Genomic DNA, 47,126 nt, shown 5'->3' on the forward strand with positions numbered 1-47,126 from the left:
CTGGCCGGCCGCGCCCTCGGCCGCCCGCAGCCGCTCCGCCTGGGCGCGCGCCTCGGGCTCGCTTGCCGCCGCCAGCGCGGCCGCCGCCAGGGCCTCGTCGACGTCATCCATCCGGTCCGGTAGCTCGTCCAGGAGCGCCTGGGTCTGCTCGACGGATGCCACGTGCAGGGCGAGCTCCTCCTGCAGCGTCACAATCTTGGCCTCGATGCCGGGCAGCAGCCGTTCGACGTCGAGAACGTCCTTCAACGATCCGAGCCGGCCCAGGAGATTCTCGATGACGGCCTTGAGGCTCTCAGTCGTTTCCACCAGACCTGGGTCGTCCTGGTACTCACGCCAGGCGCCGTGCGCGTACGATTCGCCGACCAGGGCACGTTCGAGCGCTTCCTCCGCCTCTCGACGCGTGCGGAGCGCCGGCCACACGCGGGACGCCCGGTTCGCGGCCAGCACGGCCGCCCGGTCGAGGGCGATCGCCACCTGCCGGGCCTCGAGAACGGCCAGGGCCGAGTGGGCTTCGTTGCGGCGGTCCTGCCGGCTGCGCAGGTCTTCCTGGGCCTGCACGTCGGCGGCGGCCAACTCCAGCGCCGACGTGGCCCGTTCGGCCCCCGCCGACGCCTCGGCCAGCAGTTCGTCCAGCTCCGCCAGGGCGGCGTCGAACCAGGCCCGGTCGCGACTGCCGGGCGCGTCATCGGAGTCGTCGCCGGGCAGGTCTTCGCGCTGCAAGTGCCGGGACGCGGTGGCCGCCAGGCCGGCCAGGCGCTGGCGCACGGATTCCAGCCCATCATCGAGCGACTTGCGCCGGCTGATCAGCCCGAGTTCGAGCTGCTCGAACCGGGCGGTGCCGAAGAGGGTGCGCAGCACCCCTCGCCGGTCATCGGTCTTGGCCAGCAGGAACCGCTGGAACCGGTTCTGGGCCAGCAGGATCACCTGCAGAAACTGGTCCTGCTTGAGCGGCAGGATGCGGCTGAGCTCGTGCCCGACGTCGACCGGACGGGTCGCCACGCTGCGCCAGCCCTCAGGGGTGTCCCGGTCGTCGTGCAGGTCACGGATGTCGAGGCGCGCGTCGGGCGGTGACATGGTCGTACCCGGGCCACGCTTCTTGTTCTTCTCGTACCTGGGTGTGCGGTAGATGCGGTAGTCGTTCTCGCGCAGTGCGAATTCCAGCTCCACGAAAGTAGGGTCATCCGGTTCGCAGTGGTCACTGCGCAGCTGGGACTCCGTTCCCTCATAGCGCGGCACGCTGCCGTAGAGGGCGAAGCAGACGGCGTCGAGGATGCTGGACTTGCCGGCCCCGGTCTTGCCGGTGATCAGGAAGATTCCATCGGCATCGAAGCGCTCGAAGTCGATCACCTGTTCGTTCTTGTAGGGGCCGAATCCGGCGATCCGCAGGCGTTTGATCTTCATCGGCTCAGCTCCCTCAGGTCACCTTCGGTGAGGAGTTCCGCCACCAGGTCTCGTTCGAAATCGGATTGGCCGACCCCGTTGCGCACGAACTCGAGGAACCCGGCGACAATCTCGCGGTCACTCTGGCGGTCGATGCGCTCACCGTAGCTGACGGCATCCGAGTCGACGACGACAGCGGGCCGGTGCTCGAGCGTGACGCAGTGCGGGAATCGTTTCTGCAGGCGCCGGATGCCGTCGAGGGGACGCACCTGGTCGGTCAGGATTGCCGACACCCAGTCGGGCTCGAACTCGGCCAAGGCGTCATCGGTCAGGAGCTGTTCGATCTCGCCGGTGAGCACGCTGAGTCGCCGCGGGACCGGAAGCTCGATCCATTCGATGTCGGCGGCAGGGCCGGCCTGGAGCTCGACCAGCCAGCAGCCCCGCGGTTTGCCGGCCTCCGAGAAGGAGTAGTGCAGTGGTGCTCCCGAGTAGCGCACGCGGTCGGTGAGGTGGGCCCGCCCGTGGATGTGGCCGAGGGCGACGTAGTCCGGTCCTGTGAAGACCGACACGGGCACCAGATCGAGGCCGCCCGCGGTGATGTCCCGCACGGTATCGGTCGCCGCGGCCGCGGGCACTCCCGCCGCGAAGCAGTGGCTGAGCACCACCGATCGCCCGCCGCGCACGGCCAGGTCATCGCGGATGCGCTGCATCACGACGGTGAGCACCTGCTCGTGGGTCTTGAGCGGTTCGTCTGCCGGCCCGTGAAAAACGCTGAGGTGCCGGACCAGCGCCGGCTCCAGGTAGGGGATGCCATAGAAGTGCACGGGCCCGTGCTCGTCCGGCACGGTGACCGGTTCGAGGAACTGCTCCGGCCGGGTCAGCACATGGACGCCCGCGAGTGCGGCCCACTCCGCCTGGAAGCCGAGGCGGGTGGCGGAGTCGTGGTTGCCGCTGGTCATCACCACCGTGGCCCCTGCCTGCTTGATTTCCCGCAGCACCGCCGCGAGCAGCGTGTAGCTCTCGGCCGACGGCATGGCCGAGTCGAAGATGTCGCCGGCCACCGCCACCACGTCGATCCGGCGCTGCCGCACCACCTCCACCAGCGCATCCAGCACCTGATGCAGGGCATCCAGGGTCGAATGGGTGTGGAAGGTTCGCCCGATGTGCCAGTCGGAAGTGTGCAGGATCTTCATGATGCTCACGTTATCGCCGACGGCCGACACCCGGCGGCACCCGGCGACGCCGGGCAGCACCGGGCAGCACCGCGCATCGGGTTCTTTGTTTGTCTTTGTTTTTCTTGACAAACAAAAACAAACACAGGTAAAGTTTTTGTATTCTACAAATTCGTGGTTTCGGCCACTCAGCGTCGAGGAGGTCGCCATGTTCGCCGAAGAACGTCAGGCCCTGATCGTCGATCTGGTCACCAGTTCGAACCGGGTCACGGTCAGCGATCTCGCCTCCCGCTTCGATGTCACCCCCGAAACGGTGCGCCGCGACCTCGACAGCCTCGAGGGCGCCCGCCAGCTGCGCCGGGTGCACGGCGGCGCGGTCGCGTTCGACCGGCAGAGCATGTCCGAGCTCAGCCTCGAAGAACGCCAGACGCAGCGGCAGGACGAGAAGCAGCGCATCGCGGCCGCCGCCCTCACCATGATTCCCTCGAGCCAGACCGGCTCCGTCCTGCTGGATGCCGGCACCACGACCGAGCTGCTCGCCGACCTCCTGCTCGACTGGACCCCGGCAGCCCCCGGTGACGAACTCCTGGTCATCACCAACGCGGTGCCGATCGCCACGAAACTCGCCGGCAACGACGCCATCTCGTTGTATATCCTCGGCGGCCGCGTGCGCGGCCTCACCCGCGCCGTCGTCGGTCCCAGCACCATCGCCCAGCTCGATTCGTTGCGGCCCGACATCGCGTTCGTCGGCGCCAACGGCGTGCACGCCGAATTCGGTTTCAGCACTCCGGATGCCGTTGAATCCGCCGTGAAGACAGCCATCGTCCGTTCGGCCCGTCGTGTTGTCGCACTGGCCGATTCGTCCAAGCTCGACAAGGAAACCCTGATCCGCTTCGCGGCCCTGGGCGACATCGACGTGCTGATCGCGGACGCTCTCCCATCAGATGAACTTGCCGCAGCCCTGGCCGCGGCCGACGTTGAGGTTGTGATCGCGTGATCATCACGCTTACTCCGAATCCGAGCCTGGATCGCACCATCGAGCTCCGCGCCCCGCTGGCCCGCGGCGAAGTTCAGCGCGCCGCTTCATCCCGCGAAGAACCGGGCGGCAAGGGCGTGAACATCGTTCGCGCCCTCGAGGCCTCGGACATCCTGAGCCTCGCCATCCTCCCCGGCGACGAGTTGGACCCCGTTCTGGTGGCCCTCCGGGCCGCGGGGGTGCCCCACCTCGGCATGCCGATCGGCGCCACGCTCCGGAGCAACGTCGCGCTGACCGAGATCGACGGCACCACCACCAAGGTGAACGTGCCCGGACCGGTGCTGACCGCCGCGCAGCAGAGCGACCTGATCGAACTCGTGCTGGAGAAGGCGGAGGGTGCCAGCTGGCTCGTGCTGGCCGGATCGCTGCCGCCTGGAGTGCCCGTCGACTTCTACGCCGACATCACCAGGGAGCTCCGCAGCCGGTTCGGCGCGAGCGCCCCTCGGGTGGCCGTCGACTCGTCCGGCGCGCCCCTCGCCGCCGCCGTCACGGCCGGACCGGACCTGATCAAGCCCAACGCGGAAGAACTGGCCGAGCTCACCGGCATCCCCGACCCGGAGAGCCTCGAGGGCAATCCGGTGCTCGTGGCCCGCGCCGCCGAGCGTCTCGTCGCCACCGGAGTTGGCGCCGTGTTGGCCACCCTCGGTTCCCAGGGTGCCGTGCTGGTGACCGAAGACGGCGCCTGGCTCGCGAAAACGCCGCCGATCATCGCGCGCAGCACCGTCGGAGCCGGCGATTCCTCCCTGGCCGGCTACCTGCTCAGCAGCATCGCCGGCGGCTCCGCCCCCGACTCTCTCCGCCAGGCCGCAGCCCACGGGGCCGCAGCCGCGTCCCTGCCCGGATCAACCGTTCCGGCACTGCACCAAACCAGACCGGGCGACGTCACCCTGACGTCGCTCAACACCCATCCAAAGGAGGATGTCCAGTGAGTGCACTGATCACCCCGGAGCTTGTCGCTCTGGATAAGAACCTCGGAGCCGCACCCTCGAGCGTAATCCGGCATCTTGCCGAGCTCGTCGTAGGCGCCGGCCGCGCCACCGAGATCGAGAGCCTCTACGCGGATGCCCTCGCTCGCGAAGCGAAGACGGCAACCGGCATCCCCGGCGGCCTGGCCATCCCGCATTGCCGTTCGGCAGCCGTTACCGAGCCGACGCTGGCGTTGGCCCGACTGACTTCGCCGGTCGACTTCGGCGCCGCCGATGGCCCCGCGGACCTCGTCTTCCTGATCGCCGCTCCCGAGGGCGCGGACCAGGAACACCTCAAGATCCTGGCCAAGCTCGCCCGCTCGCTGATGAAGGCCCCCTTCACCGCCGCGCTGCGCGCCGCGAAGACCCAGGCCGAAATCGTCGAACTGGTCACCAGCGTCGTCTCCCCGGCTCCCGTGGCCGCCGGCGGCGTCGCCGGCGCCAACGTCGGAAGCACGCCCGCGGCATCCGCCGGTGTCAAGCGCATCGTCGCTGTGACCGCCTGCCCGACCGGCATCGCGCACACCTACATGGCTGCCGAATCGCTCGTTGCCGCGGCGAAGGCCGCCGGCGTCGACCTGCAGGTCGAAACCCAGGGCTCGGCCGGCCTCACGATGCTCGACCCGGCCGTCATCGCCGCGGCCGACGCGGTCATCTTCGCCGTCGACGTCGACGTTCGCGGTCGCGAGCGCTTCGCCGGTAAGCCCGTCATCCAGGTGCCCGTCAAACGCGGCATCGACGAACCGGCCAAGCTCATCCACGATGCCCTGGCCGCGGCCCAGAACCCTAACGCCCGCCGCGTCGGCGGCACCGTCGGTGCGGCCGAGGCCGAGGAGACCAGCGAGCACTTCGGCCAGAAGGTCAAGCGCGCCCTGCTCACCGGTGTCAGCTACATGATCCCGTTCGTCGCCGGTGGAGGTCTGCTGATCGCCCTCGGATTCCTCCTCGGAGGCTACGAGATCACCGAGGTCGCCGACACGGTCACCCTGGAGAACAACCTGTTCAACCTGCCGGAAGGCGGCATGCTGACCTATCTGGGAGCGGTCTTCTTCAAGATCGGCGCGCTGTCGATGGGCTTCCTGGTTCCGGCCCTGGCCGGCTACATCGCCTACGCGATCGCCGACCGTCCCGGAATCGCCCCCGGTTTCGTCGCCGGTGCCGTCGCCGGGTTCATGGGTGCCGGTTTCCTCGGCGGCATCGCCGGTGGTCTGCTGGCCGGTGTCGCAGCCGCCAGCTTCGCCAAGCTCGACGTGCCGCGCTGGCTTCGCAGCCTGATGCCCGTCGTCATCATCCCGCTGGTCGCGTCGATCGTCGCCTCGGGCCTGATGTTCCTGGTGCTCGGTGGCCCCATCGCGCTGCTGACCACCGCTCTGAACGAGTGGCTGTCCGGCATGACCGGCGCCTCCGCCATCCTGCTCGGCCTGATCCTGGGCCTCATGATGGGGTTCGACCTCGGCGGACCGGTCAACAAGGTTGCCTACGCCTTCGCCGTCGCCGGTCTCGGCACCGCAACCATGGCCAACCAGGCTCCGTGGCAGATCATGGCTGCGGTCATGGCCGCCGGCATGGTTCCGCCGCTCGCCATGGCCCTGGCCACGGTGCTCGACCGCCGACTGTTCACTGTCGCCGAGCGCGAAAACGGCAAGGCCGCCTGGCTGCTGGGTGCGTCGTTCATCTCCGAAGGCGCCATCCCGTTCGCTGCCGCAGACGTGCTCCGCGTGATCCCGGCCTCCATGGTGGGCGCCGGCGTGACCGGTGCTCTCTCGATGGCCTGGGGCGTCACCTCGAAGGCCCCGCACGGCGGAATGTTCGTCTTCTTCGCCATCGACAGCTTCGCGCTCTTCGCCCTGGCGATCGCGATCGGAACCGTCGTAACGGCCATCCTGGTGATCGCGCTGAAGCGATACGCTCGAAAGACACCGTTGGTCACCGCGGACGCAGCAGCGCCCGCCCTGGTCAACGCCTAACCGCACGTCGGCCGCTCCGAGAAATTCGGGGCGGCCGACGCGTAGCATCAATAGCGCAGTATTTCTGCTGCGCAAGAATAGAGGTTGTCCCGTGCAGAATTTCACTGGTGTAGGCGTAAGCCCCGGCCGGATCATCGGATCCGTTCGCCAGATGCCCAAACCGATCAGCGAACCCCCGGCAGGTGAACGCCTGGATGCGGCGACTACGCCCGAAGTCGCAACGGCAGAGCTGCGGACAGCCTCCAAGGTGGTGCAAACCGAGCTTCAGCGTCGCGCCGAAGCCGCCACGGGCGCCAGCAAGTCGGTTCTCGAAGCCACCGCGCTGATGGCCACCGACCCGATGCTGATAAAAGCTGCAGTGAAATTAATCGTTACCGGAACATCCGCCGAACGCGCGATCTGGGAGTCCGGCGCATCCGTCGCCGAGATGCTGCACAACCTTGGTGGCTACATGGCCGAGCGGGCCACGGATGTCCTCGACGTGCGGGCCCGGATCGTCGCCGAGCTGCGCGGCGTCACCGCCCCCGGCATCCCCCAGTCTGACGAGCCCTTCGTGCTCGTAGCCGAGGACCTCGCCCCGGCCGACACCGCCACCCTCGACCCGAACAAGATCCTCGCCCTGGTCACCAGCGGCGGCGGACCGCAGTCGCACACCGCGATCATCGCCCGCGCCCTCGGCCTGCCGGCCGTCGTCGCCGCCGCCGGCGTCGACGCCCTCACCGATGGCACCGAGGTCTACGTGGACGGCGCCGCCGGAACCCTCCAGGTTGACCCCGGCGACGACGAGCGCACCGCCGTCACGGCGTGGGAGCACGTCTCGGCCAGCCTGTCCGTGTTCGACGGCACCGGCACCACCGCCGACGGCCACCTCGTTCCGCTGCTGGCCAACGTGGGCGGGGCCGCTGACGCGGTCAAGGCCGCGGCCGCCGGCGCAGAGGGCGTCGGACTGCTCCGCACCGAGTTCTGCTTCCTCGAGCGCGACATCGAGCCCACCATCGATGAGCAGGTCGTGGCCTACCGCGGCGTGTTCGACGCGTTCCCCGGCAAGAAGGTCGTCGTGCGCACGCTCGACGCCGGCGCCGACAAGCCTCTGCCGTTCCTCACCGACAGCACGGAGCCCAACCCGTCGCTCGGCGTGCGCGGCTACCGCACCGACCTGACCAGCCCCGGCGTGCTCAAGCGCCAGCTCACAGCCATCGCCACCGCCGCGCAGGCCTCCTCCGCCGTGGTCTGGGTGATGGCTCCGATGATCGCCACAGTCGACGAGGCCGCCGACTTCGCCGCCATGTGCCGCGTCGCCGGGCTGAAGACCCCCGGCGTCATGGTGGAGGTTCCCTCCGCGGCGCTCCGCTCCGCGAGCATCCTGACCGAAGCCGAATTCGTCAGCCTCGGCACGAACGACCTCACCCAGTACACGATGGCCGCCGACCGTCAGCTCGGAACCCTCGCCGCGCTGAACTCGCCGTGGCAGCCCGCCGTGCTCCAGCTGATCCAGCTCACCGTCGCGGGGGCGATATACGAGGGCCACAACAAGCCCGTCGGCGTCTGCGGCGAAGCCGCCGCCGACCCGGTTCTCGCCGTCGTACTCGTCGGGCTGGGTGTCAACACCCTGTCCATGACGGCCCGGTCGATGTCCGCCGTGGGCGCCGTGCTGAAGTCCGTGACGCTCGAACGGGCGCAGGAACTTGCCCAGATCGCCGTTTCGGCCCGTAATTCGGACGAAGCGCGTACCCGCGTGCGCGCCGGATTGCCCATACTTGAAGAGCTGGGTCTCTAGCCGCTTCGGATTTACGTCGCATCGCATCATCGCCGGCGAGCCACCCCTTCGCCGGGCACCAATTAGGAGGAACCATGTCCGAACGTAAAGCCACCATCGCGAGCCGTGTCGGCCTGCACGCGCGCCCCGCATCCATCTTCGCGGCGGCCGTCGGCGATCTGACCCTCGAGGTCACCATCGCCCTCGAGGCCGACCCGGCCGAGGACGCGATGGATGCCTCGAGCATCCTGTCGCTGATGAGCCTGGGTGCCGCCAACGGCGACATCGTCGTGCTGCGCGCCGAGGGCGACGGAGCCGATGAGGCTCTCGAATCCCTCGTCAAGCTCCTCGAAACGGACCTCGACGCCGAGTAGCACCCCCGACCGAAGGCACCCTCAGTCCGCGCGAATCATGCCGGAGCGAGGGTGCCTTTTCGTGGGTCAGGCTCCGACGCCGGAGGTCAGGCCCGGTCGGGCGTGACCAGGGTGATGAACGCGCTCAACTGGGCCAGGCTCTCCACACTCGAGGGCAGGGTCTCGGTCAGGGCCGGCGAGTAGACCAGCCAGGCCGCCCACTGGGCACGGGAGATGGCCACGTTGAGCCGGTTTGCCAGGAGCAGGAACTCGAGGCCGCGCGGTACGTCCTCTGCTGCGGAGGCGGCAAGCGAGACCACGGCGACCGCCGCCTCCCGGCCCTGGAACTTGTCGACGGTGCCCACCGGCACGTCACCCAGGCCGGCCTGCACGAGGTGGCGGCGCAGCAGCTCGACCTGCGCGTTGTAGGGCGCCACGACGATCACGTCGCCCTGCGCCAGCGGTGCGCTCCGGCCACCGGATGTCCAGGGTCGGCCGAGCAGACCGGTCACCAGTGAGACCACGGCTTCGGCCTCCTCCACCGACGAGGTGGAATTGAACCGGTGCGGCACGGGCACCGGGTGCAGGCCCGGCTCCACAGCCTCGAGTCGGCGATCGGAGGGGTGCGAGCGCAGCCGCCCCTCGTAGGACAGCGCCGACACCGGAGCGCAGATCCTCGGATGCATGCGCCAGCTGGTCTCCAGAAAGTAGCCGAATTCCGGCGGGAGCACCTGGTGTCCGTCGCTGAGCCAGCCCAGAGCCGAGCCGTCTACCGGTTCGGGGTGCGTGCCCTGGCTGACCTGCGGCAGCTGTTGCGGGTCGCCGAGCAGCAGCAGGCGTTCGGCCGCGACGGCTGCTGCGATGGTGCTGGCGAGGGAAAACTGGCCGGCCTCGTCGATCACGAGCAGGTCGAGGGAGCCCCGCGGCACCCGGTCGGCGTTGCTGAAGTCCCAGGCGGTGCCGCCGAGTACCCAGCCGCCGGACTGCCCGGTGAACCGGGCGAAGGTCTTGGTATCCAGGAGGGTCCACGGCACCGGCTTTTTCTCGTCGCCCTTTTTCGCTTTCTTCCCGACCTGGCCGGGCTCCAGCCCCGCCTCGATTCCGGCGGCGAGTACGGCCCGGAGCATGTTCTCGACCGCGGCGTGGGACTGCGCGACGACGCCCACGCGCCAGCCGTGCCGCACGACGAGGTCGGCGATCACCCTCGAGCCGACGAAGGTCTTGCCGGTTCCGGGCGGGCCCTGCACCGCGAGGTAGGACCGGTCGAGCACGAGCAGGGTGTCCCGGATGGCGGTGCGCACATCCCCCTCACCGTCGCCGTCGCCGGCACCATCGCCCTCGCCGTCCCCGGCACCGGCACCATCGCCGGGGCGCGCCGGTGGCTGCACCAGGGGCTGCGCCGGCCCACTTGCCCCGAGCAACCGGGGCGGGCGTCGGCGCAGCAGGTCGAAGGCCGCGTCCGGCAGCGGTTCCGGCCACCGGGAGAGCACGGCGCGGCCCCACTCCGAGATCGCGGTCACCTGGCTACCGGCTGGCGGCGGGGTGCCGGGGGTGAGGGCGATCGGCATTTCCCGGTGGGCGGGTGCATCGCGTTCGAGCACCTCCTCGACCAAATAGACCGACTCGTCGATCACGTCGATGATGGTCGCCCTGTTGTGCGCGGTGCGCGCTCCGGGGGCGTCGCTGCGGCTGATCGGCGGGTAGGGCAGGTCGTAGAGCAGGAACGGCTGCTGCCCGACCGTGAGCGAACTGCCCGGCGCGAGTGCCCCGGTCAGGCGCAGTACCCGGCGGTCGAGCGACTGGCGGCCTTCCCGGTGCCAGCCCAGGTGCAGGGCTGCTGTTTCGACGATGAGCACGTCCCTGGTGTCCGCCCAGTCGTCCACGGGCGCGCCCAGGCGACTGTAGTGGTCCCACCAGAACGATTTCTGCTCCCGCCGGTGGTAGTCGATCGCCGCCGAGGCGAGGGCGAGCGCGGTCTGGTCGGCGGTGCGCTCGGCCGGCGGAACGTCGGCAAGCAGCACGGAGAGTTCCCGGTAGACCGGGTCCGGTTCCCGCACCGGCAGGGGCACGCCCGCCAGGGTCGCCGGCGACGCTGCGGTGGCGCCCGGCTGCTCGGCGGCGCGGGCCAGCAGCCAGTCGCGCAGGCGCAGGGTGGAGCGGCAGTCGTACGCGTTGTAGCGGGCGATGTCCGTGAGAATCTGCTCTGCGGCATCCGTCTGTCCGGTGGCCAACAGGGTGCGCGAGCGCACGTATTCTGTGATCGAGTCGGCGGCGTTGGCCACGCCCTCGCGTTCCTCGAGCCCCATGTAGAGCGGTTCGAGCTTCTTGAGCGAGTAGCTGCGGCTGCCGATGCGTAAGCCCTGCCGCACGATCGGGTAGAGGTCAACGAGCACATTCCGGCGCAATAGGTCGTCGACCGCTTCTTCGCCGACCCCGTGCCGGGCGGCAAGGCCGAGCAGGTGGGTGCGCTCGTAGGGGGCGTAGTGGTAGATGTGGAGCCCCGGATGCCGCGAACGGCGCTCCCGCACATACTCCAGGAAGTCGATCAGGGCCTGACGTTCCTCGGCGTGGTCGTGCGCCCAGAAGGTGCGGAAGGTATCGTCCGGCAGGGCCAGACCGAACAGATAGTCCAGCCCCCACTGTCCGTTGCCGGCCTCCTGGTAGAGCGGGTCACCCTCGAAGTCGAAGAAGATGTCCCCCGCATCGGGTGCGGGCAGCGCCGCGAGGGCGGCCGGGTTGATGATCTCCCAGTTCAGTGGCCGGCCGGATGCTCGGGGGGCGATCTGCAGCCGGGCCTGCCCCTGCAGGGTCGCCAGCGTGGCGTCTGACAAACCGGGGACGGGCTCGCGCCGCGCGGCGAGGTCGTCGATGGAGCGGACGCCCGCGGAGCGCAGCCGGGCGCGCTGGCTGAGCCGCAGGTTCGCGACCAGGAGCACGTCCCGGTGCTGCTGCACCTGCTCCTCGCACAGGTCACAGCGGCCGCAGGCGGCGTAGCGAGGGTCACCCCACGGGGCGGGTGCAGGGTCGGCGAGGCGTTCGTCGACCAGCCGCTCGAGGCGGGCGCGCCGGGCGCGGTAGACCGGCAGGATGTCCTGCAACCGGTGCGAGCTCGTGCGGCCGTCGCCGAGCAGAAGGTGCACGTTCTCCCCCGTCGGGATGCCCATCCGCTGCAACTGGTCGCTATACGCCGCCAACTGCAGCAGCGCCGTGATCTTCGCCGAGCGTGCCAGCTTCGTGTCGTAGACCTCGTAGGTCGCGGCATGGTCTGCGGGGTCGGCGGGGTCGGCGGGGTCGGAATGGTCGGCGGGGTCGGCGGGGTCGGAATGGTCGGCGGGGTCGCTCGGGTCGCCGCTCCCGGTGCGGATGATGAAGTCCGCGTAGCCCAGGAATCGCCCGTCGAAGAACGCAGCCTGGAACACCACCTCGGCCCCTGCGCGCAGGGCCGCCTCGCTCATTTCAACGGCGGAACCGATGTCGGCGAGGTCGCCACGTTCGATCTCGACGACGGTGCGGGCCGCGCGCAGCTGTTCGAGCATCCGCAGTTCGTGGGCGTCGCCCAGCGCGGCGGTGCGCTGGAGCATGGCGTCAGCGGCTGCCGGGGCGGCGTCGATGCGTCCCAGTTTCGCGTCGAGTCGGCGCAACAGTGCCCACTCGCACGCGGCCGCGGCGCTGAGGTCGCTCGCCGAGTAGACAACGGTGGCAGGGTCTGGCAGGAACACGTCGATCTCCTCTTTGCGCACGCACAACCACACCGGAAGCGCTGGTCACGGTGGTTTCGAGGCTAGCCGACACCACCGACCAGAACAGGGGGTGCCGCGCCCTTCCCCCTGCAGCCGTGCTCAACTAGGGTTGGCCTACACGCGGCAGACGAGGTTTTTGATGGCTGTCCGCGCGGCGGTTCACTGTTGATCCGATTCTGGCCGATTGCGGGCCCGATGTGCGACGACCGAGTGCCGTATCCCTGCAACCAAGCGAGAAGGAACACACCGTGACTGACAGCCAGAACCCCGTACCCACTGCCAACGCCACCGGCCCCGACGCCCACAACATCAAGGACTGGACCGACCTCGGCAAGGAGATGTGGTCCTACCTGACCGGCAAGAGCGCCGCCATCAACTACAGCTTCATCGACATGACGGTGGAGGTGCCGCGCGACATCGGCCCCGACGCCCCCCGTGCCACTTGGAAGCTGAACGGCACACTGCGGGTCACCACGAGCGAGGGTTCAGGCACCGAACCGCTCACCAAGTAGTCATGAGCCCCACCACCCGCCTGGACATCGACCTGGAGTTCTCCCTCGCGGAGCCGGGCACACCGGGCGACACCACGGAGGCGACCGGCGCCGAGCAGATGGGCGGAACCATCACGGCCAGCGGCCTCGACGTCGAGATCTTCTCCAGCAAGCCCGAGATGTTCGTGCGCACCAGCACGATGAAGCTGAAGGAACTCCGCGGCCTGGCCGGCGACCTGGCCGAGCGCGGCCTGACCGTCTCCGTGTCCGGCCCCGACGGCCTGATCATCCGGCTGGGAGCCGTCAAGGCACCCGTCATCCAACGGCTGCTGACCGGTTCGTCGCACATTACGCTCGGCAGCCGGGCCGCGCTGGTTCCGCTCCTGCGGCGGCGCAGTGCCGCACCGGAGGCGGGCCTGTCCCTGCCGTTGCCGCCGGCCACCCTGTTGCCGTTGGTGCCGACCTTCGACCGGCGCATCCGTCGCCGGGTGACCACGACGCACTACACACCGGGGGCAGGCCGGCCCCGGCTGGTTTTTGTGATCGGCTCGAAGAACTGGAACGGTCAGATGCCGCGCGAGTTCGATCTGCTGCCGACGGTCACCACCATCGGTTCGGCCCCGGATGCCGACCTGCAGCTGGCCGGTCTGCAACCGTTCCATGCCGAAATCCGCCACGACGACAACGACGAGTACATTCTGTATCCGCTCGGCGACGTTTCCGGCGGAGCCAAGCGGAATTACCGGCAGGACGAGAACGACGGGCAGGTCCTGCGCACCGGCGCCCGGATCGAAATGGGTCCGTGGCGCATGGCCTACTTCCGTGAGGAGTATGCCGACCACGGCCGCCCCCACGGCGGTCGCGTGGGCGGGGAACTGTCCGTGCAAAAGCCGCAACCGAGCCGCCGCGCAGCCCGGTTGGAGCGCGAGGCCAACGCCGCCGGTGCCGGCACCACGAACGGCGGCACCGAGCCGATGACCGCGCGGCCGGGGCCGGTGGACGACTCCGAGATCTAGGGTCAGGTCCGGGTCGGCAGATCCTGGCTGCGCCACTCGCGGCGCACGCTGTGGAAGCCGGCACACGGTAGAACGTGTGCCGGCTTCCCATGTATGAGCCGCGACGGATTCCGCCGAGCCCTGCGCCGCCCCACGCTGCCCTGCCCTGCCCTGCCCTGCCCTGAACCAATTCGACGGAGATTCTGAGGAAAAAGCGGGTTTACGGGCTGTTTGGAATGGTTGTGGGCAAAATCTCGGCTCTCCGTCGAATTCGTTCGGGCTGCGCGGTGGAGCACGGGGTGGCGGGTGGGGTGACGTACGGGTGGCGCACGGGGTCGCGCACGGGATCGCGGGTGGATGCAGGGCGCACCCGTGCGGCTGCAAATCCGGCGGGTGTTGTGGCCAACTCAGGAGATCCGTCCGGCCGGGACGGACATCCGCACCGGTTCCGCACTGGTCCGTGGGAGCCGGGCAATGCGGGCGACGGATGTCCTGAGTTGGCCACACGCACAGGCTCGGCCGGGCCTGACCCGCTGCAGGTCTCCTGCGTTGGCCACACGCGCAGGCTCGGCCGGGACTGACCCGCGGCGGAGCCCGGGATCCCCACACCCGCGAAACCCCCTGGCCGTCAGGTACACGCAGCTAGACGGGCTCCCCCGCGGTCTCGGCCGCCGGGATGCTCTGGCCGGGGAAGGCATCCTCGCGGCGCGACTCCGCGTGTGGCGCGGTGCCGGAAAGCCGCAGCGTCGCCAGGAAGCCGAGCACGAGGAACCCGGCTGCGGCGTACGCCGAGTAGCGGGTGCCGTCGCTGAACGCCTCGCGGGCGGCATCCGCCAGCTCGGGGCTCTGCTCCTCGAACGACGGGATCACCGAGCCCGCACTGTCGACGACCGCGTCGACGATCTGACTCCGGGTCTCGGCAGTCAGCCCGGGCACCTCGGCCAGCTTCGCATCGAGCGACGTACCGACCGTAGTGAACAGCACGGTGCCCAGCACCGCGATGCCGAGCGCCGAGCCGATCTGCCGGGCGGTGCTGGACGTGCCGGAGCCTTGGCCGCTCTGCGCCACCGGCACATCCTTGAGCACGACGCCGGTGAGCTGGGCGGTGGCCAGCCCCACGCCGATGCCGTAGACGAACAGGAACGGCACCACGACGAGCCAGGTGGACTCGGCCGTGATGACCAGGCCGAGGCCGGCGACGCCGGTGATCTCGGCGACGATCCCGAACCGCACGATCGTCTCGGGTGAGATCTTGTTGCCGAACGCCCCGGACACCCCGCTGGCCACGAACGAGCCCAGCGCGAGGGCGAGCAGCACGAATCCGGTCTGCAGGGCGTCGTAGCCGAGCACATTCTGCAGCCAGAGCGGCAGTGACAGGATGATGCCGAACTCACCGAGGGAGACGATCATGGCCGCGATGTTGCCGTTTCGGAACGACGGGATCGAGAACAGGGAGAAGGCGAGCAGGGTGGTCTTGCCGGCCCGCTGGCGGTAGAGCCCCCAGTAGATGAAGGCCACGCCGGACACGACGGTGATCAGGAACACAATTGGAATAATCGACAGCGAGTACGGCCAGGTCCAGTCTCCCGCAACCGGCGCTTTGTCGGTGAGCCACCAGCCGAAGGTGCGTCCCTCGATCAGCCCGAAGACGAGCGACGCGCTGGTGATCACCGAGAGCACGGCGCCGACGACGTCGATGCGGCGCGGCTCGCCGGCATCCTTCGATTCGAGCACGAAGACCAGTACGCCGACGACGATGACGATGCCCAGTGGCACGTTGATGCCGAATGCCCAGCGCCAGGAGAAGGAGGTGGTGAGCCAGCCGCCGAGCAGGGGGCCGACGGCCACCATGCCGCCGATGGTCGAGCCCCAGATCGCGAACGCGATGCCTCGGTCACGGCCGCGGAACGTGGCGTTGATGATCGAGAGCGTGGTGGGCAGCACCATCGCACCGCCGACGCCCTGGATCAGCCGACCCAGGATCAGGAGTTCGCCCGTCTGCGCGAGCGCCGCGAAGACGGATGATGTGGCGAAGACGATTACGCCGAGAATCAGGATGCGCCGTCGACCGAACCGGTCGGCAAGCGTTCCGAAAACCAGCAGCAGGGCCGCGAAAACCAGGGTGTAGCTCTCCTGCACCCACTGCACCTGGGTCGAGGTGATCGCCAGGTCGTCGACGATCGAGGGGATGGCCACGTTGATGATCGTGGAATCGACGATGATCAGGGCGACGGCGACGCTGATGAAGACGAGACCGGCCCAGCGCCGGCGCGCCGAGGTGACGACCGCCGGGGTGACAGGCAGGGTGGCCGAATCGCTCACGCGGTGACCGATCGGGACGTGGCGGATGTGGCGGACGTGACGGACCTGGAGGTGCGCACGCGCACGGTGATGGTGACGATCAGGATGGCGGCCACGGCGACGATCGCCGCGATCGCCGTGGGAGTGGAGAGCAGGGTGCCGGCCAGCCGGGCCACGGCCACCCAGGCCAGGCCCCAGCACAGCGACGCGGCCGGGGCGAGGCGGCCGTGGCCGTAGATCGCGAGGAACACGCCGACCAGCCCGGCGACGGCGATGACCAGCACCGCCCACAGGTCCGCGCTGAGGCCGAAGCCTTCGAAGCCGGAGGCGACGAGCACCGCGGTGACGTTGGCGGCGGTGGCGATGGCCACCCAGCCGAGGTACAGGCCCACGGTGCCGTCGGCGACGATCGTCTCAATCAGGTTTTTGGGCCGGGTGCGGAGCGTGAGCTGGAACGCCCGGATCAGCACGACCAGCAGAAGCACGATCACGGGCACACTGAGCCAGAGCAGGTCGAACTGGATGCTCAGGATCCAGGCGGCGTTCAGCACGAGCGACGCGGCGATCGGGTAGCCCAGGGCGCGTTGGCGGTCATCCGTTCTCTGCGCCGGCAGGAGCTGCCACAGGGCGTAGGCGATGAGGCCGAGGTAGATCGCGGTCCAGATGCCGAAGGCCGGCCCGTCGGGGGCGATCGGGGTGGCGTCGGCGGCGAGCGCTCCGCCTGACGCGTTCTGGATCGGGGTTCCGCCGGCGGCGCCGGACCCGATGAACGATCCGACGACGGCCAGGATCACGCTCGCCAGCACCACCGTTTGACGCAGTGGATCGCTGCTCTTATTCATCTCGGTCTCCCAACAATCTGCCACCTTAATAGTCGACGGTTTCATCCTGACCTCTTCCGCCCCCTGGAGTATGCGAAACTGCCGCATGCGCATCAACGGAGTGCACCACATCGCCATTATCGCCAGCGACTACGACGTGTCCAAGGCCTTCTACCTCGACGTTCTCGGCTGCACGCTCGAAGCGGAATACTTCCGGGCCGCGCGCCGGTCGTGGATGGGCAAGCTTGCCCTGAACGGCCACTACCTGATCGAACTGTTCTCTTTTTCCGACACCCCGCCCCGGAAGAGCGGCCCGGAAGCGCTCGGACTGCGCCACCTCGCGTTCGAGGTCGACGACGTACCGGCCGCGCGCGACGAGCTGATCGGCAAGCACGTCGAGGTTGAGGAACTGAGGGTGGACCCGAACACCGGCAAAGCGATGTTCTTCTTCCGCGACCCCGACGGGCTGCCGCTGGAAATCTACGAGCGCTGAGTCCGGACGCTATTGCTCCGGGCTGCTACTGCTCGGTCACCAGGTGGAAGACCACTCCGTCATCCTGCACGGACACGCGCAGGCGGTCGAGACCGGAGACCACCAGGTCGGCCTCCAGGTCGGCGGCCCGATGGGTGCCGACGACGCCGATCGTGGCGCAGCCGGCGGCGCGGGCGGCGGCAAGGCCGGCTGGGGCATCCTCGACTACGACGCAGCGGGCCGGGTCGACGCCGAGGCGTTCGGCAGCCAGCAGGAACGGCTCGGGGAACGGCTTGCCGCGGCTGGTGTCGTCGATGGTCACCACCGTGAGCGGCGCGGGGAAGCCGGCGGCGTCCAGGCGCACCAGGCACAGCTGCCGGGCACAGGACGTGACGATCGCCCGGCGGGCCTCGGGGATGCTCGCCATGAGTTCCGCCGCGCCGGCCAAAATCCTGACGCCATCCGTGTCGGCCAGTTCGAACTCGGTCAGCCGGGTGACGGATGTCTCGACCAGCTCCTCCGCCACCAGGGTCGCGATCATCTGACGCGCCGGCACCCCATGCTCGGGGCCGGTGAACGACGGGCCGAGGCCGACCTCGGCACCCCAGCGCAGCCAGGACCGGGTGACCGCCTGAGTGGAGTCGACCAGGGTGCCGTCCATGTCGAAGAGCACCGCCTGGAAGACCTGCCCCTGCAGGGCCTCCTCCCAGGAGGTTTCGAGCGGGGCGATTCCGGGCTGCGTCATTGTGGTTCCATTCGTCTCTGGGCTGGTACCCCTCAAGTCTGCGCCCTCACGGAACTACGCTATGACTCATGACCACTCCTCCCCGCGCGGTGCAGAAGCCACAGCAGCGCAGTTTCCATGACGACGTGTTCACCGACAACTACGAGTGGCTGCGCGACAAGGACAGCCCCGAGGTGATCGCGCACCTCGAAGCCGAGAACACCTTCACGGATGCCCGCACCGCCCACCTGGCCCTGCTGCAGGAGCAGGTCTTCGAGGAGATCAGGGGCCGCACCCAGGAGACCGACCTCAGCGTTCCGGTGCGACAGGGCCACTGGTGGTACTACACCCGCACGGTGGAGGGGAAGGAATACGGCATCCACTGCCGTGCGCCGATCTCCGCGCCGGACGACTGGACCCCGCCGGTGCTTCCCGAGCAGATCCCCGAACAGACCAGCGGGCAGGCGAGCGGGTCCGCCGGTCTCCCGGGCGAGCAGATCGTACTCGACGACAACGCCGAGGCAGCCGGCCACGAGTTCTACTCGCTCGGCAGCACCGACGTGAGCGGCGACGAGAACCGGCTGCTCTATGCCGTCGACACCGAGGGCGACGAGCGGTACACCCTGCGCGTGCGCGACATCGCGACCGGCGAGAACCTCGCGGACGAGATCCCGAACACCGGCGAGGGTGCACTGTTCGACCCGAGCGGCCGCTACATCTTCTATACGACCGTGGACGACGCCTGGCGGCCCGACACCGTGTGGCGACACGAGGTGGGAACCGCGGCCGCCGCCGACGTGTCGGTCTTCCACGAACCCGACGAGCGCTTCTGGGTGGGCATCGGCCTCACCCGCAGCCGCAGGTTCCTGCTGATCGAGGCCGGCTCGAGCGTGACCACCGAGACCCGGCTGCTCGACGCCGCCGACCCGACCGGCGAGTTCGCCCTGGTCTGGCCGCGGCTGGACGGCGTCGAGTACGACGTGGAGCACGCCGTGCTGGGCGGCGAGGACCGCCTGCTGATCGTGCACAACCACCACGCGGTCAACTTCGAGCTGGTCAGCGTCTCCGTCGCCGACCCGCGGGGTGAGAAACGGATTCTGCTGCCCCACGATACGGCCGTGCGCCTCGAGAGCGTCGACGCATTCCGCGACTTCGTGGTGGCCGAATACCGGCGGGACGGACTCACCCGCGTTGCCGTGAGCGCCGAGGCAGCCGACGAGGAACTCGATTTCGTCGAGCTCGGCTTCGAGGAACCGCTGTACTCCGTGGGCACGTCGGCCAATCCCGAGTGGGACACGCCGACCATCCGTCTCGATTACACCAGCTTCGTCACGCCGTCGACGGTCTACGACCACGTGGTCGCCACCGGCGAGCGCCGGCTGCGGAAGCAGCAGCCCGTGCTCGGCCGCTACGACCCGACCCTGTTCGAGCAGCGCCGCGAGTGGGCTACCGCCGCCGACGGCACGCGCATCCCGATCTCCCTCGTCTACCGGCGTGACCTCGTCGCTCCGGGAACTCCCGCCCCGACCCTGCTCTACGGCTACGGCTCCTACGAGATCAGCATCGACCCGTCGTTCAGCATCGCCCGGCTCAGCCTGCTCGACCGCGGCATGATCTTCGCGATCGCCCACGTGCGCGGCGGCGGCGAGCTGGGTCGACTCTGGTACGAGAACGGCAAGAAGCTGCACAAGCGCAACAGCTTCACGGACTTCATCGACAGCGCCCGGCACCTGATCGACCAGGGCTACACCAGTCCCGACCGGCTCGTCGCCGAGGGCCGCAGCGCCGGCGGCCTGCTGATGGGCGCCGTGGCGAACCTGGCCCCGGAACTGTTCGCGGGCATCCTCGCCGGGGTGCCGTTCGTGGACGCGCTGACGTCGATCCTGGACCCGTCGCTTCCGCTGACCGTGATCGAGTGGGACGAGTGGGGCGACCCGCTGCACGACCCTGAGGTGTACGCCTATATACGCGGCTACTCCCCCGTGGAGAACGTACGCGACACGCACTACCCGCGGATACTCGCCGTGACCAGTCTCAACGACACCCGAGTGCTCTACGTCGAGCCGGCCAAGTGGGTGGCCCGGCTGCGCGAGGTGGGAGCGGATGTTCTGCTGAAGACCGAGATGTCGGCCGGCCATGGTGGGGTGTCCGGCCGGTACAGCCGCTGGCGTGAAACGGCGTTCGACTTCGCCTGGATCATCGATGCCGCCAGGGCGCATCCGTCGAGGGAAGCGGCGGTCATCGCGGTGTAGCTGAGTGAGTCTCAGCCAGGGCCCGAGCCCCGAGCCCGAGGCCTGGCGACATCTCCGACCCGAACGAATTCGACGGAGATTCTGCCCAAAACACCCCCAAACAGCCCGCATAAGCAGTTTTCCGGCAAAATCTCCGTCGAATTGGTTCAACCGCGGACACTGCGCTCCGACCGCGCTGCCCACATGAGAGCATGGAGCCATGTCTGATGCCGGGTCTCCCTCGGCTCGGGCGGACTGGAAGCGGATCGCGGGACCCGTGCCCGGCGAACCGGGTGGGACCACCGATCTGCCCGTTCCGATGGGCCTCCTATTCGAGCTGCGAGAGCAGACGCCCCGCACGAACGACCGCTGGCGTGGTGCGACGGCCCGGCCGGTCACGAACGTGCGCCCCGGGCAGGGCGAGATCCGGCTCGGGGTGCGCCCGGTCATCCGAAGCGCCCGTGGCAACTGGGTACGCACGGACGTGGCGTGGAACCAACTGGGCTTCCACCGCAACCGCCTCAACCTCAACCGCGAGCACCACCGCTGGCTGAGCCAGATTCTGGCCCTGCACCGGGCCGTGCGCGGCGTCTACACCAGCCAGGAGACGGACTGGATCTACCTCGACGACTTCGTCAGCCCGCTGCTCTGGACCCTCTTCGACGAGGCCGAGACCCTGGGGCTGCGTCTCGTGGGCAGCACGAAGGATGCCACGGTCAGCGTGGGCCGCGCGGCCCACGTGAGCCTCGACGCAAGCCGGAACGCCGCCGGCGCGTTCAGCAACACAGCCGCCGCCGGCGCGTTAAGCAACACAGCCGCCGCCGGCACCCAGGGTCTGCTCCTGACCACCCGGCTCCTATTTGACGGCACCCCGCATCCCCCCGAGCATTCCGGGGCGATCGGCGGCCACGGGATCTACGGCTATGCCCTCGGGCCGCGCCCGGTGTTCACCCTGGCCCCGACCGTCGACGGTCCGCTCACCGCCGAGCAGCGCCGGCTGCTCGGTGCGCCCGGCACGGTTCTCGTGCCTGCCGACGAGACGGCCGAGTTCCTGAGCGACTTCTATCCGGCGCTGCGGCGCACCTTGCCGGTGATCAGCACGGATGGCTCCGTGCGCTTCCCCCAGGCCGACCCACCTCTGCTCGTGCTCACCGCCTGGTTCCGGCCGCGGCAGGCGCTGGAGCTGGCCTGGCATTGGGAGTACCGCGAGGGTTCCCTGCTGAAGAAGCTGCCCGTGCTGTCATCCACATCCACGCCCACGCCCACGCCCACGCCCACGCCCACGCCCACGCCCACGCCCACGCCCACGTCTCCCTCGAACGGAAGCCGCGACGAGCCCACCGAACGGGTCATCCACGAGCGGGCCAGGCGTCTCCTCGAGGAGGCCGGCCGCCCCGACGCAGGCCCGGCCGCGACATCCCTCACCCTGCGCGGCATCGATGCGGCCGAGGTGGCCGAACGTGCGCTCCCGCGGCTGGAAGCGCTGCCCGGCGTGCGCGTGGACATCCGCGGCACCCGGCCCGACTACCGCGAACTGACCGAGACTCCTGAGCTCACAATCAGCACGGTCGAGACGGACCAGCGGGACTGGTTCGACCTGGGCGTGATCGTCACGATCAATGGTCGGAGCGTGCCGTTCGGCCCGCTGTTTAAAGCTTTGGCGAAGGGGCAGGCGAAGCTCCTGCTGGTCGACAACAGCTACCTGTCGCTGCGGCAGCCGGCTTTCGAGCGCCTGCACGAACTGATCACCGAGGCCCGCGCCCTGCAGGAATGGGACACCGGCCTGCGCATCAGCCGCTACCAGGCTGCCCTCTGGAGCGACTTCGAGGACCTCGCCGACGACACCGAGCAGGCCGTGGCGTGGCGGGCGGCCGTGTCCGGGCTGATCGGCTTGTCCAAGGGCGCCGACGACACCGAGCACGCCCCGCACGCCGAGCACGCCCCGCACGCCCCGCTGCCGGCCGCCGTGCACGCCACCCTGCGCCCGTACCAGGCGCAGGGCTTCACCTGGCTGACCTTCCTCTGGCAGCACCAGCTGGGCGGAATCCTCGCCGACGACATGGGCCTCGGCAAGACCCTGCAGACGCTCGCACTCCTGGCGCACGCGACCGCGCAGCCGGCCGGGCAGGCCCACCCGGCCGACCCGGCCCAGCGGCGGCCGTTCCTGGTCGTCGCCCCGACATCCGTCGTCGCCACCTGGCGCTCCGAGGCCGCCCGCTTCACGCCCGGCCTCGACGTTCGGGTGATAACAGCCACCGAGGCGGCCGGCGGCATCCCGCTGACGGATGCCGCGGCCGGCGCCGACGTCGTCGTCACCTCCTACACGCTGTTCCGTCTCGACTTCGAGGCCTACCAGGCGCATGGCTGGGCCGGGCTGATCCTGGACGAGGCTCAATTCCTGAAGAATCGTGCCACCCGGGTGCACCTGTGCGCCCGCGACCTGACGACGCCGTTCAAGCTCGCGCTCACGGGCACGCCGATGGAGAACAGCCTGCTCGAGCTGCATGCCCTGTTCGCGATCGTGGCACCGGGCCTGTTCCCCTCCCTTCGGCGGTTCACGGAGGAGTATGTGCGCCCGATCGACCGCGGCGACACCCCCGAGGTGCTCACGCGGCTGCGCCGGCGCATCCGCCCACTGTTGCTGCGTCGCACCAAGGCGGTCGTCGCGCCCGAGCTGCCGCCCAAACAGGAGCAGGTGCTTGAGATCGAGCTGAACCCCCGGCACCGCGCGCTCTACGACACGTTCCTGCAGCGGGAACGGCAGAAGCTGTTCGGCCTGATCGACGACCTCGACAAAAACCGGTTCATCGTGTTCCGCTCGCTGACCCTGCTGCGGCTGCTCAGCCTGGACCCGTCCCTGGTCGACGAGAAGTACGCCGGAGTGTCGTCCAGCAAACTCGACGCCCTCTTCGAACAGCTGGACGACGTCGTCGCCGAAGGTCACCGCGCGCTCGTCTTCAGCCAGTTCACGTCGTTCCTGAAGAAGGCGGCCGCGCGGCTCGAGGCCCGGGGCATCCCCTACTGCTACCTCGACGGGTCCACCCTGCGCCGCTCCGAGGTGATCGACCGGTTCAAGACCGGCAGTGAGCCGGTGTTCCTGATCAGTCTGAAGGCCGGCGGGTTCGGCCTCACCCTGACCGAGGCGGACTACGTCTTCCTGCTCGACCCGTGGTGGAACCCGGCCACCGAGACGCAGGCCATCGACCGCACCCACCGCATCGGCCAGACGAAGAACGTGATGGTCTACCGAATGGTCGCCACCGGCACCATCGAGGAGAAGGTCATGGCCCTGCAGAAACAGAAGGCCGAGCTCTTCGACCAGGTGCTGGGCGACGCCCCAGCGGATGCGCCGGGGTTCAGTGGGAACCTCACGGCCGACGACATCCGCAGCCTGCTGGAGAGTTAGACGGACAGCTCCCGGGCGATCTCCGCCGCCCATTCGTCGATCGCGACCCAGTTGCGGAAGTCGCCCTCGGGCAGCAGCTCGCGCCCACTCGGGATGCGCCGCACAAGTTTGTCCCGGCGGCCGAGCACGGTCGGGTCGAGCGCACCGAAGAACACCCGCATTCCGCGCGGCTGGAGCGACTGGCCGAACTCCTCGAACTGCTTCGGCTCACTCTCCTTGAGCAGATCTCGCCCCTGGGCGTCCTTCCCCGCGGTGCCGAGCGGCCCGCTGCTGAACAGCCACACCGGATGCGCCGTGATCAGTTCCTGGTGGCGCCGCACGAACTCCGTCGCGCCCTTGCGCCACGACCCCATGTAGGCGGAACTGCCGATCACGAAAGCGTCGTACTCGTCCACCTGGTCAACGGATGCGACCGGCCGGGCCACAGCATCCTGCCCGGCCTCCCGCAGTTTGCGGGCGATGCGCTCGGCGATTCCCTCGGTGGCTCCGTACTTGCTCGAAAACCCCACCAGTGTCGTCATGATTGCCTCCAGCTCGTCGGTCGTTCACTCAATCGTAGGGCGGTGCGCCGCCGCGCCCCGTCCACGATTCCCCACCCCCAATCGAGCGGGTCGGTTGGTTCTCCGTCTTCCGCCGCTGCTAATCTGAGATTAGATAACGTGGGGGTTCCGTGCAGTTGAATTCAGGGGCGCCCTGCGGCCGCCTAGTTCGAGGTTTCTTTGCCAGGAGCGCCTCCTGGTCCGCCTGGCTGATGGCCGTTTTCCTGGGCAGCTACGTCATCGGCCTGCTGATGCCCGACGACGGATTCCACCTCTTCGTCGACGGCTGGCTGGCGTCCCTCCTGAAGTTGTCCATGGTCGTCGTGTGCTGGGCCGCCGTGACGCGCAAGCGCTCGCGGAGCCGAGTGCGGATCGCGGCCAGCGGTCTGGAGCGATTCCGGCATCCCGAACTCCTGCTCACGGCCGCGGCGGTCACCATCATCGCGATCGTCGATTCCTATTCCCTGTGGATGCTGATCTGGGGTGCCGAGATGTTCCCCCGCGTGAGCGAGGTCGGCTACCTCCTGTTCTTCGCCCTCATGCTATTCGTGCTGGTCATCATGGTGCGCCGCCAGCTGCGCGGCATGGTCTGGTCGGTGGTGCTGGACAGCGCCATCGGTGCACTCGGCGCGGCCTCGGTGCTGGCCGTGCTGCTCGGCCCGATGGCGAACTCAGTCGACGCGGCCGGGGCGAACAAGGCCATCGCCGCCGCCGTCGCCTACCCCCTGTTCGACCTGCTGCTGGTTGCCGTCGTCGTCGCACTCACCACCTCGCAGGGCCCGGTTGCCGGCCGCCGCTGGATCCTCCTCGTCTTCGGCCTGCTGATGTTCACGTCCACCGGTCTCGTCTTCGCGTTACTCGAAACCAGGTACGTTCTCGGCACTCCTCTGGACGCCGGCTGGGCCGTGGGTCTGGCCCTGATCGCGGTGTGGGCGGATGCCTCGTCGCGACCAGATCTGGTTCGGAACAACTCCTCCAACGGCGTGGCGGCCCTGGCGCTGCCGGCGGTGTCGACCGCGGCCGGCCTGGGTGTGCTGCTCCTCGCCAGCCAGACGCCGGTTCCCCACATCGCGATCGGGCTGGCGGCGGCGACCCTGGCCCTCGCAGCCGTTCCCCTGGTCTCCCGGCAGGTGGCCCTGCGTCGCCAGTCCAAGACCGACGAGCTGACCGGTCTGCCGAACCGGCGTGCGCTGTACGCCGAGGTCTCGTCGAGACTGGCCGACGACAGGAGCCGGAACCGGGCGCTGCTACTGCTGGACCTGGACCGCTTCAAAGAGGTCAACGACAGCCTCGGGCATGACGCCGGCGACCGGTTGCTCGTGCAGGTCGGCCGTCGTCTGCTGGAAGGACTGCAGTCCGGTGACCTGCTCGCGCGGTTGGGCGGCGACGAGTTCGCCGTCCTACTCGAGCGCACCGACCAGGTGGAGGCCGAGGCGGTGGCCAACAAACTCCGGGCCACCCTGGCCCAGCCGTTCACCCTGGAAGGCATCTCCCTGCAGACCAGCGCGAGCATCGGAATCGCGCTCTACCCCGACCAGGGCGATGACCTGACCGCACTGCTGCGCAAGGCCGACATGGCGATGTACAAGGCGAAGGCGACCCACAGCGGCCACCACGTCTACCGCAGCGCGGACAACCGCCACGGTGACGCCCGTCTGCGCACCCTGCAGGAGTTGCGCCTCGCCCTGACCGAGGACCAGCTGGTTCTGCACTACCAGCCGAAGATCTGCCTGAAGACCGGGTTCGTCTCAGGCGTCGAGGCCCTCGTGCGCTGGAACCACCCCGAGCGCGGTCTGGTGTTTCCCGACCAGTTCCTGACTCTGGTCGAAGAGGCCGGTCTCATGCACGCGCTGACCCAGGAGGTTCTGCGGAAGGCGTTGGACCAGTCCGTGCTCTGGGCGGCCCAGGCCCGTACCCTGACGGTTGCGGTGAACCTGTCCGCCAGCTCACTGATCGACGCCGATCTGCCCGAACGGGTGGGCACCATGCTGTCGGCCCGCGGTCTTCTGCCCACCGCGCTGATGCTCGAGATCACCGAGGACTTCCTGATGGCCGACCGCGACCGAGCCCGGGACATCCTGACCCGGTTGCGCGCCAGTGGTATCCGGATCTCCGTCGACGACTTCGGCACCGGTTACAGTTCGCTCGCCTATCTTCGTGACCTGCCCATCGACGAGCTCAAGCTGGACCAGTCCTTCATCTTCCCGATGGCCGACGACGCCCGGGCCGCCGCACTGGTGGCCTCCACGATCGACCTCGCGCACGGCCTCGGCCTGAAAATGGTCGCCGAGGGCGTGGAGAACAGCGTCGCCTACGACGAGCTGGTGCGCTACGGATGCGACTTCGCCCAGGGATACTTCATGTCACGCCCCCTCTCCGCCGCGGCACTCGACGAGTGGCTGACCGCGAGGCAGAGCGCGGCGGCCCTGCCATGACCGGCGGCACCCGTGAGCGGTTCCGCTTCGGCGCGCTGACGCTCATGCTGGTACTGGTCATCGCCTACACCCTCGGCCTGGCCCTGAAGGGCGATGACTTCAGCCCTCTGGTCGACGGCTGGCTCGCCATGCTCTCGGTGTGGGCACCCGTGCTCGTGGGCTGCGCCGCCGTCTACCGGGTCGGGCGCGGGCAGATCGAGGCGGGCCTCGCCACCGCCGCTCTGACCATGAACGCCCTGGCGGACACCTACTACCTCGTCAGCGCGGATGCCGACGGTGCGTCACCGTTTCCCTCGCCGGCCGACATCGGCTATCTGCTGTTCTACCTGCTCCTGCTCTGGGCGCTGGCGGTGCTCGTGAACCGGCAACTGCGCGGATCGGCCTGGTCCGTCTTCCTGGACACCGCCGTGGGTTCCCTGGGTGCCGCCGCAGTGCTGGCCGTCATCCTCAGCCCCGTCTTCGATTCCGCCGCCGCGGACCCGCTCAGCCTCGGTGCCGTCATCGCGGCCGCCTATCCGGTGCTCGACCTGCTAGTGGTGGCGGCGATCGCCGGGATCGTGGCGTCGCACGGGCCGGATGCCGGGAAGCGCTGGATGCTCCTCGTCGCCGGCCTGGTGGTCTTCGCCGGCGCCGACACCGTCTTCGCGCTGCAGGGTGACCTGTACACGGTGGGCACCCTGCTCGACGCGACCTGGAACATCGGGGTCGTACTGATTGCGCTCTGGGTGGACGGCACCTCCCTCCCGCGCCCGGTGCGGGATCGCAGGGCCACGGCCACAACCGTGTCCGCTCTGGCCGTGCCGATGGTGTCGACGATCGCCGGACTCGGGGTTCTGATCCTCGCCAGCCAGGTCACGGTGTCAAACCTCGCCGTGGCCTTGGCCGGGGCAACCATGGCGCTGGCGGTGGTGCCGCTGGTCGGCCGGCAACGGGTTCTGAACCTGCTGGCGCGAACGGACGACCTCACCGGTCTGCGCAACCGCCGCGCATTCAATGCGGACGTGCCCACCCGCCTGGCAGCGGTCGAGGGCCGGACGTGTGCCCTGCTGCTGCTGGACCTTGACCGGTTCAAGGAGGTCAACGACAGCCTCGGCCATGACGTGGGTGACCGGCTGCTGATCCAGGTCGGCATCCGTTTGAACCGGCAGCTGCGTGCCGGAGACCTCCTGGCCCGCCTCGGCGGCGACGAGTTCGCGATCCTGCTCACGGACTCCGCGCGGGAGGATGCCCTGACGGTGGCCGTCAAACTGCGCGCCGCGCTGGCCGAGCCGTTCATTCTGGAGGGCATCACGTTGCAGACCAGCGCCAGTGTCGGAATCTCCCTCTATCCCGACCAGGGCAAAGACCTGACGGCGCTGCTCCGCAAGGCCGACATGGCCATGTACAAGGCGAAAACGAGCCGCGGTGGCCACCACGTATACGACAGCGACGACGACAGCCACGGCGAGACCCGGCTGCGCACCCTGGCCGAACTGCGCCTCGCTCTCACCGATGAGCAGCTGGTGCTGCACTATCAGCCCAAGGTCGACCTCGGCAGCGGGGCGGTGCGGGACGTCGAGGCCCTTGTGCGCTGGAACCACCCCGAGCGCGGTCTGCTGCTGCCCGATCAGTTCGTGCCGATCATCGAAGAGGCCGGGCTGATGCACACCCTGACGCAGGTCGTGCTGCGGCAGGCGCTGGACCAGGCCGTGCTCTGGCAGGCGCAGGGGCATCCGCTGACCATCGCCGTGAACCTGTCGGCCAGCTCACTGGTCGACACGGAACTGCCGGACCGGATCGGTGCCATGATCGCCGCCCGCGGTCTGCCCTCGTCGATCCTGGCCCTGGAGATCACCGAGGAATTCCTGCTCAATGACCGGGGCCGGGCCCGAGGCATCCTCACCCGGCTACGCGAGCAAGACATCCGCATCTCCGTCGACGACTTCGGCACCGGCTATAGTTCGCTCGCCTACCTGCGCGATCTGCCCATCGACGAGCTCAAGCTCGACCGATCCTTCGTCTTCCCGATGGCCGGCGATGCCCGAGCCGCGACCCTGGTGTCCTCGACGATTGCGCTGGCCCACAGTCTGGGGCTGCGCATGGTGGCCGAGGGTGTGGACAGTGGCGCCGCCTACGACCAGCTGGTCGGCTTCGGCTGCGACTTCGCGCAGGGCTTCCACCTGTCGCAGCCGCTTTCCGCCGCCGAGCTGGACACCTGGCTCGCCGACCGACGAGTCGCAGATACCGCGTCGGCGCACGCGTGTGAGGTCGCACCCGCCGTGCCGCCCGGTGACCTTGTCGCGGAGCCGGCCGAGGTGTAGACCTCCCCTGCAAAGCGCGCCCTGTTCCCGTGGGGAGAGCACCGGGACGCGGATTGGGGATCATCATGACGCGGCGACGCTCACCACTGCGACGGATGCTGGTGGTCCCTCTTCTCCTGATTACGGGTTCGCCCGCTTGCTGGGGAGTGCGATCAGGGTCTGGTCCGGATTGACTTCGACTGGTGGTCGAAGCCAGTAGTCCGTTTCGGTTCGGATGATGCTCCATTGCTGGTTGTGCAGGAGCAGGTGGTGTGGGTGGCAGAGCAGCACTCCGTCGGCGAGGTCGGTGTAGCCGTTGTCGTTCAGCCAGTCGTTGATGTGGTGGGCTTCGCTCCAGGCGGGATCTGTCGCAATCGACCCAGCGGCATCCGCCGTCGCGAACCCCCATTGGGGAAGGTACGCCGGGACGGACGGGATGTCGAAAGGCACCGACGCAGCACCGACGCAGCGCCGGCCGCGGCCCGGTTCTACACTGGGTGGAGCCGCGGGCCAGACCGACCCGGCACTCCCGGAAACGAGGAACCCACCCGATGGACGCGTCTGCTCAATCGGAGAAATCAGCTCAATCGGAAATATCGGACCCGATCGACCGTCTCGCAGTCGATCCCGCCGTTACCGATGCCGCCGAGATCGCCCGCCGGCTCGAGACCGACGCCGCCCGGGGCCTCACCGGCGCCGAAGCCGCGCGTCGCCTCACGGCCGAGGGCCCGAACGAGCTGCGCAGCGTGCGCCCGGTTCCGTTCTGGCGCCGGATCCTGGCCCAGTTCAACGACCCTCTGATCTACCTGCTGCTGGTCGCCACCGCGGTGTCGCTCGGCGCCTGGCTGATCGAGGGGGCACCCGGCCTGCCCGTGGACGCCATCGTGATCGCCGTGATCGTAGTGCTCAACGCCGTGCTCGGCCTGGTGCAGGAGGCGCGCGCCGACAACGCCGTGGCCGCCCTGTCCACCATGACAGCGGCATCCTCGACCGTCATGCGCGACGGCCTGCTCACCACCGTGCCCAGCACCGAGCTGGTGCGCGGCGACCTGCTGGTTCTGGGTGAGGGCGACAGCGTGGGGGCGGATGCCCGCCTCACCGAGGCGAGTTCGCTGCGGATCGCGGAGGCCTCCCTCACCGGCGAAAGCGAGGCCGTCACCAAGAACCCGCGCACCCTTCCCGCCGCGGCCGCCCTCGGCGATCGCCTGAACATGGTCTTCAAGGGCACCGCCGTCAGCCAGGGCGTCGGCCGCTGCATCGTCACCGGAACCGGCATGAACACCGAGGTCGGCGCCATCGCCACGATGCTTGACCGCACCGAGGCGCACCCCACCCCGCTGCAAACCGAGATCGGCCACATCGGCAAGCTGCTCAGCGTCGTCGTGATCGCGATCGCCACGGTCGTGATGCTCACCATCGTGCTCGTGCAGGGCGTGTCCACGCCCGCCGACTTCGTGACCGTGTTCCTGCTCGGGGTATCCCTCGCGGTCGCAGCCGTTCCCGAGGGGCTGCCGGCAATCCTGTCGGTGATCCTCTCCATCGGGGTACAACGGATGGCGCGGCAGAACGCCGTTGTCAAGAACCTGAAATCCGTGGAGACCCTGGGCTCCGCATCCGTGATCTGCTGCGATAAGACCGGCACACTGACCCGCAACGAGATGACGATCCAGCAGTTGCTGACCGCCTCCGGCCGGGTAGATGTGACCGGGGTGGGCTACCGCCCCGAGGGCGAACTGCGCCAGGGCGCCGAACCGCTCACAGACCCGGCACTCCGCTTTGAGGCCCAGCTGGTGCTGGGCGTCGGTTCCCTCGCCGGCAACGCCCAGCTGACCGAGCAGGACGGCGAGTGGGAGATCCAGGGTGACCCCACGGAGGCCGCGTTCCTGGTGGCCGCGGCCAAACTCGAGGGCACCACCGGGCACATGGCCCGGTTCGAACGTCGGGGTGAGATGCCCTTCACCTCGGAACGCAAGATGATGTCCACCCTGCACCAGGAGACCGGCGACGACAGCCTGCGCATCTTCAGCAAGGGCGCGCCCGACGTGCTCCTCGAGCGCTGCGCCTACGTGCAAGTCGGCGAGACGGTCGTACCTCTGACCGCCGAGCAGCGGCCACGGATGCTTGCCGACATCCAGGCGCTCTCGGCTCAGGCCTTCCGCACCCTGGGTGTCGCCTACCGAGTCGCCGACGAGAACACGGCGCCGCTCGACGAGGCCGACGAGCAGGGCCTGATCTACGCCGGGGTGGTCGGCATCATCGACCCACCCCGCGCCGAGGTGACGTCAGCCGTCCAGGAAGCCCACCGGGCGGGCGTGCGTGTGATCATGATCACGGGCGATCACCCCGCCACGGCCGCGCGGATCGCGAGTGACCTGGGGATCGTCGAACCGGGGGCGACGGCGCTGGCGGGAGCAGACCTCGACCACCTCGACGAGCCGGGGCTGCGGGAGGCGGTGCGCGACACATCCGTGTTCGCCCGCGTCTCCCCGCGGCACAAGCTGCGGATCGTCGACGCCCTGCAGGCCAACGGCGACATCGTGGCGATGACCGGCGACGGCGTCAACGACGCCCCGGCCCTGAAGTCCGCCGACATCGGCGTGGCCATGGGCATCACGGGCACCGAGGTGACCAAGGAGGCCGCGAAGATGATCCTGGTCGACGACAACTTCGCCACCATCGTCGCCGCGGTGCGGGCCGGCCGGGTCATCCTCGACAACATCAAGAAGTTCCTGCGGTACCTGCTGTCCTCGAACATGGGCGAGGTGCTCACCGTGTTCGTCGGCGTGCTCCTCGCCGGGGCTCTGGGCCTGACCGGCGCCAGCAGCGAGACCGTGGTGCTGCCCCTGCTGATCACCCAGATCCTCTGGATCAACCTGATCACCGACTCCGGCCCGGCCCTGGCGATGGGCGTCGACCCGGAGATCGACGACGTGATGGCCCGCCCCCCGCGCGGGATCAACGACCGTATGATCGACCTGCGCATGTGGGTGGGCATCATGTCGACCGGCCTGGTGATGGCAGTGGTCACCCTCGCCACGATCGACCTGTTCCTGCCCGGCGGGCTGCTGCCGGCGCTGGAACCCGGCACGGACGGCCTCACCGTGGCGCGCACCGCGGGGTTCACCACCCTGGTCTTCGCCCAGCTGTTCAACACACTCAACGCGCGCTCCGAGCTGACCACCGCGTTCCACCGGCTGTTCGTAAACCCGTGGCTGTGGGGGGCGATCCTGCTCGCGATCCTGTTGCAGGTGGCCGTGGTCGAACTCCCGCTCCTGCAGACCGCGTTCGGCACCACCTCGATGGACCCTCTGCACTGGGCCGTCTGCGTGGGCATGGCATCCGTCGTGCTGTGGGTCGAGGAACTGCGCAAGTGGATCCTGAGGGTGCGCGCCTGACCTCTCCCGTTCCGTGCTCGACGCGTGCGATCTCGTTTCCGCAAAGCGCATTACGATCGGGGCATGAGCCTGTCAGGACCACCGGAACCCACGGCGACGGAGCCGGTATCCGCGCCCCGCCGCAACGAAACGGATGTCCAGCGCCTCGACCGCAATTGGCTCTCGCTGTTGCAGGAGCTCAGAGTCACCCAGACGGGCACCCAGATCGTGGGTGGTTTTCTGCTCGCCCTCGCCTTCCAACCGCGGTTCACCGAACTCGACCTGTACCAACTGACCGTGTATCTGATTCTTGTCGCCACGGCCACCACCACCACCGTTCTGGCGCTCGGGCCGGTCAGCCTCCACCGGCTGCTCTTCGGGAAGCATGCGATGAAGCAGATCGTACGGGTCGCCGACGTGCTCGTGCGGGCCACACTGGTCGGTGTCGCCGTAATCCTCGCCGGCACCACCCTGCTGGTCTTCGACGTGGTGCTGGGCCGAACGGCCGGTCAGGTGGCCGGGGCCGCGGTGCTGCTGGTCATCGTGGCGGTCTGGCTGGTCCTGCCGCACCGGGCGAAGCGCTGAGGACGACGCGCGGGGGTCGACTGGCGGCGGACGACGCGCGGGGATATCGGTGGGACGGCTTCGCCGCATCAGCAGGCGCCCCACTGGCCCGCGCCTGCCGTCGTTGCGGCGTCCTCGGCCGTACGCAGCAGCGGGTAGTGCGCGTCGTTCGGCGGGATCATCAGCGACTCGGCGGCGCCGCCGGCGACGAGCTCGTAGTTGACGAATCGCCCGTCCCCGGTCCAGAGATAGAACAGGCTACGGCCGTATCGGTCAGTCGGGTCCTGGTCGGCGGTGACCCAGGTGCGGCTGCCATCGGGGAGGAGCGCCCGCAACTGCTCCGCGGCCTGATCGCCGAAGCATTCGGCGCTGTCCCCCACCTCCGGCGTATCGATTCCGAGCAGTCGTACCTTGACGGCATCCGTCGTCGCCACCAGGGCGTTCGGCTGGTCCGTTCGCAGAAAGAGCGTGTCGCCATCATGCACATGCTCCACGGTCATCGGGACGGCTCCGCTCGGTCGTGCGGGGATGCCGCCGACCGCTGTCTCGACGGTGCCGTCCGCGGCGGTCGCCACCGGGCCGGTGCTCTCGCCGGAGCTCTGGCCGGAGCCTTGGCTGGCCGAGCTCGGCATGCTCTCGAACTCGGTCACCAGAAATCCCGACTGCTGGACCCAGGCGAAGCCGAGTACTCCGAGAACGAGAACACCGATCGGCACGCGCGAGCGGCCCTGTCGTCTACCCATTCCCCGAGACTAGGGCAGAGCCAGGCAGGCACACGCCACCCGCCGTGTCTGACGAGTCCGAGGCCCGGGAGCACCTCCGTCGCGAACGAATTCGACGGAGATTTTGCCGGAACCGGCCCCGAAAACTCCGAAAAAGCTGCTTTTCACGAGAATCTCCGTCGAATTGGTTCGACGCCGGACAGGGCAGGCCGGGCACGTGGCGAGAGGGCGCTCCGGACGTCTGACCGGCTAGGGCGCTGCGGTTTCCTCCACGGCGTGGAACCACGGCGGGTACACGACGACCTTGGGCTTGTGCGCCTCGGCGGCGAAAATGCTGCGCACCGCGTCGCGCACCTTGTCGTTGGCGACGCCGACGAGCGTGACCAACTCGAACGGGAACGACTCGGTGACGAGCAGTTCCGCCTCCCGGATCTTCTGCGATTCCTGATCGGCGCGCAGCGAACGCAGCATGCGGTCGGCAGTCTCGGGAGCAGAGCCGAACCTGGTCAGGGCCCCCGCGGCATCCCCGTTGGCCACCGCGACGCTCGCTGCGACGGTTTCCTCGGCGCCGGCCTGGGCGTCGAGGAGCTTCTTGACCGTGCTGACCAGAATGACGAAGTCGTACGTCGGAGAGCGGTGCGCCTCCGGCGACAGGCGCGGGTCGTTGGATTCGGTGAGGAGGCTGTCCCACAGGCGCGCATTGGGCGAGAGGAAGAACGGCACGTAGCAGGCGACGCTCGCGCTGTCGTCTCCGGCGACGAGCGCGGCACGCCGGGCCGCGCGCTGCGGTGCCGACGACAGGTCGACGACCGGCCGGGCGGTCCAGGCGTCGCTCGCGTCGGCAAGCAGGCGCCCGCTGTTCAGGATGCCGGCGAGGTTGCGGATGTGGGTGACGTGGTAGATCCGCTGCTCACCGACGTTGTCGTGGGAGGATTTCGTGCTCCTGACCGGCTTCACGGTGCTGGCGGCCTTGGCGGTGGCCGGCTTCGCGGTAGCGGTCTTCGCGCTCAGGGTGGGATTGGGTCCGCCCAGGGTGACGGTGCGCGGTGACGGCGAACTGCGAAGCGACGGTGCGCGGCCCGTCGACTTGCTCCGGCTGGCGCGGGTGGCCACGCCGGGCACGATTTCGGGAGCGGCCTTCGGGAAGCAGCTGGCGCAGAGGCCGCCCTCGAGTCCATGGATGCATTCGTCGCTCAAACTAGAAAAACCTTTCGTGTGCGTGGCCCCCACACTCTTCAAGTCCGATGCTTGAAGACCACATATCAACGGTACGGTCATTTCTGACCTCGTGGTGACCGATGGCGGGATCCGTTCGGCGCATTTCGGCCTGAGGGTGAGTCGCACATGCCTTGTCGGCCCCGGCGAAGGGTGCTACTACCGACGTATGAGCAGCGTTGACGATATCGACGAGGACAAGATCGAGGTCGGCAAGCCCAGGGAATGGGCGGCGGGGGTGCCAGGCGTCACCCATGCACTGGGGCCGGCCTTCCGGCAGATGGGTGTGCCGCGCAGCCTGAAGGCACTGACTGCGATGAACCAGCGGGACGGTTTCGACTGCATGAGCTGCGCCTGGCCGGATCCCGATCGGCGCAAGACGTTCGAGTTCTGCGAGAACGGCGCCAAGGCGGTGACCTGGGAGGCAACGCCGATCACGATCCCGGCCGAATTCTGGGCCGAGAACCCGATCAGAGAGCTGCTCACGAAGTCGGAGTACTGGCTCGGCATGCAAGGCCGCCTCGTGCAGCCGGTGCACAAGCCGGCCGGGTCCGAGCACTACCGGCCGATCACCTGGGACGACGCGTTCAAGCTGATCGGGGACACCCTCCGCGGACTGGAATCGCCCGACCAGGCGACGTTCTATACGAGCGGTCGCACCTCCAACGAGGCGGCCTTCCTCTACCAGCTGTTCGTGCGCGCCCTCGGCACGAACAACCTGCCGGACTGCTCGAACATGTGCCACGAGTCGACCAGCCACGCGATGGCGGAGACCGTCGGGATCGGCAAGAGCACCGTCACCTACGCCGACTTCGCCCGTGCGGACCTGATCATCATCATGGGGCAGAACCCGGGCAGCAACCATCCGCGGATGCTCACGGCGCTGGAAGAGGCGAAGGAGGCGGGCGCCGCCATCGTCGCCGTCAACCCGCTCTTGGAGGCCGGGCTGATGCGCTACAAGAACCCGCAGAAGGTGCGGGGCGTCGTCGGGGCCGGAACCGTGATGGCCGACCAGTACCTGCAGATCCGGCTCGGCGGCGACATGGCCCTCATGCAGGCCCTCTCCCGACGGGTGCTCGACGCCGAGGCCGCCCGGCCCGGAACCGTGCTCGACCATGCGTTCCTGCGCGAGAATTGTGTCGGGCTGGAGGAGTTGCGCGAGCACCTCGCCCACCAGGATGACGGTGCGGTCCTGGCGGCCACGGGGTTGCGCGCGGCCGAGATCGACGAGCTGGCCGACCGGTATCTGCGGGCGGACCGGGTCATCATCACCTGGGCGATGGGCATCACCCAGCACAAGAAGGCCGTTCCGACAATCCGAGAGATCATCAATCTGCTCCTACTGCGCGGCAACATCGGCAAGCCCGGCGCGGGGGCGTCCCCGATCCGCGGGCACAGCAATGTGCAGGGCGACCGCACCATGGGCATCTGGGAGAAGATGCCACCGGCGTTCCTGGACGCCCTGGAACGAGAATTCGGGTTCGACCCGCCCCGCGTGGACGGCCTGGACAGCGTCGACTCCATTCGCGCCATGCGCGACGGCCTGGTCACGGTCTGGATCGCCCTGGGCGGCAACCTGGTCGGCGCGATCTCCGACACCGTCGTCGCCGAGGCCGCAATCCAGAAGACGGTGCTGAGCGTGCAGATCTCCACCAAACTGAACCGGTCCCACGCTGTGGTCGGCGACCAGGCGCTCATCCTGCCGACCCTGGGCCGCACCGAGATCGACCTGCAGGCCACCGGCCCGCAGTTCGTGTCGGTTGAGGACACGGTCTCCGCGGTGCACTCGTCCACCGGCCTACTCCCACCGGTGTCGGATCAGCTGCTCTCCGAGGTGGCCATCGTGTCGCGCCTCGCCCGGGCCGCCCTCGACGGCACCGCCTCGATCGACTGGGCCGGTTTCGAGAGCGACTACGACATCATCCGTGACCACATCTCGCACGTCATTCCGGGCTTCGCCGACTTCAACCAACGCATCCACCAGCAGGAAGGTTTCTCCCTGCCCCATGCGCCGCGCGACCTGCGCACCTTCCCGACCCCCAGCGGCAAGGCCCTGCTCACGGTCAACGAACTCGAGCCCCTCGAACGGCCGCCGGGGCGCCTGCTCCTGCAGACGCTGCGCTCGCACGACCAGTTCAACACCACGATCTACAGCCCCAACGACCGCTACCGGGGCATCAAGAACGGCCGCCAGGTCATCTTCGTCAACCCGGAGGATGTCGCGGAGCTGGGTTTGATCAGCGGCATGCTCGTCGATGTGCACAGCGAGTTCAGCGACAACGTCGACCGGGTGCTGCGGCGGTTCCGGCTCGTCGCCTACCCGAGCGCCCGCGGCTGCGCCGCCGCCTACTTCCCCGAGGCCAACGTGCTGGTGCCCCTGGATTCCACCGCGGAGGGCAGCAACACCCCCGTCTCCAAGGCGGTGCTGGTGCGGCTGGAACCCTCGCGCTGACCAGATACACACCCTGACCAGAACGAAAGCAGGGCGCCCGATCCGCTGCGACCCGGCGGCGGAGGGCCGCACGTCGAAATCGAAGATTGCCGTGGGATGTGCACGATAGAGCAGGATTTTCGGGCTGGTCGTCGAGGCTCACCTCGAGTCCCGCCGCGAGGCGGATGTCGACGCGAGGCGGATGGCGCCGCCGCGGGGCGCCGACAGGTGCGTGACGCTCACGGCGCGCGCCATCATCACCGCGCGCAGCACGAGCGGCTGCCAGGTGAAGATCGTGGCACCGAAGTCGAGCACGCCGCTGACCTTGAGCAGCTCCGGCGGCAGGGAGGCGGCCGTGGCCTGCAGCAGAGCCGCGGACGACGACAGCCCGAGCGCCCACCGATCAGAGGAGGCGTTCACCGGCATCGGACCGTCCATTGCGGAGATTTTTCTGTGGGAGGTGTCGGAGCGCGTGCTGCCGCGCTGAGCGCATCCGTTGCCGCGCTAGAAAGTACGCAGAATAGTCAATTTTCCTAGACATCCGAGTCGAGGTCTGCCTACACTCAAAATCTCGCGAATGCCTTTCTCTGGGCTGGGGAACTCGTTTTCAGAATCGAAACTGAGCTCCGAATGAACGACGACAACTTGCTTCCCACGCCGGCCTGCGCTTCCTGCTACGACCCGATGGCGTCGGTCGGCGGCGGCTGGTGGTGCGATCACTGCCAGGAGTTCGCGTAACCGCTCGCGCCTCGGCCGGTCGCGTTCTCGGCCGGTCGCGTGGCTCCGCGCGCGGCATCCGCACCCTGAACCCCTAACGAATTCGACGGAGATTTTGCCTCTACAAGCCTGTTTCGGGCCGAAACGGGTTCTCTCTGGCAAAATCTCCGTCGAATTGGTTGGATAGGGCAGGGCAGGGAGGTTGGGTATTGTGGTTGGGTTCCACCATCGCCTGTCCGGGCACCAACCCAGAGGAGTCCCATGTCGATCACCGTTAAAGGCGTCATCGCTCGATCGAAGGGCGCGCCGGTGGAGCTTGTCGACATCGTCATCCCCGACCCTGCACCCGGTGAGGTCGTCGTCGACATCGAGACCTGCGGCGTCTGCCACACCGACGTGCACTACCGTGAGGGCGGCATCAACGACGAGTTCCCATTCCTGCTCGGCCACGAGGCCGCCGGCCGGGTCAGCGTCGTCGGCGAGAGCGTCACCCACGTCGCCGTGGGCGACTTCGTCGTGCTGAACTGGCGCGCCGTCTGCGGCGACTGCCGCGCCTGCAAGCGCGCCGAGCCCTGGTACTGTTTCAACACTTTCAACGCCACCCAGAAAATGACCCTCACGGACGGCACCGAGCTCAGCCCCGCCCTCGGCATCGGCGCCTTCGCCGAAAAGACTCTTGTGCACGAGAAACAGTGCACCAAGGTCGACCCTGCCGCCGACCCCGCGGTCGTCGGACTGCTCGGCTGCGGCATCATGGCCGGCATCGGGGCCGCCATGAACACGGGCAACGTGACCAGGGGCGACTCGGTCGCCGTGATCGGATGTGGCGGCGTGGGTAACGCGGCGGTCGTCGGGGCCCGGCTCGCCGGGGCATCCGTCATCATCGCGATCGACCGCGACGCGAAGAAGCTCGCGACCGCCCAGACGCTGGGCGCCACCCACACCATCGACTCAGCCGGCCTCGACGAGGACGGCGTGGTCGCGGCCGTGCAGGCACTGACCGGCGGCTTCGGCGCGGATGTCGTGATCGACGCCGTCGGGCGTCCCGAGACCTGGCGGCAGGCGTTCTACGCCCGCGACCTGGCTGGCACCGTCGTGCTGGTGGGCGTGCCGACCCCCGAGATGATGCTGGAGATCCCGCTGCTCGACGTGTTCGGCCGGGGCGGTTCTCTGAAATCGTCCTGGTACGGCGACTGCCTGCCGGAGCGCGACTTCCCGATGCTGACCGACCTCTACCTGCAGGGCCGCCTGCCGCTGGACGAGTTCGTCAGTGAACGAATCGGAATCGGGCATATCGAGGAGGCATTCGCGAAGATGGCCCGCGGCGACGTGCTGCGCTCCGTGGTCGTGCTCTGATGACGGCGCGGATCGAACACCTCGTCACCTCGGGCAGCTTCAGCCTCGACGGCGGCACCTGGGACGTGGACAACAACGTCTGGATCGTCGGCGACGACGACGAGTGCGTTGTGGTCGACGCGGCCCACGACGTCGACGCCATCCTCGCCGCGGTCGGCGACCGCAAGCTGGTGGGCATCCTCTGCACGCACGCGCACGACGACCACATCGGTGCCGTCGCCGGGGTGCAGGCCGCGCACACCGCGCCGACCTACCTCCACCCCGACGACATGATGCTGTGGGACCGGGTCTACCCGGATGCCCCGCCGAGCCGTCCGCTCGAGACCGGCCAGCGCATCCGGGTGGCCGGTATTGAACTCGAGGTGCTGCACACGCCGGGGCATTCTCCCGGCGCCGTCTGCTTCTATGCGCCCGCGCTCGGCACGGTCTTTAGCGGCGACACCTTGTTCCATGGCGGACCCGGCGCGACCGGCCGGTCGTTCAGCGACTTCCCCACGATTCTCGCCTCGATCAAAGGCAAGCTGCTGATGCTCCCGGCGAGCACCGTCGTGCTCACCGGCCATGGCGAGTCGACGACAATCGGCGCCGAGGCCGGGCACCTGGATGAATGGATCGCCCGCGGCCACTAGAGCGTGACCCCGGAAGACTGCCCGGAAATCCGTCGAGCGGCGCCGCCGATGTGGTCAGAATCCGTTTCTGGCGGCACGGACTGTGGCTAACTCAGGAGATCCCCGCACGCCGGGGACGCCCACCGCGTGATGCCGCGGCACGTGTGCGGCCAAGAGGCATTGCGTTGTCAGATCTCCTGAGTCAGCCACACTGCGGCGGAGGCTGGTTCGGGACACCGGCTGCCCGCGGGCGACCCTGACCGGGCTCAGGCATCCGTCGGTTCGGGCCATCCACTGTGGCTAATTCAGGAGATCCCCGTGCCCGGCCGGCACCCGCCTCGTGATTCCGCGGCCGATGCCGGCCCACACTCATCAGGCTCGCCATTCTCCTGAGTTAGCCCCAAACGGCCGGTGGTAGCAGGCAGTAATAGTGGTCAGCAGCGCGGCAGCAGCGCGGCAGCAGCGCGGCAGCAGCGCGGCAGCAGCGCGCAGCGACGGATGTCCGCAGCCGGCAGGTCAGCGGCGCACGATCGAGCGCAGCAGCCGCACAACCACGGACAGGGACGCCATGTCGTCCTGACCGAGGGCGTTGACCTCCTCGAACACGCTGCGAGCCCGTCCCAACTGTTCCGCGTTGAGCGCCTCCCAGGCGAGCAGTCGGGCGTCGGCGTGGCCGGCATGTGTTTCCTTCAGCACCGCCCGCGTCATATCGGCGACCGTCGAGTACAGGTCGTCGCGGAGGGCGGCGCGGGCCAGGGCCTGCCAGCGGTCCTTGCGCGGCAGCACGGTGATGCGCTCCAGCAGGTTGTCCACCCGGAACCGGTCGTAGACCGTGTAGTAGACGCCGGCGACGTCGGCCAGAGGCTCATCGACCTGGGCGGAGATCTGCGCCACGTCCAGCAGGGCGAAGGCCTCGAAGAGTTCGGCCCACCGGCGACCGAGGTTCTCCGGTACGCCCCACTCCTGGGCGGTCTCCAGCAGGGACTGCACGCGTTTGAGGTCGCCGCCCTTGAGGTAATCCTCCAGGTGGGCGCGCATCAGGTCCATCTGCGGTTTGTACTGGGCCACCACCTCGCCCACCGGTCGCGACGCCCCCTGGTTGACCTGCCAGCGCACGGCCCGGTCGAGCAGGCGACGGATGTCCAGGTGGATCGACGTCCAGTGCTTGGTCGGGAACGACGACGGCAGGGCGTTGACCTCGGCCACGAGCACGTCGATTTCGAAGATCTCCCGCAGCGCGACGAAGGCTTTCGCGACCGTGGCCTGGTTCGCCGAGGTTTCCTCCATAGCCCGGAACGCGAAGGTCACGCCGCCGAGGTTGATCATGTTGTTCGCGACGACGGTGGCGATGATCTCGCGGCGCAGCGGATGCGTGTCGAGCTCGGCGTCGAAGCGCTCGGACAGCTGCACCGGAAAGTACCGGCGCAGGGTTCGGCCGAACCAGGGGTCGTCGGGCAGGTCACTGTCCCGCAGCGTGGTCGCCAGATCGATCTTGGCGTAGGCCGCCAGCACGGACAGCTCGGGTGAGGTCAGGCCCTGGCCCGTTTCAAGGCGCTCCCGCAGCGTCGCCGTGGTGGGCAGCGCCTCCAACTCGCGCTTGAGGTCGCCCGAGGCCTCCTGCCAGTCCATCAGCCGTTCGTAGCTGGGGCTCCAGGTGGTCACCTTCGCCCGGTCGTTGAGCAGCAGGATGTTCTGGTCGACATTGTCTTCCAGCACCAGCCGCGCCACCTCGTCGGACATGGAAGCGAGGAACTCCGACCGCTCCGACTCGGCCAGCTTGCCGGCGGCCACCATCCGGTCGACGAAGATCTTGATGTTGACCTCGTGGTCGGAGCAGTCCACCCCGGCGGAATTGTCGATCGCGTCGGTGTTCAGGATCACGCCGGTGAGGGCCGCCTCGATGCGCCCGAGCTGGGTCATCCCGAGGTTGCCGCCCTCGCCGACGACCTTGACCCGCAGATCCCGGCCGTCGACCCGGATGGCGTCGTTCGCTTTGTCGCCGACCTGCGCGGCCGTCTCGCTGCTGGCCTTCACATAGGTGCCGATGCCGCCGTTATAGAGCAGGTCGGCCGGGGCGGCCAGGATGGCGCGGAGCAGTTCCGGCGGGCTCAGCCGCACCGTCCCGTCCGGCAGCCCGAGTGCGGTGCGCACCTCGGCGGAGATCGGCACCACCTTGGCCTGGCGCGGGAAGACCCCGCCGCCGGCACTGATCAGGCTGGTGTCGTAGTCCGCCCACGACGACCGTGGCAGGGCGAAGAGGCGCGCTCGTTCCTGGAAGGAGCGCGCGGCATCCGGATTCGGGTCCAGGAAAATGTGCCGGTGGTCGAAGGCCGCCAGCAGACGGATGTGCTCCGAGAGCAGCATGCCGTTGCCGAAGACGTCGCCGGACATGTCGCCCACGCCGACGACCGTGAAGTCCTCGGCCTGCGTATCGACGCCCAGTTCGCTGAAGTGGCGCTTGACCGACTCCCATGCGCCGCGGGCGGTGATGCCCATTGCCTTGTGGTCGTAGCCGATCGAGCCGCCGGAGGCGAACGCGTCGCCCATCCAGAAACCGTATTCGGCGGCGACGCCGTTGGCGATGTCGGAGAAGGTGGCCGTGCCCTTGTCGGCCGCGACGACCAGGTAGGAATCGTCGTCGTCGTGGCGCACCACCCGGGCGGGCGGCACGAGCCGCTCCCCCTCCGCCGTGGTCACCAAGTTGTCGGTGAGGTCGAGCAGCCCCCGGATGAAGGTCTTGTAGCTCCCGATGCCCTCGGCAATCCAGGCCGCGCGGTCCAGCGCCGGATCGGGCAGCTGCTTGGCGAAGAACCCGCCCTTGGCGCCGGTCGGCACGATCACCGCGTTCTTGACCGTCTGCGCCTTGACCAGGCCGAGCACCTCCGTGCGGAAGTCCTCCCGCCGGTCCGACCAGCGCAGCCCGCCGCGGGCCACCTTGCCGAAGCGGAGGTGTACGCCCTCCACCCGCGGGGAGTACACCCAGATCTCGTACTTCGGCCGCGGAAACGGCAACAGCTCGATCGTGGTCGGGTCGAGCTTGATGCTCAGGTAGGGCTTGTCCTGGAAGAAGTTCGTGCGCAGCGACGACTCGATCAGGTTGATCAGGGTGCGCAGCACCCTGTCGGCGTCGAGCGTGGTGACCGCTTCCATGGCCGCCGTCAGCTCATCCTTGACCTGCAGGCTGCGACGGATGCGCTCCGGCTCGGCCAATTCCGGATCGAACCGGGCCTCGAAGAGCGCCACCAGCCCTCGGGTGACGGCCGGATTTGCCAGCAGGGTATCGGCGATGAAGCCGTAGGAGTTGGTGTTTCCGGCCTGGCGCAGGTACTTGGCGTAGCTGCGCAGGATGACGACCCGGTGCCAGGGCATGCCCTCCCGCAGCACCAGTCGGTCGAGGCCGTCCGATTCGATGGCCCCGCTGACGGCGGCGCCGAAGGAGTCGGCCAGGAGTGCGCCGGTCGCGACCGGGTCCACACCCTCGGGGTAGCTCAAGCCCAGGTCGTAGAGGTAGAACGCGCGGCCGTCGGCGGTCTCGATCTCGAAGGGCACCTCGTCGAGCACCTCGATGCCGAGGTTCTGCAGGAACGGCAGGATCTGGCTCAGGCTCTTGGGCTCCATCATGTAGAGCTTGATCCGGGCATCCTCCGCCGTGACGCCGCGTCCTGCGGTGCTTCCGTCGTCGGCGTCGATGACCGTGTCACCGGCGCCCGTGCCGGTCGGAAGATACACGTTCAGCGCCGGCCGGATCGGCCCGGTCCCGGCGGCCGCCGCCGCGGCGGCGGCCGCGGCGCCGGCCTCGAATCGCCCGATGTCCTGCACGGCCTCCTCGAGCTCGTAATCCACCCGGTAGCTGGCGGGGAACGCCTCCGACCAGAGTTCGGAGAGGCGCTCCGCCTCGTCCAGCGGGTGGCTCTCGCGCAGTTTCTCGCCGATCCCCTCGGGCCAGGACCGCACCGCCATCACCAGCCGGTGCTCCAGCGCGACGGCGTCGACGACGCCGACCGTGTCGTTCTTCTGCAACCGGATGCGGAAGAACAGCCGGGCCAGCGCGGACTCGGTCATCCGGGCCTCGAAGTCGACGGACTCGGCGTGGAAGGTGTCCCGCAGCTCCTTCTCGATCCGCAGCCGCACGGCCGTGGTGTACCGGTCGCGGGGGAAGTAGACCAGCGCGGTCATGAACCGGCCGTAGACATCCGGGCGGAGGAAAAGCCGGGTGCGCCGCCGCTCCTGCAGACGCTGGATGGCCAGCGTGGTGGTGAACAGGGTGGGCACGTCGATCTGGAACAGCTCGTCGCGGGGGTAGGTTTCCAGGATGCCGAGCAGCTCCTTGCCGCTGTGCGACCCTGGCGGGAACCCGGCCTGGTCCATCACGGCGTCGACCTTTTCGCGCAGGATCGGCACGTCCCGCACCGAGCTCGTATACGCCGTGGCGGCGAACAGGCCGATGAAGCGCTGCTCCCCCCGCACGTTGCCGTCCGCATCGAAACTCTTGATCCCGATGTAATCGAAGTACGCCGGGCGATGCACGCTGGAACGCGAGTTCGCCTTGGTGATCACCAGGGCGCTACGCTCGCGCGCCTTGAGCCGGCCGGCATCCGTCAGGTGCTGAATCTGGTGCCCGTCTTCGGTGGAGCGCAGCAGCCCCAGGCCGCTGCGGTCACGGATGCTCAGCACGTCCTCTCCGTCGACGGTCTCCAGGTCGTACTCCCGGTAGCCGAGGAAGGTGAAGTTGTCGCGGTCGAGCCAGCGCAGCAAGTCCTGCGCCTGCTTGATCTCCTGGATGCCCTCGGCGTGGGCGACGTCGCCGAGCGCGTCGGCGATCTCCACGGCCTTCGTTCGCATGGCCTGCCAGTCCTCGTTGGCGGCGCGAACGTCGCCGAGGACCGTGGCCAGCCCGGCGACCAGAGCAGCCCGCGCCTCGTCGTTGGCGGTTTCGATCTCGATCGCGATCCACGACTCGACCTGGGTGACGGTCTCGTCGACGTCACCGGGCCGGGCGCCGTCGCCTCCGTGCACGCGGGTGACGCCGAGGAGCTCGTTGGTGTTCCGGTCGCGGGTCACGACGAGTAGCGGGTGCACTTCGAGGTGGATGGCCGAGTGCTGGCGCACCAGCTCGGCGGTCACCGAGTCAACCAGGAAAGGCATGTCGTCGGTGACGATGTAGACGATGCTGCGGCCGGCTTCGTTCCGGATCTCGATGTTCGGGGTGCTGGGGGTGCGGCTCTGGGCGACCTGCCAATGATGGACGGCCCGCTCGCGGAGGGTTCCCCCATCGGAGTTCTGCCGGTCTTCCCCAGCCAGGTGCTCGTAGTAGTCGCCCAGGAAAGCGTCGAGTGTGCTGCCTGCCGGTGATTTCCCGGTGCGGGTGGACTCAGACGTCATTGAAATAAGCCTCCATCAGAAAATCTCCGCGTCATTGCGGATCACGTGCGTACGACCCAAGGCATGCAACAGCCACGCCCCTGTCTACCATCGTAGATTCCGTGGCCGGGTTCCACAGACCGAACCACCGCGCAGTCGTGGATCCGTCGCAAAGTGCACGCGCGTAGGCTGACCCGATGCGCGCGATCATCGTAGACACCCCCGGCGGCCCCGATGCCCTCACCCTCACAACGGTGAGCGACCTGCCCGTCGGGGCCAGCGACATCCGGATTCGGGTCGCCGCGGCCGGCGTGAACCGGGCGGATGTCGCGCAGCGGCTGGGCAGCTACCCGTCGCCGGCCGGGGCGCCGCAGTGGCCCGGGCTGGAGGTGTCCGGAGTCGTCAGTGAAGTCGGCGCCGAGGCAAAACGGTTCGCGGTCGGCGACCGGGTGTGTGCCCTGCTGGCCGGCGGCGGCTACGCCACCGAGGCCGTGGTGCACGAAGACCTGGCCCTGTCCGTGCCCGAATCCGTGGACCTCGTCGAGGCGGCGGGCCTGCCGGAGGCGCTGGCCACCGTGTGGTCGAACGTGTTCCTGAGTGCGGGGCTGGCCGCCGGGGAGACGCTGCTCGTGCACGGCGGCGCCAGCGGCATCGGTACCACCGCGATCCAGCTGGGCGTGCTCGCCGGCGCGCGGGTGGCCGCGACGGCCGGCTCAGCCGAGAAGCTGGCGGTGTGCCGCAGCCTGGGCGCGGAGATCCTGATCAACTATCGCGAGCAGGATTTCCCCACCGAAATGCAGGCCGCCACAGAGGGGCGCGGCGCCGACGTGATCCTCGACATCATCGGTGGCTCCTACGCGGCCCGCAACGTGGCGGCACTGGCGGTCGACGGCCGCATCATGGTGATCGCCAACCAGAGCGGCGAGAACGCCGACTTCAATCCGTTCCATCTGATGCAGAAGCGCGGCCGGTACTGGGGTACCACCCTCCGCTCCCGCCCGTTCGAGGAGAAGGCGGCCATCATGCGGGCCCTCAGGACGGATGTCTGGCCCTGGCTCGAATCCGGCCGCTTCCGCCCGGTGATCGACAGCATTTTCCCGTTCGAGAAGGCCGCCGAGGCGCACCGGCGGCTGGAGGCATCCGTTCACGTGGGCAAGATTCTGCTGGTCGGTGATTGAGCCCTTCGGGACTCGGGACTCGGGACTCGGGACTGAAACATGCGCTGGAAAAACAATCTGAAGAGAGGATGAGTTTTGAACAGCATCAGTCTGTTCGTGCCGATCCTGCCCGGCAAGCTCGACGCCTGGAAGCAGTTCACCAGGGAGTCGAACGCGCGCATGGGCGAGCACACGGAGTCGCGCCGGCGGGCCGGCATCACCTGAGAAACTGGCACACCGAGAGCCAGTGGGTAGCCACGGCTAGTTCCGACACCGAGTGAGGATGCCGCCGTGGATCCAGAGCTGCTCCACGTTGGTCGGCTTCCACTCTGTCGGCGACCTCCGGCGACACGAGGTCGGCCAGCCATCCGTCCCGAACGAATTCGACGGAGATTCTGCCGAAATCTGCCCTAAACCCACTCTGGAAGGCGATTTCACCCAAAATCTCGGCTCTCCTGCTTCATCCGTGGGTTAAACCCGGCCGGGGAGTGCGGGTTTGTGGCCGCCGAGGCTGAGCATGGCCAGGGCGATGAGGGCGTCGGGTGATTTGAAGCCGAA

The 47,126-nt window shown here is 68.6% G+C and carries 30 protein-coding genes and 1 pseudogene; 19 read left to right on the top strand and 12 right to left on the bottom strand.

Annotated features, from left to right (window positions below; genetic code table 11):
- A partial coding sequence (locus E3N94_RS00860; protein ID WP_134569623.1) for an SMC family ATPase occupies nt 1-1,401 on the bottom strand: 1,401 nt, incomplete at its 3' end.
- Entirely contained in the window at nt 1,398-2,573 is a 1,176-nt protein-coding gene (locus tag E3N94_RS00865; protein ID WP_104099259.1) for an exonuclease SbcCD subunit D, read from the bottom strand. The genes E3N94_RS00860 and E3N94_RS00865, both read right to left, overlap by 4 nt.
- A gap of 187 nt (nt 2,574-2,760) precedes the next feature.
- On the opposite strand from E3N94_RS00865, the gene E3N94_RS00870 reads away from it, so the two are divergent.
- The 5 genes from E3N94_RS00870 to E3N94_RS00890 all read left to right on the top strand — a co-directional run bounded on the left by E3N94_RS00870 (nt 2,761) and on the right by E3N94_RS00890 (nt 8,650).
- The gene (locus tag E3N94_RS00870; protein ID WP_104099255.1) at nt 2,761-3,549 is read left to right on the top strand and encodes a DeoR/GlpR family DNA-binding transcription regulator; all 789 of its coding nucleotides are present in this window, start codon (nt 2,761-2,763) and stop codon (nt 3,547-3,549) included.
- Complete coding sequence (locus E3N94_RS00875) at nt 3,546-4,517, top strand: 1-phosphofructokinase family hexose kinase (RefSeq protein ID WP_134415534.1); 972 nt, start codon at nt 3,546-3,548, stop codon at nt 4,515-4,517. The genes E3N94_RS00870 and E3N94_RS00875 overlap by 4 nt, the downstream gene beginning before the upstream one ends.
- The gene (locus E3N94_RS00880; protein ID WP_134569624.1) at nt 4,514-6,520 is read left to right on the top strand and encodes a fructose-specific PTS transporter subunit EIIC; all 2,007 of its coding nucleotides are present in this window, start codon (nt 4,514-4,516) and stop codon (nt 6,518-6,520) included. The genes E3N94_RS00875 and E3N94_RS00880 overlap by 4 nt, the downstream gene beginning before the upstream one ends.
- 91 nt (nt 6,521-6,611) lie before the next feature.
- A complete protein-coding gene (gene ptsP / locus E3N94_RS00885) occupies nt 6,612-8,297 on the top strand; it encodes a phosphoenolpyruvate--protein phosphotransferase (protein ID WP_134569625.1) in 1,686 nt (561 codons plus the stop codon).
- Nucleotides 8,298-8,371: 74 nt separating this feature from the next.
- The gene (locus E3N94_RS00890) at nt 8,372-8,650 is read left to right on the top strand and encodes an HPr family phosphocarrier protein (protein ID WP_104099251.1); all 279 of its coding nucleotides are present in this window, start codon (nt 8,372-8,374) and stop codon (nt 8,648-8,650) included.
- A gap of 86 nt (nt 8,651-8,736) precedes the next feature.
- Here E3N94_RS00890 and E3N94_RS00895 read toward each other — a convergent pair whose 3' ends face one another.
- On the bottom strand, nt 8,737-12,348 hold the full coding sequence (locus E3N94_RS00895; protein ID WP_134569626.1) for a TM0106 family RecB-like putative nuclease: 3,612 nt from the start codon (nt 12,346-12,348) through the stop codon (nt 8,737-8,739).
- A 269-nt stretch (nt 12,349-12,617) separates the two neighbouring features.
- On the opposite strand from E3N94_RS00895, the gene E3N94_RS00900 reads away from it, so the two are divergent.
- A complete protein-coding gene (locus E3N94_RS00900; protein WP_174720110.1) occupies nt 12,618-12,881 on the top strand; it encodes a hypothetical protein in 264 nt (87 codons plus the stop codon).
- Nucleotides 12,882-12,883: 2 nt separating this feature from the next.
- The gene (locus tag E3N94_RS00905) at nt 12,884-13,876 is read left to right on the top strand and encodes an FHA domain-containing protein (RefSeq protein WP_174720167.1); all 993 of its coding nucleotides are present in this window, start codon (nt 12,884-12,886) and stop codon (nt 13,874-13,876) included.
- Between the two features lie 621 nt (nt 13,877-14,497).
- On the opposite strand, the gene E3N94_RS00910 is transcribed toward E3N94_RS00905, so the two are convergent.
- Together E3N94_RS00910 and E3N94_RS00915 are read right to left on the bottom strand one after the other, a co-directional pair.
- A complete protein-coding gene (locus E3N94_RS00910) occupies nt 14,498-16,177 on the bottom strand; it encodes an MFS transporter (protein WP_241987026.1) in 1,680 nt (559 codons plus the stop codon).
- Entirely contained in the window at nt 16,174-16,998 is an 825-nt protein-coding gene (locus E3N94_RS00915) for a tryptophan-rich sensory protein (protein ID WP_134569627.1), read from the bottom strand. Before E3N94_RS00915 ends, E3N94_RS00910 begins: the two co-directional genes overlap by 4 nt.
- Nucleotides 16,999-17,083: 85 nt before the next feature.
- Here E3N94_RS00915 and E3N94_RS00920 point away from each other — a divergent pair, with 85 nt between their 5' ends.
- Nucleotides 17,084-17,470 carry a VOC family protein gene (locus tag E3N94_RS00920; protein WP_104099249.1) on the top strand — a complete coding sequence of 129 codons (387 nt, stop codon included), beginning with the start codon at nt 17,084-17,086 and terminating at the stop codon, nt 17,468-17,470.
- Between the two features lie 25 nt (nt 17,471-17,495).
- On the opposite strand, the gene E3N94_RS00925 is transcribed toward E3N94_RS00920, so the two are convergent.
- On the bottom strand, nt 17,496-18,194 hold the full coding sequence (locus tag E3N94_RS00925; RefSeq protein WP_134569628.1) for an HAD-IA family hydrolase: 699 nt from the start codon (nt 18,192-18,194) through the stop codon (nt 17,496-17,498).
- A gap of 22 nt (nt 18,195-18,216) precedes the next feature.
- Here E3N94_RS00925 and E3N94_RS00930 point away from each other — a divergent pair.
- Together E3N94_RS00930 and E3N94_RS16835 are read left to right on the top strand one after the other, a co-directional pair.
- Nucleotides 18,217-20,425 (top strand): annotated as a pseudogene (locus tag E3N94_RS00930) (S9 family peptidase).
- 199 nt (nt 20,426-20,624) lie between these two features.
- Nucleotides 20,625-23,810, top strand: a complete 3,186-nt coding sequence (locus E3N94_RS16835; RefSeq protein WP_134569630.1) for a DEAD/DEAH box helicase — start codon at nt 20,625-20,627, stop codon at nt 23,808-23,810.
- On the opposite strand, the gene E3N94_RS00940 is transcribed toward E3N94_RS16835, so the two are convergent.
- Entirely contained in the window at nt 23,807-24,331 is a 525-nt protein-coding gene (locus E3N94_RS00940) for a flavodoxin domain-containing protein (RefSeq protein ID WP_104169664.1), read from the bottom strand. The two genes, E3N94_RS16835 and E3N94_RS00940, sit on opposite strands and share 4 nt — an antisense overlap.
- Before the next feature lie 230 nt (nt 24,332-24,561).
- On the opposite strand from E3N94_RS00940, the gene E3N94_RS00945 reads away from it, so the two are divergent.
- Both E3N94_RS00945 and E3N94_RS00950 read left to right on the top strand, forming a co-directional pair.
- Entirely contained in the window at nt 24,562-26,784 is a 2,223-nt protein-coding gene (locus tag E3N94_RS00945) for an EAL domain-containing protein (protein ID WP_134420916.1), read from the top strand.
- Nucleotides 26,745-29,084 carry an EAL domain-containing protein gene (locus E3N94_RS00950; protein WP_166790026.1) on the top strand — a complete coding sequence of 780 codons (2,340 nt, stop codon included), beginning with the start codon at nt 26,745-26,747 and terminating at the stop codon, nt 29,082-29,084. Before E3N94_RS00945 ends, E3N94_RS00950 begins: the two co-directional genes overlap by 40 nt.
- 120 nt (nt 29,085-29,204) lie before the next feature.
- Here E3N94_RS00950 and E3N94_RS00955 read toward each other — a convergent pair whose 3' ends face one another.
- Nucleotides 29,205-29,513: a hypothetical protein gene (locus E3N94_RS00955; RefSeq protein WP_134569632.1), complete on the bottom strand. Its 309-nt coding sequence runs from the start codon at nt 29,511-29,513 to the stop codon at nt 29,205-29,207.
- 101 nt (nt 29,514-29,614) lie between these two features.
- On the opposite strand from E3N94_RS00955, the gene E3N94_RS00960 reads away from it, so the two are divergent.
- Both E3N94_RS00960 and E3N94_RS00965 read left to right on the top strand, forming a co-directional pair.
- Nucleotides 29,615-32,458 (top strand): cation-translocating P-type ATPase, encoded by a 2,844-nt coding sequence (locus E3N94_RS00960; RefSeq protein WP_134569633.1) that lies wholly within the window; start codon nt 29,615-29,617, stop codon nt 32,456-32,458.
- Nucleotides 32,459-32,521: 63 nt separating this feature from the next.
- On the top strand, nt 32,522-33,022 hold the full coding sequence (locus E3N94_RS00965) for a DUF6328 family protein (RefSeq protein ID WP_134401067.1): 501 nt from the start codon (nt 32,522-32,524) through the stop codon (nt 33,020-33,022).
- A gap of 68 nt (nt 33,023-33,090) precedes the next feature.
- Here the strand turns inward: E3N94_RS00965 and E3N94_RS00970 are convergent, their stop codons facing one another.
- Nucleotides 33,091-33,744, bottom strand: coding sequence for a thermonuclease family protein (locus E3N94_RS00970; RefSeq protein WP_134420908.1), 654 nt, complete (start codon nt 33,742-33,744; stop codon nt 33,091-33,093).
- A gap of 228 nt (nt 33,745-33,972) precedes the next feature.
- Complete coding sequence (locus E3N94_RS00975; RefSeq protein WP_166785403.1) at nt 33,973-34,920, bottom strand: DarT ssDNA thymidine ADP-ribosyltransferase family protein; 948 nt, start codon at nt 34,918-34,920, stop codon at nt 33,973-33,975.
- 187 nt (nt 34,921-35,107) lie between these two features.
- On the opposite strand from E3N94_RS00975, the gene E3N94_RS00980 reads away from it, so the two are divergent.
- Nucleotides 35,108-37,390 carry an FdhF/YdeP family oxidoreductase gene (locus E3N94_RS00980; RefSeq protein ID WP_134415547.1) on the top strand — a complete coding sequence of 761 codons (2,283 nt, stop codon included), beginning with the start codon at nt 35,108-35,110 and terminating at the stop codon, nt 37,388-37,390.
- A 138-nt stretch (nt 37,391-37,528) separates the two neighbouring features.
- Here E3N94_RS00980 and E3N94_RS00985 read toward each other — a convergent pair whose 3' ends face one another.
- On the bottom strand, nt 37,529-37,807 hold the full coding sequence (locus tag E3N94_RS00985; protein WP_134374027.1) for a hypothetical protein: 279 nt from the start codon (nt 37,805-37,807) through the stop codon (nt 37,529-37,531).
- Nucleotides 37,808-38,347: 540 nt separating this feature from the next.
- Here E3N94_RS00985 and E3N94_RS00990 point away from each other — a divergent pair.
- Nucleotides 38,348-39,442, top strand: coding sequence for an S-(hydroxymethyl)mycothiol dehydrogenase (locus tag E3N94_RS00990; protein WP_134374029.1), 1,095 nt, complete (start codon nt 38,348-38,350; stop codon nt 39,440-39,442).
- A complete protein-coding gene (locus tag E3N94_RS00995) occupies nt 39,442-40,071 on the top strand; it encodes an MBL fold metallo-hydrolase (protein WP_134420902.1) in 630 nt (209 codons plus the stop codon). The genes E3N94_RS00990 and E3N94_RS00995 overlap by 1 nt, the downstream gene beginning before the upstream one ends.
- Nucleotides 40,072-40,566: 495 nt before the next feature.
- Here E3N94_RS00995 and E3N94_RS01000 read toward each other — a convergent pair whose 3' ends face one another.
- Entirely contained in the window at nt 40,567-45,432 is a 4,866-nt protein-coding gene (locus E3N94_RS01000) for an NAD-glutamate dehydrogenase (RefSeq protein WP_134569634.1), read from the bottom strand.
- A gap of 176 nt (nt 45,433-45,608) precedes the next feature.
- Between E3N94_RS01000 and E3N94_RS01005 the strand changes: the two genes are divergently transcribed.
- Complete coding sequence (locus E3N94_RS01005) at nt 45,609-46,589, top strand: NAD(P)H-quinone oxidoreductase (protein WP_134401073.1); 981 nt, start codon at nt 45,609-45,611, stop codon at nt 46,587-46,589.
- A 75-nt stretch (nt 46,590-46,664) separates the two neighbouring features.
- A complete protein-coding gene (locus tag E3N94_RS17400) occupies nt 46,665-46,793 on the top strand; it encodes a hypothetical protein (protein WP_255408677.1) in 129 nt (42 codons plus the stop codon).
- The last annotated feature ends 333 nt before the right edge of the window (nt 46,794-47,126 follow it).

This window comes from Cryobacterium sp. Sr3 (genome assembly GCF_004402835.1).
Lineage (GTDB): Bacteria > Actinomycetota > Actinomycetes > Actinomycetales > Microbacteriaceae > Cryobacterium > Cryobacterium sandaracinum.

Coding starts and splice junctions, on each gene's coding strand:
- E3N94_RS00945 (WP_134420916.1), top strand. CDS start 24,562: ATGGCCGTTTTCCTGGGCAGCTACGTCATCGGCCTGCTGATGCCCGAC.
- E3N94_RS00920 (WP_104099249.1), top strand. CDS start 17,084: ATGCGCATCAACGGAGTGCACCACATCGCCATTATCGCCAGCGACTAC.
- E3N94_RS00890 (WP_104099251.1), top strand. CDS start 8,372: ATGTCCGAACGTAAAGCCACCATCGCGAGCCGTGTCGGCCTGCACGCG.
- E3N94_RS01005 (WP_134401073.1), top strand. CDS start 45,609: ATGCGCGCGATCATCGTAGACACCCCCGGCGGCCCCGATGCCCTCACC.
- E3N94_RS00940 (WP_104169664.1), bottom strand. CDS start 24,331: ATGACGACACTGGTGGGGTTTTCGAGCAAGTACGGAGCCACCGAGGGA.
- E3N94_RS00865 (WP_104099259.1), bottom strand. CDS start 2,573: ATGAAGATCCTGCACACTTCCGACTGGCACATCGGGCGAACCTTCCAC.
- E3N94_RS00960 (WP_134569633.1), top strand. CDS start 29,615: ATGGACGCGTCTGCTCAATCGGAGAAATCAGCTCAATCGGAAATATCG.
- E3N94_RS00985 (WP_134374027.1), bottom strand. CDS start 37,807: ATGGACGGTCCGATGCCGGTGAACGCCTCCTCTGATCGGTGGGCGCTC.
- E3N94_RS00870 (WP_104099255.1), top strand. CDS start 2,761: ATGTTCGCCGAAGAACGTCAGGCCCTGATCGTCGATCTGGTCACCAGT.
- E3N94_RS00925 (WP_134569628.1), bottom strand. CDS start 18,194: ATGACGCAGCCCGGAATCGCCCCGCTCGAAACCTCCTGGGAGGAGGCC.
- E3N94_RS00905 (WP_174720167.1), top strand. CDS start 12,884: ATGAGCCCCACCACCCGCCTGGACATCGACCTGGAGTTCTCCCTCGCG.
- E3N94_RS01000 (WP_134569634.1), bottom strand. CDS start 45,432: ATGACGTCTGAGTCCACCCGCACCGGGAAATCACCGGCAGGCAGCACA.
- E3N94_RS00915 (WP_134569627.1), bottom strand. CDS start 16,998: ATGAATAAGAGCAGCGATCCACTGCGTCAAACGGTGGTGCTGGCGAGC.
- E3N94_RS00980 (WP_134415547.1), top strand. CDS start 35,108: ATGAGCAGCGTTGACGATATCGACGAGGACAAGATCGAGGTCGGCAAG.
- E3N94_RS00990 (WP_134374029.1), top strand. CDS start 38,348: ATGTCGATCACCGTTAAAGGCGTCATCGCTCGATCGAAGGGCGCGCCG.
- E3N94_RS00970 (WP_134420908.1), bottom strand. CDS start 33,744: ATGGGTAGACGACAGGGCCGCTCGCGCGTGCCGATCGGTGTTCTCGTT.
- E3N94_RS00995 (WP_134420902.1), top strand. CDS start 39,442: ATGACGGCGCGGATCGAACACCTCGTCACCTCGGGCAGCTTCAGCCTC.
- E3N94_RS16835 (WP_134569630.1), top strand. CDS start 20,625: ATGTCTGATGCCGGGTCTCCCTCGGCTCGGGCGGACTGGAAGCGGATC.
- E3N94_RS00965 (WP_134401067.1), top strand. CDS start 32,522: ATGAGCCTGTCAGGACCACCGGAACCCACGGCGACGGAGCCGGTATCC.